Source organism: Pseudomonas sp. NPDC088322, from assembly GCF_044740745.1.
Classification (GTDB): domain Bacteria; phylum Pseudomonadota; class Gammaproteobacteria; order Pseudomonadales; family Pseudomonadaceae; genus Aquipseudomonas; species Aquipseudomonas shirazensis.
Window position 1 is genome coordinate 770,050 of sequence record NZ_JBIURK010000001.1, and the last position, 57,671, is coordinate 827,720.

General features: G+C 62.8%; 44 protein-coding genes (2 of these 44 only partly in view). 25 read left to right on the forward strand and 19 right to left on the reverse strand.

Annotated features, from left to right (window positions below; genetic code table 11):
• From ACIOAU_RS03605 to ccoN (ACIOAU_RS03655), 11 genes are all read right to left on the reverse strand, one after another.
• Positions 1-1,433, reverse strand: the 5' portion of a protein-coding gene (locus ACIOAU_RS03605; protein WP_401179987.1) for a heavy metal translocating P-type ATPase. Its footprint begins 1,030 nt before the window's first position; the window shows 1,433 of its 2,463 coding nt (coding positions 1-1,433); its start codon is at positions 1,431-1,433; its stop codon lies beyond the left edge, outside the window.
• Positions 1,434-1,585: 152 nt separating this feature from the next.
• On the reverse strand, positions 1,586-2,110 hold the full coding sequence (locus ACIOAU_RS03610) for a FixH family protein (RefSeq protein WP_101318061.1): 525 nt from the start codon (positions 2,108-2,110) through the stop codon (positions 1,586-1,588).
• A gap of 12 nt (positions 2,111-2,122) precedes the next feature.
• Entirely contained in the window at positions 2,123-3,538 is a 1,416-nt protein-coding gene (ccoG, locus tag ACIOAU_RS03615) for a cytochrome c oxidase accessory protein CcoG (RefSeq protein WP_207072692.1), read from the reverse strand.
• 223 nt (positions 3,539-3,761) lie between these two features.
• Positions 3,762-4,742, reverse strand: coding sequence for a cytochrome-c oxidase, cbb3-type subunit III (gene ccoP, locus ACIOAU_RS03620; RefSeq protein ID WP_220633329.1), 981 nt, complete (start codon positions 4,740-4,742; stop codon positions 3,762-3,764).
• A complete protein-coding gene (locus tag ACIOAU_RS03625) occupies positions 4,739-4,936 on the reverse strand; it encodes a cbb3-type cytochrome c oxidase subunit 3 (RefSeq protein WP_101318067.1) in 198 nt (65 codons plus the stop codon). Before ACIOAU_RS03625 ends, ccoP (ACIOAU_RS03620) begins: the two co-directional genes overlap by 4 nt.
• 5 nt (positions 4,937-4,941) lie before the next feature.
• Positions 4,942-5,550: a cytochrome-c oxidase, cbb3-type subunit II gene (gene ccoO / locus ACIOAU_RS03630; RefSeq protein ID WP_401179994.1), complete on the reverse strand. Its 609-nt coding sequence runs from the start codon at positions 5,548-5,550 to the stop codon at positions 4,942-4,944.
• Positions 5,550-6,992 carry a cytochrome-c oxidase, cbb3-type subunit I gene (gene ccoN / locus ACIOAU_RS03635; protein ID WP_103436733.1) on the reverse strand — a complete coding sequence of 481 codons (1,443 nt, stop codon included), beginning with the start codon at positions 6,990-6,992 and terminating at the stop codon, positions 5,550-5,552. The genes ccoO (ACIOAU_RS03630) and ccoN (ACIOAU_RS03635) overlap by 1 nt, the downstream gene beginning before the upstream one ends.
• A 422-nt stretch (positions 6,993-7,414) precedes the next feature.
• The gene (gene ccoP, locus ACIOAU_RS03640; RefSeq protein ID WP_101318073.1) at positions 7,415-8,356 is read right to left on the reverse strand and encodes a cytochrome-c oxidase, cbb3-type subunit III; all 942 of its coding nucleotides are present in this window, start codon (positions 8,354-8,356) and stop codon (positions 7,415-7,417) included.
• Complete coding sequence (locus tag ACIOAU_RS03645; RefSeq protein ID WP_101322973.1) at positions 8,353-8,544, reverse strand: cbb3-type cytochrome c oxidase subunit 3; 192 nt, start codon at positions 8,542-8,544, stop codon at positions 8,353-8,355. Before ACIOAU_RS03645 ends, ccoP (ACIOAU_RS03640) begins: the two co-directional genes overlap by 4 nt.
• Before the next feature lie 9 nt (positions 8,545-8,553).
• Positions 8,554-9,162, reverse strand: coding sequence for a cytochrome-c oxidase, cbb3-type subunit II (ccoO, locus tag ACIOAU_RS03650; RefSeq protein WP_101318075.1), 609 nt, complete (start codon positions 9,160-9,162; stop codon positions 8,554-8,556).
• Positions 9,163-9,175: 13 nt separating this feature from the next.
• A complete protein-coding gene (ccoN, locus tag ACIOAU_RS03655) occupies positions 9,176-10,600 on the reverse strand; it encodes a cytochrome-c oxidase, cbb3-type subunit I (protein ID WP_101318077.1) in 1,425 nt (474 codons plus the stop codon).
• 49 nt (positions 10,601-10,649) lie between these two features.
• Between ccoN (ACIOAU_RS03655) and ACIOAU_RS03660 the strand changes: the two genes are divergently transcribed.
• Entirely contained in the window at positions 10,650-11,342 is a 693-nt protein-coding gene (locus tag ACIOAU_RS03660; RefSeq protein ID WP_401180000.1) for an alpha/beta family hydrolase, read from the forward strand.
• 49 nt (positions 11,343-11,391) lie between these two features.
• On the opposite strand, the gene ACIOAU_RS03665 is transcribed toward ACIOAU_RS03660, so the two are convergent.
• Positions 11,392-11,676: a pyrimidine/purine nucleoside phosphorylase gene (locus tag ACIOAU_RS03665; RefSeq protein ID WP_101318081.1), complete on the reverse strand. Its 285-nt coding sequence runs from the start codon at positions 11,674-11,676 to the stop codon at positions 11,392-11,394.
• A 77-nt stretch (positions 11,677-11,753) separates the two neighbouring features.
• On the reverse strand, positions 11,754-12,305 hold the full coding sequence (locus tag ACIOAU_RS03670) for an exonuclease domain-containing protein (RefSeq protein ID WP_401180004.1): 552 nt from the start codon (positions 12,303-12,305) through the stop codon (positions 11,754-11,756).
• A 150-nt stretch (positions 12,306-12,455) separates the two neighbouring features.
• Here ACIOAU_RS03670 and ACIOAU_RS03675 point away from each other — a divergent pair, with 150 nt between their 5' ends.
• Positions 12,456-13,259, forward strand: coding sequence for a substrate-binding periplasmic protein (locus tag ACIOAU_RS03675; RefSeq protein WP_401180171.1), 804 nt, complete (start codon positions 12,456-12,458; stop codon positions 13,257-13,259).
• Positions 13,260-13,262: 3 nt separating this feature from the next.
• On the opposite strand, the gene ACIOAU_RS03680 is transcribed toward ACIOAU_RS03675, so the two are convergent.
• The gene (locus tag ACIOAU_RS03680; RefSeq protein WP_150569709.1) at positions 13,263-13,793 is read right to left on the reverse strand and encodes an RNA polymerase factor sigma-70; all 531 of its coding nucleotides are present in this window, start codon (positions 13,791-13,793) and stop codon (positions 13,263-13,265) included.
• 289 nt (positions 13,794-14,082) lie between these two features.
• Between ACIOAU_RS03680 and ACIOAU_RS03685 the strand changes: the two genes are divergently transcribed.
• Positions 14,083-27,036 (forward strand): non-ribosomal peptide synthetase, encoded by a 12,954-nt coding sequence (locus ACIOAU_RS03685; RefSeq protein WP_401180009.1) that lies wholly within the window; start codon positions 14,083-14,085, stop codon positions 27,034-27,036.
• 126 nt (positions 27,037-27,162) lie between these two features.
• Complete coding sequence (locus ACIOAU_RS03690; protein ID WP_401180012.1) at positions 27,163-28,782, forward strand: PvdJ/PvdD/PvdP-like protein; 1,620 nt, start codon at positions 27,163-27,165, stop codon at positions 28,780-28,782.
• A 33-nt stretch (positions 28,783-28,815) separates the two neighbouring features.
• Here ACIOAU_RS03690 and ACIOAU_RS03695 read toward each other — a convergent pair whose 3' ends face one another.
• Genes ACIOAU_RS03695 through ACIOAU_RS03705 form a run of 3 tightly spaced genes read right to left on the reverse strand, consistent with a single transcriptional unit; the run spans position 28,816 to position 33,363 of the window.
• Complete coding sequence (locus ACIOAU_RS03695) at positions 28,816-30,219, reverse strand: efflux transporter outer membrane subunit (RefSeq protein ID WP_101318091.1); 1,404 nt, start codon at positions 30,217-30,219, stop codon at positions 28,816-28,818.
• Positions 30,220-30,222: 3 nt separating this feature from the next.
• A complete protein-coding gene (locus tag ACIOAU_RS03700) occupies positions 30,223-32,184 on the reverse strand; it encodes a MacB family efflux pump subunit (RefSeq protein WP_188035659.1) in 1,962 nt (653 codons plus the stop codon).
• Positions 32,185-33,363 carry an efflux RND transporter periplasmic adaptor subunit gene (locus ACIOAU_RS03705; protein ID WP_101318096.1) on the reverse strand — a complete coding sequence of 393 codons (1,179 nt, stop codon included), beginning with the start codon at positions 33,361-33,363 and terminating at the stop codon, positions 32,185-32,187. It abuts the gene before it with no gap.
• 217 nt (positions 33,364-33,580) lie between these two features.
• Here ACIOAU_RS03705 and ACIOAU_RS03710 point away from each other — a divergent pair, with 217 nt between their 5' ends.
• The 3 genes from ACIOAU_RS03710 to ACIOAU_RS03720 all read left to right on the forward strand — a co-directional run bounded on the left by ACIOAU_RS03710 (position 33,581) and on the right by ACIOAU_RS03720 (position 36,102).
• A complete protein-coding gene (locus tag ACIOAU_RS03710; RefSeq protein WP_101318098.1) occupies positions 33,581-34,057 on the forward strand; it encodes a sigma-70 family RNA polymerase sigma factor in 477 nt (158 codons plus the stop codon).
• Positions 34,058-34,213: 156 nt separating this feature from the next.
• Positions 34,214-34,693: a response regulator gene (locus ACIOAU_RS03715; protein WP_101318100.1), complete on the forward strand. Its 480-nt coding sequence runs from the start codon at positions 34,214-34,216 to the stop codon at positions 34,691-34,693.
• A gap of 68 nt (positions 34,694-34,761) precedes the next feature.
• Positions 34,762-36,102, forward strand: coding sequence for an MFS transporter (locus ACIOAU_RS03720; protein ID WP_401180018.1), 1,341 nt, complete (start codon positions 34,762-34,764; stop codon positions 36,100-36,102).
• A gap of 208 nt (positions 36,103-36,310) precedes the next feature.
• Here ACIOAU_RS03720 and ACIOAU_RS03725 read toward each other — a convergent pair whose 3' ends face one another.
• A complete protein-coding gene (locus ACIOAU_RS03725; RefSeq protein ID WP_101318104.1) occupies positions 36,311-37,975 on the reverse strand; it encodes an electron transfer flavoprotein-ubiquinone oxidoreductase in 1,665 nt (554 codons plus the stop codon).
• A gap of 539 nt (positions 37,976-38,514) precedes the next feature.
• On the opposite strand from ACIOAU_RS03725, the gene ACIOAU_RS03730 reads away from it, so the two are divergent.
• From ACIOAU_RS03730 to ACIOAU_RS03770, 9 genes are all read left to right on the forward strand, one after another.
• Entirely contained in the window at positions 38,515-39,264 is a 750-nt protein-coding gene (locus tag ACIOAU_RS03730) for an electron transfer flavoprotein subunit beta/FixA family protein (protein ID WP_101318106.1), read from the forward strand.
• Entirely contained in the window at positions 39,265-40,194 is a 930-nt protein-coding gene (locus tag ACIOAU_RS03735) for an electron transfer flavoprotein subunit alpha/FixB family protein (protein WP_101318108.1), read from the forward strand.
• Positions 40,195-40,266: 72 nt separating this feature from the next.
• Complete coding sequence (locus tag ACIOAU_RS03740; protein WP_101318110.1) at positions 40,267-41,088, forward strand: ABC transporter substrate-binding protein; 822 nt, start codon at positions 40,267-40,269, stop codon at positions 41,086-41,088.
• 10 nt (positions 41,089-41,098) lie between these two features.
• Positions 41,099-41,452 (forward strand): DUF4398 domain-containing protein, encoded by a 354-nt coding sequence (locus ACIOAU_RS03745; protein WP_101318113.1) that lies wholly within the window; start codon positions 41,099-41,101, stop codon positions 41,450-41,452.
• Positions 41,449-42,258 (forward strand): OmpA family protein, encoded by an 810-nt coding sequence (locus tag ACIOAU_RS03750; protein WP_101318115.1) that lies wholly within the window; start codon positions 41,449-41,451, stop codon positions 42,256-42,258. The genes ACIOAU_RS03745 and ACIOAU_RS03750 overlap by 4 nt, the downstream gene beginning before the upstream one ends.
• Positions 42,259-42,450: 192 nt before the next feature.
• Complete coding sequence (locus ACIOAU_RS03755; RefSeq protein ID WP_101318118.1) at positions 42,451-43,893, forward strand: PLP-dependent aminotransferase family protein; 1,443 nt, start codon at positions 42,451-42,453, stop codon at positions 43,891-43,893.
• 63 nt (positions 43,894-43,956) lie between these two features.
• Positions 43,957-44,445, forward strand: coding sequence for a hypothetical protein (locus tag ACIOAU_RS03760; protein ID WP_401180026.1), 489 nt, complete (start codon positions 43,957-43,959; stop codon positions 44,443-44,445).
• 115 nt (positions 44,446-44,560) lie between these two features.
• Positions 44,561-44,815 carry a YkgJ family cysteine cluster protein gene (locus tag ACIOAU_RS03765; RefSeq protein WP_101318120.1) on the forward strand — a complete coding sequence of 85 codons (255 nt, stop codon included), beginning with the start codon at positions 44,561-44,563 and terminating at the stop codon, positions 44,813-44,815.
• 31 nt (positions 44,816-44,846) lie between these two features.
• Complete coding sequence (locus tag ACIOAU_RS03770; protein WP_101318122.1) at positions 44,847-45,452, forward strand: START domain-containing protein; 606 nt, start codon at positions 44,847-44,849, stop codon at positions 45,450-45,452.
• 66 nt (positions 45,453-45,518) lie between these two features.
• On the opposite strand, the gene gltA is transcribed toward ACIOAU_RS03770, so the two are convergent.
• Positions 45,519-46,808: a citrate synthase gene (gene gltA, locus ACIOAU_RS03775; protein WP_101318124.1), complete on the reverse strand. Its 1,290-nt coding sequence runs from the start codon at positions 46,806-46,808 to the stop codon at positions 45,519-45,521.
• Between the two features lie 350 nt (positions 46,809-47,158).
• Between gltA and sdhC the strand changes: the two genes are divergently transcribed.
• The 9 genes from sdhC to sucD form a co-directional block, all read left to right on the forward strand.
• Complete coding sequence (gene sdhC / locus ACIOAU_RS03780; RefSeq protein ID WP_178080755.1) at positions 47,159-47,545, forward strand: succinate dehydrogenase, cytochrome b556 subunit; 387 nt, start codon at positions 47,159-47,161, stop codon at positions 47,543-47,545.
• On the forward strand, positions 47,539-47,907 hold the full coding sequence (gene sdhD, locus ACIOAU_RS03785; protein WP_101318128.1) for a succinate dehydrogenase, hydrophobic membrane anchor protein: 369 nt from the start codon (positions 47,539-47,541) through the stop codon (positions 47,905-47,907). The genes sdhC and sdhD overlap by 7 nt, the downstream gene beginning before the upstream one ends.
• A gap of 3 nt (positions 47,908-47,910) precedes the next feature.
• Positions 47,911-49,683, forward strand: a complete 1,773-nt coding sequence (gene sdhA, locus ACIOAU_RS03790; protein WP_101318131.1) for a succinate dehydrogenase flavoprotein subunit — start codon at positions 47,911-47,913, stop codon at positions 49,681-49,683.
• A gap of 12 nt (positions 49,684-49,695) precedes the next feature.
• Complete coding sequence (locus tag ACIOAU_RS03795) at positions 49,696-50,400, forward strand: succinate dehydrogenase iron-sulfur subunit (protein WP_101318133.1); 705 nt, start codon at positions 49,696-49,698, stop codon at positions 50,398-50,400.
• 245 nt (positions 50,401-50,645) lie between these two features.
• Positions 50,646-53,477 carry a 2-oxoglutarate dehydrogenase E1 component gene (locus ACIOAU_RS03800; RefSeq protein ID WP_101318135.1) on the forward strand — a complete coding sequence of 944 codons (2,832 nt, stop codon included), beginning with the start codon at positions 50,646-50,648 and terminating at the stop codon, positions 53,475-53,477.
• 42 nt (positions 53,478-53,519) lie between these two features.
• Entirely contained in the window at positions 53,520-54,749 is a 1,230-nt protein-coding gene (odhB, locus tag ACIOAU_RS03805) for a 2-oxoglutarate dehydrogenase complex dihydrolipoyllysine-residue succinyltransferase (protein ID WP_103436750.1), read from the forward strand.
• Positions 54,750-54,841: 92 nt separating this feature from the next.
• Positions 54,842-56,278 carry a dihydrolipoyl dehydrogenase gene (gene lpdA, locus ACIOAU_RS03810; RefSeq protein WP_101318139.1) on the forward strand — a complete coding sequence of 479 codons (1,437 nt, stop codon included), beginning with the start codon at positions 54,842-54,844 and terminating at the stop codon, positions 56,276-56,278.
• 173 nt (positions 56,279-56,451) lie between these two features.
• Positions 56,452-57,618: an ADP-forming succinate--CoA ligase subunit beta gene (gene sucC / locus ACIOAU_RS03815; RefSeq protein ID WP_008091914.1), complete on the forward strand. Its 1,167-nt coding sequence runs from the start codon at positions 56,452-56,454 to the stop codon at positions 57,616-57,618.
• Positions 57,618-57,671 carry the 5' portion of a succinate--CoA ligase subunit alpha gene (sucD, locus tag ACIOAU_RS03820; protein ID WP_101318141.1) on the forward strand. It continues 831 nt past the right edge of the window, so 54 of the gene's 885 nt are visible here — the first part of the coding sequence; its start codon is at positions 57,618-57,620; its stop codon lies beyond the right edge, outside the window. The genes sucC and sucD overlap by 1 nt, the downstream gene beginning before the upstream one ends.

Consider the following 57,671-nt stretch of genomic DNA (forward strand, 5'->3'; position numbering starts at 1 on the left):
AGCGCGGTCGGCGTGGCCAGCGACAGGGCGCAGGGGCAGGTGGCGACCAGCATCGCCAGCACGATCCAGAATGCCCGGCTCGGGTCCAGTTGCCACCAGAGCAGGCCGATGGCGACTGCGGCCAACAGCGTGAATAACAAGAACCACTGCGAGGCGCGGTCGGCGATCTGCGCCAGGCGCGGCTTTTCGGACTGGGCGCGTTCCAGCAGCCGGACGATGGCGGACAAGCGCGTGGCCTGGCCCAGCGCTTGGACCTCGACGCTCAGCGTGCTTTCGATGTTCAAGGTGCCGCCGGTGACGTGATCGCCCGGGCTGCGCGCCAGCGGCAGGTACTCGCCGGTGAGCAATGACTCGTCGATGCTCGAGCGGCCCTCGACAATCCGCCCGTCCGCCGGGATCACCGCGCCGGGCAGCACCTGCACCCGATCGCCGCAGTTGAGTTCGGCCAGCAGAATACGCTCGCTGCGCCCCTCGCTGTTCAGGCGCAAGCACGAGGCCGGCAGCAGGTTGACCAGTTGCGCAGTGGCCGCCGCCGTGCGCTCGCGGGCGCGGCGTTCAAGGTAACGGCCAGTCAGCAGAAACAGGGCAAACATGCCGACCGTGTCGAAGTACAGCTCGCCACTCCCGGTGATCGCCGTCCAGATACCGGCGCAGTACGCCAGGGCGATGGCCAGCGACACCGACACATCCATGGTCAGGTGGCGGGTGCGCAGGTCGCGCGCGGCGCCTTTGAAAAACGGCGCACAGCTGTAGAACACGATCGGCGTGGTCAGAAACAGCGCAACCCAACGCAGAATGGTGTGCAACTCGGGGCTGAGGTCGATGTTGAATTCCGGCCAGGTGGCCATGGTCGCCATCATCGCCTGGAACCACAACAGCCCGGCCACACCGAGGCGGCGCAAGGCGCTGCGGTTCTCCCGCGCAAGCTGCTCGGCGGCCTGGTCGGGCTGATACGGGTGGGCGGCGTAGCCAATCTGGCGCAGCTCGGCCATCAGCTTCGACAACGGCAGTTGCAGGTCGTCCCAGCTCAGCAGCAGGCGGTGGTTGGACAGGTTCAGGCGGGCGTCGGCCACGCCTGGCACATTGCGCAGGTGTTTCTCGATCAGCCAGCCGCAAGCGGCGCAACTGATGCCTTCAATCATCAGCACCGCTTCGGCATGGCCATGGTCATGGCGGACGAAGCCTTGCTGAACATCGTTGCGGTCGTACAGCGCCAGTTCGTCCTGCAACTGCTGGGGCAGGGCCTCTGGGTTGGCGCTGGTTTCGCTGCGGTGCTGGTAGTAGTGCTCAAGGCCGCCAGCGACGATGGATTCGGCAACGGCCTGACAACCGGGGCAGCAGAATGCGCGCAGCTCGCCCAACACCTTGGCGTTGAAGCGGCTGCCGGCAGGGACCGGTAGGGCGCAGTGGTAGCACGGGTTGGGCTGAGTCATCACATCATGGCCTTACAAAAACCGCAAAGTTGCACGCATCCCCGTAGGAGCGGCCTTGTGTCGCGAAAGGGTCGCGAAGCGGCCCTAGGATTCATGCCGCGGCCACAATTGCCGGGCCAGCTTCGCTGGCCTTTCGCGACACAAGGCCGCTCCTACAGGTGCTCGGCGCCCTGGATGGCTTCATCGCCGAGCTGGAGGGTTACGCCGTGCTCGACCTTCTCTTCCTCGAACAAGCGCCAGATGTGGCCATCCTGGCTGCCCAGCAGCTCGACAAAGCGCCGGCCCTCGACCTTGTCGTCCAGTTGGCCAACATAGCGGCCCGCTTCGCTGCGCGCCAACTGGACTTTGCGGTCCTTGTCCGGCTGGGTCGGCGAGATCAGGTTGAGTTCCAAGGTCTGCGGGTCGCTGTTGCCGCTCAGACGCAGCTCGACCTCGCCGGTCAGCTCATCGAGGAGCACGCTGGCCTTGAGGTTGAGAGTCTGCGCCAGCAGTTCGCGGTCGAGCGAGCGGTTGATGCCTTTGCCGGCCTCGTAGTAGTTGTCGTTGACCAGGTTGTCCGGGTTGCGCACGGCAATGCTGACCATGGTCAGGCTCAGGCACACCGAGGTGGTGAGGATGCCGATGAGGATCCAGGGCCAGAGGTGCTTGTACCAGGGGCTGGCGGCAGTAGCAGGCATGGAGCGGATTCCTTAGCGAATTTGCGGGCCGATGAAACGGCTCTTGGCTTCAACCTGGGTGCCGTTGTCGTCGGCGTCCTTGAGGGTGAAGATGACTTCGTTGGTGGTCGACGGCAACTGCTCGGGGGCCACCGACAGCTGCACCGGCAGGCTGACGATATCACCGGCCTCGACACGGATCTCGCGTCGGCCTTGCAGTTGCAGGTCTGGCAGGCCGCTGGCCTCGAGCACGTAGACGTGATCGCGCTGGTCCTTGTTCATGACTTTGAGGCTGTACACGTTCTCGATCCGCCCCTGGGCGTTTTCGCGGTACAGCACGCGGTCCTTGCTGACATCGAACCCCACCAGCGAACGGGTAGCGAAGGCCGTGGCCAGGGCGCCGATCATCACCAGCAGGACTACTGCATAACCGATCAGGCGCGGCCGCGCCATGTGTGTCTTTTGCCCGGACAGGTTGTGTTCGGTGGTGTAGCTGACCAGGCCGCGTGGGTAGTTCATCTTGTCCATGATGGTGTCGCAGGCGTCGATGCAGGCAGCGCAGCCGATGCACTCGACCTGCAGGCCGTCACGGATGTCGATGCCGGTCGGGCACACCTGCACGCACATGGTGCAGTCGATGCAGTCGCCCAGGCCTTGCGCCTTGTAGTCGGCGTCTTTCTTGCGCGGGCCGCGCAGTTCGCCGCGGCGCGGGTCATACGAGACGATCAGGGTGTCCTTGTCGAACATCACGCTCTGGAAGCGCGCATACGGGCACATGTAGATGCACACCTGTTCACGCAGCCAACCGGCATTGCCGTAGGTGGCCAGGGTGAAGAAGCCGACCCAGAAGTAGGCCCAGCCATCGGCTTCGCCGGTGAAGAATTCCACGAGCAGTTCGCGGATCGGCGAGAAGTAACCGACAAAGGTCACCCCGGTGACGAAACCGATCAGCAGCCACAGGCTGTGCTTGGCGGTCTTGCGAGCGAGCTTGTTGGCGCTCATTGGCGCCTTGTCGAGCTTCATGCGCTGGTTGCGGTCACCCTCGGTGATTTTCTCGCACCACATGAACACCCAGGTCCACACGCTCTGCGGGCAGGTGTAGCCGCACCAGATGCGCCCGGCGAACACGGTGATGAAAAACAGGCCGAAGGCGGCGACGATCAGAATGCCCGACAGCAGAATGAAATCCTGCGGCCAGATGGTGGTGCCGAAGATGTAGAACTTACGTTCGGGCAGGTTCCACCAGACAGCCTGGTGGCCGCCCCAGTTCAGCCACACGGTGCCAAAGTAGAGCAGGAACAGCAGCGCGCCGCCGACCATGCGCAGCCTGCGGAACACGCCGGTGAAGGCGCGGGTGTAGATCTTGGCACGGGAGGCATAGAGGTCGACGGAATCCTTTCCCTTGTTGGCAGGCGGGGTCACGTCATGTACCGGAATGTGCTTGCTCATCATCGAGTCCCACGGCAGTGGAGAAGTGCCGCGGCCAGTGCATGCCGGCCGCGGTCGTGCGCCTGGTGCTGACGCTCTGCGGCCTATGATACGCCTGTGCTGGCGAGGTCGGACCGTGCTGCGACGTTATGTCGCGTTGGGTTTGCCTGTGAAATGGTGTAAGTGCGATTGTCAATTGATCCAGGTCAGCCGAGGTGCAAACGCCTCGGCTGACCTGGCTGGATTACGGCTTGGCAGGCTCGGCGGCTTCCTGCTGCGACAGGCTGTACACATAGGCGGCCAGCAGGTGCACCTTGTCATTGCCTTGCAACTCGGCCTGGGCCGGCATCTGGCCCTGACGGCCGTAGCGGATGGTCTGCTGCAACTGGGCGAAGCTTGAGCCGTAGATGAACGCCTGCGGATGGGTCAGGTCAGGTGCGCCCATGGCCGGCGTACCCTTGGCCTCGGGCCCGTGGCAGGCGACGCAGTTGGTGGCGAACAGTTTCTGGCCGTTGGCAGGGTCTGCCTTGATGCCCTCGGGCAGCTTGCGCCCGTCCAGGTTGGTCAGGACAAAGGCGGCCACATCAGCCACACCTTGCTCGCCGAGCACCTCGGCCCAGGCCGGCATCACGCCGTGGCGGCCGTTCATGATCGAGGCCTTGATCGTCTCCGGCTCGCCGCCCCAGCGCCAGTCGCTGTCGGTCAGGTTGGGGAAGCCATAGGCGCCCTTGGCGTCGGAACCGTGGCACACCGAACAGTTGGAGGCGAACAACCGGCCACCCATTTTCAGCGCCTGCGGGTCCTTGGCGACTTCCTCGATCGGCATCGCGGCAAACTTGGCATAGATCGGCCCGAAGCGGGCATTGGCCTTGGCCATTTCCTTTTCCCACTCGTGCACGCCGGTCCAGCCCGCCTCACCGTTGCTGAACTCGGTCTGCTTGTCGTTATCGAGGTAGCTGTAGCCTGGCAGGATGCCTTTCCAGTTGCCCAGGCCTGGGTACAGCACCAGGTAACCAAGGGCAAAGATGATGGTGCCGACAAACAGCCAGAACCACCATTTGGGCAGTGGGTTGTCGTATTCCTCGATGCCGTCGAAGGCGTGGCCGACGGTCTCGTCGGTGATGTCCTCGCGCTGGCCCTTGCGGGTCGACAGCAGCAGCCAGGTGAGGGCGAAGATCGTGCCCAGCGTCAGCACGCTGACGTACAGGCTCCAGAAGGTAGTCATTGTTGTTTGCTCCTAGACGCTTTTGCTTGCGCTTGCTCGACGTGCTGGCTGGCTTCGGGGTCATCGGCAAAAGGCAGTTGCGTGGCCTCGTCGAAGTCGCGCTTGCGCCGTGGGCTGAACACCCACAGGGCGAGGCCGACGAACGCCACCAGTACCACCACGGTGCCCAGGCCGCGGATCATTCCGATATCCATCAGCGTCACCGTTTGCTTTTGATGATGGTGCCGAGGCCTTGCAGGTACGCCACCAGCGCGTCCATCTCGGTCTTGCCCCTGACCGCGTCGGCAGCGCCGGCGATGTCGGCATCGGTGTACGGCACGCCCAGGGTGCGCAGCACTTCGAGCTTTTTCGCGGTGTCCTTGCCATCGAGCTTGTGCTCGACCAGCCACGGGTAGGACGGCATCTTCGACTCGGGCACGACGTTGCGCGGGTTGTACAGGTGCGCGCGGTGCCAGTCATCCGAGTAACGCCCGCCGACCCTGGCCAGGTCCGGCCCAGTGCGCTTGGAACCCCACAGGAACGGGTGGTCCCAGACACTTTCGCCGGCCACCGAGTAGTGCCCGTAGCGCTCGGTTTCGGCGCGGAATGGCCGGATCATCTGCGAGTGGCAGCCGACGCAGCCTTCGCGGATATAGATATCGCGGCCTTCCAGCTCCAGCGCGCTGCGCGGCTTCATGCCTTCGACCGGCTTGTTGGTGACGTCCTGGAAAAACAGCGGGACGATCTGGGTCAGGCCACCGATGCTGACGGCAATGACCATGAAGAAGGCCAACAGGCCGATGTTCTTCTCGACTGCTTCATGCTTCATCAGTGCGCTCCCACAACGACGATCTTGGCGGCGGCTTCAGCTTCTGTGGCATCCGCTGCACGTACAGTGCGCAGCACGTTGTAGGCCATCAGCAACATCCCCGAGGCGAAGAACGCACCGCCCACTGCGCGGACGATATAGCCCGGGTGGCTGGCCTGCAGCGCCTCGACGAACGAATAGGTGAGGGTGCCGTCATCGTTGATCGCACGCCACATCAGGCCCTGGGTAATGCCGTTGACCCACATCGAGGCGATGTACAGCACGGTGCCGATAGTGGCCAGCCAGAAGTGCGCGTTGATCAGGCCGACGCTGTGCATCTGCGCCCGGCCGTAGAGCTTGGGAATCATGTGGTAGATGGCGCCGATCGAGATCATCGCCACCCAGCCGAGCGCGCCGGCGTGTACGTGGCCGATGGTCCAGTCGGTGTAGTGCGACAGCGAGTTGACCGTCTTGATCGCCATCATCGGCCCTTCGAAGGTCGACATGCCGTAGAACGCCAGCGACACCACGAGGAAGCGCAGGATCGGGTCGGTGCGCAGTTTGTGCCAGGCCCCGGACAGCGTCATCATGCCGTTGATCATGCCGCCCCAGCTCGGCGCCAGGAGGATGATCGACATGACCATGCCCAGCGACTGCGCCCAGTCGGGCAGGGCGGTGTAGTGCAAATGGTGCGGGCCGGCCCAGATGTACAGGGTGATCAGCGCCCAGAAGTGCACGATCGACAAGCGGTACGAGTAGATCGGCCGCTCGGCCTGCTTGGGCACGAAGTAATACATCATGCCGAGAAAGCCCGTGGTCAGGAAGAAGCCCACCGCGTTGTGCCCGTACCACCACTGGATCATCGCGTCGGTCGCACCGGCGTAGGCCGAGTACGACTTGAACAGGCTGACCGGCAGCGAGATGTGGTTGACGATGTGCAGCATCGCGGTGACGACGATGAAGGCGCCGTAGAACCAGTTGCCGACATAGATGTGCTTGGTCTTGCGCTTGACGATGGTGCCGAAGAACACCACGCCGTAGGTGACCCAGACAATCGCCAGCAGAATCGCGATTGGCCATTCAAGCTCGGCATATTCCTTGGTGGTCGTGTAACCCAGCGGCAAGGTGATCAAGGCGCTGACGATGACCGCCTGCCAACCCCAGAAGGTGAACGCCGCCAGGCTATCGGAAATCAACCGCGTCTGGCAGGTGCGCTGGACCACGTAATACGAGGTGCCAAACAGCGCACAGCCACCGAAGGCGAAGATCACCAGGTTGGTGTGCAGCGGGCGCAGGCGGCCGAAGCTGGTCCAGGGCAGGTCGAGGTTCAGTTGCGGCCAGACCAGTTGCGAGGCGATGAACACCCCGAGCCCCATGCCAAGGATCCCCCAGACCACCGTCATGATGGCGAACTGGCGGACGACCTTATAGTTATAAGCAGTCGGACTGATTGCTGTGCTCATTCTAAGGTTCCACGGTTTGAATATTCTTGTTGGTTGAAAATCGGCGCCAGTATCGGTAACCCCTGGGGGTATGGCAACGCAAGGCTCCTCGCGCCGACCCGTGTCCAAACCCTGCATGCTGCCGTCCCGCAGCGCTTGGGTCTGGATGATTGTACACAAATAAATATTTGTTATGTGTACCGTTTCTCGACTTTTTCTGATCGATTGGTCAGGCTTTTTCGGGCCTGTCTGGGTAGGTCGGATACCCTTCCAAAGCCGTAGCTTGAACCGCCCAAAGTCGGCCCGGCGTCAGGCGCTATGGGACGTGCGAGTAGGGCGTTGCCGCCTTGGCATCAAGCTTAGTTGTGTTCGGAGGGGGTGCAAGCGAGGTGGGCGGTGGGGAGAAGCGGGGAAGCCGGGGCCGTGAAACGGCCCCGAGAGTGTCACTTGGCAGTCACGGTCTGCGCCGGTTGCGGTTGCGACAGGCTGTACACGTAGGCTGCCAGCAGGTGGACCTTGTCGTGGCCCTGAATGTCAGCCTGGGCTGGCATCTGGCCCTGGCGGCCGTAGCGAATGGTCTGCTGCAACTGGGCGAAGCTGGAACCATAGATGAACGCCTGTGGATGGGTCAGGTCAGGTGCGCCCATCACTGGCGTGCCTTTGCCTTCCGGTCCGTGGCAGGCGACGCAGTTGCTGGCGAAGATCTGCTGGCCTTTGGCTGGATCAGCCTTGACCCCTTCAGGCAGCTTGCGGCCGTCCATGTTGGTCAGCACGAACGCTGCCACATCCGCCACGCCCTGTTCACCGATCACCTCCGCCCAGCCCGGCATGACGCCGTGGCGGCCGTTCATGATCGAGGCCTTGATGGTTTCCGGGTCGCCGCCCCAGCGCCAGTCGCTGTCGGTCAGGTTGGGGAAGCCGTAGGCACCTTTGGCGTCCGAGCCGTGGCACACCGAGCAGTTGGAGGCGAACAGGCGACCGCCCATTTTCAGCGCTTGCGGGTCCTTGGCCACTTCTTCCACCGGCATGGCGGCAAACTTGGCGAAGATCGGCCCGAAGCGGGCGTCGGCCTTGTCCATCTCGCGCTGCCATTCATCGACCTGGGTCCAGCCATTCTCATAGCCCGGCAGGATGCCCTTCCAGTTGCCCAGGCCTGGGTACAGGATCAGGTAACCGACGCCGAAGGCGAGGGTGCCGACGAACAGCCAGAACCACCACTTGGGCAGCGGGTTGTCGTACTCCTCGATGCCATCGAAGCTGTGGCCCATGGTCTGGTCGGTGGTGTCCTTGCTCTGGCCCTTGCGGGTGCTGAGCAGCAGCCAGGTCAGGCCGATCAGGCTGCCGATGGTCAGTACGCTGATGTACGTACTCCAGAAGGTGGTCATTGCCCGTTACTCCTCATTGCAGGCTCCTGCCCGGCAGGGGGCAGGCGGTCATCGTCGAAGGGCAGCAGGCGCGCTTCGGCGAAATCACGGTCACGGCGACGGTTGAACACCCACAGGCTCAGGCCGATGAAGGCGATCATCACCACCAAGGTGCCGAGGCCGCGGATCATGCCGATGTCAATTGACAGTTCCATTGCTTACCTCTTGTTCTTGATCGCAGTGCCGAGCACCTGCAGGTAGGCGACCAGCGCGTCCATCTCGGTATGGCCCTTGACGGCGTCACGGGCACCGGCGATATCCGCGTCGGTGTAAGGCACGCCGAGGGTGCGCAGGGCGCGCATCTTGGTCTCGGTGTGGCTGTTGTCGACCTGGTCGGCGACCAGCCATGGGTAGGACGGCATTTTCGACTCGGGGACGACGTTGCGCGGGTTGTACAGATGCGCGCGGTGCCAGTCGTCCGAGTAGCGCCCGCCGACTCGGGCAAGGTCCGGCCCGGTGCGCTTGGAGCCCCACAGGAACGGGTGGTCCCAGACGCTCTCGCCGGCGACCGAGTAGTGCCCGTAGCGCTCGGTCTCGGCGCGGAACGGCCGGATCATCTGCGAGTGGCAACCGACGCAGCCTTCGCGGATATAGATATCGCGGCCTTCCAGCTGCAGCGCGGTGTACGGCTTCATGCCTTCGACCGGTTTGTTGGTGACGTCCTGGAAGAACAGCGGGACGATCTGGGTCAGGCCGCCGATACTGACGGCCAACACCATCAACACCGCCAGCAGGCCGACGTTTTTCTCGATGACTTCATGTTTCATCAGGCAACTCTCCTCAGGCCAACTGGGCGTTCGCAGGGGCGGCGGCTGCATCCGGTGCGCGCACCGTGCGCCAGGTGTTCCAGGCCATCAGGAACATGCCGCTGAGGAAGATCGCACCACCGACGAAGCGCACGATGAAGCCTGGGTGGCTGGCCACCAGGGTTTCGACGAACGAGTAGGTGAGGGTGCCGTCGGCGTTGACCGCGCGCCACATCAGGCCCTGGGCGATGCCGTTGACCCACATCGAGGCGATGTACAACACGGTGCCGATGGTCGCCAGCCAGAAGTGCGCATTGATCAAGCCAATGCTGTACATGCGCTCTTTGCCCCAGATTTTCGGGATGGTGTGGTACAGCGCACCGATGGAAATCATCGCTACCCAACCAAGCGCGCCGGCATGGACGTGGCCGATGGTCCAGTCGGTGTAGTGCGACAAGGCGTTGACGGTCTTGATCGCCATCATCGGCCCTTCGAAGGTCGACATGCCGTAGAACGCCAGCGACACCACGAGGAAGCGCAGAATCGGGTCGCTGCGCAGTTTGTGCCAGGCGCCCGACAGGGTCATCATGCCGTTGATCATGCCGCCCCAGCTTGGCGCGAGCAGAATCAGCGACATGACCATGCCCAGCGACTGCGCCCAGTCAGGCAGGGCGGTGTAGTGCAGGTGGTGCGGGCCGGCCCAGATGTACAGGGTGATCAGTGCCCAGAAGTGCACGATCGACAGCCGATAGGAATACACCGGGCGTTCGGCCTGCTTGGGCACGTAGTAGTACATCATGCCGAGGAAGCCTGCGGTCAGGAAGAAGCCCACCGCGTTGTGGCCGTACCACCACTGCACCATGGCGTCGGTTGCGCCGGCATACACCGAGTAGGACTTGGTCAGGCTGACAGGGATTTCCAGGTTGTTGACGATGTGCAGCAGCGCCACGGTGAGGATGAACGCACCGAAGAACCAGTTACCCACATAGATGTGCTTGGTGGTGCGCTTGATCAGCGTACCGAAGAACACGATCGCGTAGGCCACCCAGACAATGGTGATCAGGATGTCGATCGGCCATTCCAGCTCGGCGTATTCCTTGGAGCTGGTGTAGCCCAGCGGCAGGCTGATCGCGGCGAGCACGATCACCAGTTGCCAGCCCCAGAACGAGAATGCCGCCAGGCGCGGCGCGAACAGGGTGGTCTGGCAGGTGCGCTGCACCGAGTAATACGAGGTGGCAAACAGCGCGCAGCCGCCGAAGGCGAAGATCACTGCGTTGGTGTGCAGCGGTCGCAGGCGGCCAAAGCTGGTCCACGGCAGGTCGAAGTTGAGGGCAGGCCAGGCGAGTTGGGCAGCGATGAAAACGCCGAGCCCCATCCCGACGATTCCCCACACCACCGTCATAATGGCGAATTGGCGGACCACCTTGTAGTTGTAGGCGGTTCTGGGTGTTGTGTTCATGTATGGGTTCCCATCCACGGTTATAGGCAGACTAAACAGCGAGGCAAGAATGAGAGATGGGCAAAATGCCGGTATTGACGGGGATCAATGGGCGCAAGTGGCAAATGTTTCAGGCTTGCGCTGCGATCTACCGCAAGCCGGTGGCGAGCAGGGCTATGTGGGGTGTTTGATCCTGGCCCACGGTGCTGGCGCACCGATGGACAGCGGGTTCATGAACGACATGGCGCAAAGGCTGACAGGGCAAGGGCTGGCGCTGCTACGCTTCGAGTTCCCGTACATGGCCCAACGGCGCGCAACAGGCGGCAGGCGGCCACCTAACCCGCAGAAGGTTTTGCTTGAATGCTGGCGCGAGGTGTATCAACAGGTGCGACCATTGGTCACAGGGCCGCTGGCGATTGGCGGCAAGTCAATGGGCGGGCGCATGGCCAGTTTGCTGGCCGATGAACTGCAGGTAGATGCACTGGTGTGCCTGGGATATCCGTTCTACGCAGCGGGCAAGCCGGAAAAGCCGCGGGTCGCGCACTTGGCGGAACTGCAGACACCGACCTTGATTGTGCAGGGCGAGCGCGATGCCCTGGGCAACCGGGAAACGGTCGCGGGCTACCAGCTGTCGTCAGCCATCGAACTGTGCTGGCTGGCGGCGGCGGATCATGACCTCAAGCCGCTGAAAGCGTCGGGCTTCACCCATGAGCAGCACCTGCAAACCACCGCAGAACGGGTTGCCCGCTTCATCCAGCGCTGAGCAGCAACTCAGCAGGCGCCGCGCCTGCAGAGCCAATGCGATTGCTGGATCAGTCGCGGTATTCGCACAGGTAAGCGGTTGCAACTGCGACCTTGAGCTGGAACTTGCTGTCGGCAGGCACGTTGAACTGGCTGCCAGCGATGAATTCCTGCCAGTTGTCGCTGCCCGGCAGCTTGACGGTCAGGGCGCCGGAAACCACGTGCATGATTTCGCGCTTGGCGGTGCCGAACTCGTATTCGCCCGGGGCCATGACGCCGACGGTGGCCGGGCCTTCAGTGCCTTCGAAAGCGATCGACTTGACGGTGCCATCAAAGTACTCGTTGACCTTGAACATGGGGGCGACTCCTGTAAAGGGGGGATGAAAAAGGGGCTGGCCAGTATGCCCAAGCCCCAGCGTGTCGTCATCTGCTTTCAGGGGCTCTCGGCCGGCAGGCTCAGCGGCAGCAAGCGCGCGGTGTTGCGCGCATCTTCGAGGGCGCGGTGCTGCTGGCCGCTGAACTGCAGGCCAGCCAGTTGCAGGGCGCTGTTGAGCCCGGCCGGGCGTTGCAGGTGGCGGGCCTTGGCGAAGCGCTGCTTGAGGTTGATGTGGGCGGTGTCCTGGAGCACGCTGCGCACTTTATAGTCGTGCCATTCCTGCAGCAGCTGGCGGCGGTCATAGTCGCCCCAGCTGACCCAGGCTTGCAGTTCATCGGCATGCGTACTCAGCCAGCCCTCGAACCCAGCCCAGGCCTCACGAAAACACGCGGCGGCGTCGACGTCCGCCTGGCTGATGTGGGTCAGCTTGCGGCAGAACGGAGTCAACTGCGGGCGTTTTTTCGGTTTGACGAAGCACTGGAACTGGTCGACCTCATGGCCTTGCCGCGTCACCAGGCTGGCGCCGATTTCAATGATTTCCATCTCTGTGAGCGGCCAGCCACCGTCGTCGGTGGTGGCCTCCAGGTCGATCACTAACCAATGGGCCATGGCAGGCTCCCTTGCAAGACTCGCTAGAGAGTAGCCAAACTCGGCCAAACAGGCACCCTATGGCACTTTGGCATATGTGCTGGTTGTGCCGCTTGCAGAAAACGCCTAGCTTAGGCGCATCAAGGTTTGGTGTGTCTGCAAGTGTCTGTGTTGATTCCACTGCCCAGGCTCAAGGCCTGCTCGTCGCTGTTGCTGGTTGCTCTGCTGGGGCACGTCGCGCCTGCCTGTGCCGAACCCGAGGCAGGCATCGAGGTGCGCATCGGTGCGGCGCATTTTCCGCCTTATACCGAACGCCCGGAGCGGGGCGCCGACAGTGGCCTGCTGCCGCAACTGACACAGGCGCTCAACACGCTGCAAAAGGACTACTTCTTCGTTCTGGTGCCCACCTCGATTCCGCGGCGCTTTGCCGACCTGGAGCAAGGGCGCACCGACATGGCGATTTTCGAGAACCCTCAGTGGGGCTGGCAACAGGTCCCCCACCAGGCCGTCGACATGGGCCTGGAAGATGCCGAAATTTTTGTCGCGCGGCGCCAGCCGGGAAGGGACCAGAATTACTTCGCTGAGCTGCATGGCAAGCGTCTGGCTGTTTACCACGGCTATCATTACGCCTTCGCCGACTTCAACGCCGACCCACAGCAGCTCAGTGCGAACTACCATGCGACCTTGACCTACTCGCATGACAGCAACCTGTTAATGGTCCAGCGAGGGCGCGCCGACATTGCCCTGGTAACGCGCTCGTATTTCAATGATTTTCTTGCTCGCAACCCTGCCAGCCGCGAGCAGTTGATGGGCTCGGAACGGGTCGATCAGCTTTATCATCATTACGCACTGCTGCGCCCGAATGCACCGATCAGCCCGCAGGCATTTGCCGCGCTATTGCAACAACTGCGCAGCAACGGTGAATTGACGCGGATTTTTCAGCCCTATCAGATCCAGACGATGAGCCCGCAGTAGCCCTCAAGCGTGCGGCTGGGCGCTTTTGCGGCAATGGATCAGGGCGTCGCGAATCATGAAGTTGACCAGTGTCGGCGAGACGCCAAGTTCCTTGGCGATGTCTTTCTGCGGGACGCCGTGCAGCCGGTACATCTCGAAGGCATAACGGGTGCGCTGGGGCAGTTCATTCAATGCATCGGCAATGTGTTCAAGCGCAGCCAGGTTGATGTGGGTGTGCTCGGGCGATGCATTGACGATCACCACGTTCATGCCTTCCTCTTCGGTGCCCGAATACCTCAGCTCCATCGCCTGTTTGCGATAGTGATCGATGGCCAGGTTACGCACGATCTGGAACAGATAGCTGAGTTGAGCTTTGATCGAGGAGGTGATCTGCGGTGCGGCGTTGAGCCGGAAGAAGGCGTCCTGAACAACATCCTCGGCACGCGAGCGGCAGCCAGTGATGCGCGCGGCTATTTTGAGGAGAATGCTGCGATTGTCGACGAACGCCTGGAGTAAGGGTGAATCGCACTTACTTGTGGATAGTTGTTCCGCCATGGAAATCACCTTAGCTCTTTTAGGAATAGGAGCGCTTTTGGATAGGGCGCTTCCTGCGACGAGCGACAAATTAGGCGGAATGATAATGGTTGTCAAATACGAAAGTTAATGAGTATCTATTCGTGTTTGATCTAAGCCTGCCCTCGCACAGTCATCCCCCTCGCTGCCCGCACTGTTAATTATTTGCCCTGCCCATCCGTTCCCCTGTGTACCCAAGGCCGCCTACGCCGCCCGCATTCAGCGAGGCAACGGCCAGGCCCGACTTACCCAGACACTGGCAGGAACACCCATGACGGACGCCTTCGAACTCCCGCACTCGCTGGTCCAGGCCCTGGCGCAACGCGCCAAGCAGACCCCCGAGCGGATCGCCTTGCGCTTTCTGGCCGATGACCCGCGCGAGCAGGCAGTACTGACCTATCAGGCGCTGGATGCGCGGGCGCGGACCATCGCCGCAGCACTGCAGGCGCGGGCCGAGTTCGGTGATCGGGCGGTGCTGTTGTTCCCCAGCGGTGCCGATTACGTCGCGGCGTTCTTCGGCTGCCTGTATGCGGGTGTGATTGCCGTGCCGGCCTATCCGCCGGAGTCTGCAAAGCGCCATCATCAACAGCGCCTGTTGTCGATCATCGACGATGCCCAGCCGCGCTTGCTGCTGACCGTGGAAGCCCTGCGCGACAGCCTGCAGGAACTTGATGCGCTCGCTGCTGACGGCGCGCCGCAGTTGCTGGCGGTCGACCAGCTCGACCCGGCGCTGGCGGCGCAGTGGCGCGAGCCACAGTTGGCGGGCGATGACATCGCCTTCTTGCAGTACACCTCAGGCTCTACCGCATTGCCCAAGGGCGTGCAGGTCAGCCATGCCAACCTGGTCGCCAACGAGCAACTGATTCGCCAGGGCTTTGGCATCGACCTGAACCCCGACGACGTCATCGTCAGCTGGCTGCCGCTGTACCACGACATGGGCTTGATCGGCGGCTTGCTGCAGCCGATCTTCAGTGGCGTGCCGTGTGTGCTGATGTCGCCGGGGTACTTCCTGGCCCGGCCGCTGCGCTGGCTGCAGGCGATCAGCGAGTACGGCGGCACCATCAGCGGCGGGCCGGATTTTGCCTATCGCCTGTGCAGTGAACGGGTTAGCGAAGCGGCCTTGGCCGGGCTCGACCTTAGCCGCTGGCGGGTGGCGTATTCCGGTTCCGAGCCGATCCGCCAGGACAGCCTGGAAACCTTTGCCAGCAAGTTTCAGCCATGCGGCTTCGAGCGCAGCAGCTACTTCGCCAGTTACGGCCTGGCCGAAGCCACCTTGTTCGTCAGCGGCAGCCGTCGCGCTCATGGCATTGCTGCTCTGCAGGTCGATGCCCAGGCGCTGGCCGAGCACCGTATCGAAAGCGGCGAGGGCAGTGTGTTGATGAGCTGCGGCTATCCGCAACCCGAGCACGCCGTGTGCATCGTCGAACCACAGCAGCAACAGCTGCTGGCGGATAACCAGGTCGGGGAAATCTGGGCCGCCGGCCCGAGCATCGCCCGTGGCTATTGGCGCAACCCGCAAGCGACGGCACGCACCTTCGTCGAGATGAACGGCCAGACCTGGCTGCGCACGGGCGACCTGGGCTTTATCCGCGACGGCGAGATATTCGTCACCGGGCGCCTGAAAGACATGCTCATCGTACGTGGGCAAAACCTCTACCCGCAGGACCTGGAGCAGACCCTCGAGCGCGAAGTCGAAGGGCTGCGCAAGGGGCGGGTGGCGGTATTCGCCGTCGACGACAACGGCGAGGAGGGCATCGGTGTCGCTGTCGAAGTGAGCCGCAATGTGCAGAAGTCGACCGCTCCCGAGGCGCTGATCAAGACCCTGCGCCAGGTGATCGCCGATGCCTGTCGGCAGGCACCGGCGGCAGTGCTGCTGCTCAACCCCGGCGCGCTACCGAAGACTTCCAGCGGCAAGCTGCAACGCGCGGCCTGTCGCCAGCGCATGGATGACGGCAGCCTTGATTGCTACGCGCGCTTCCCGGCGATCAGCAGCGTGGCGTCGGCGGCCTCTGTGACAGAGCCCCTGCAAGCGCGCATCGCTGCCATCTGGCGTGACCTGCTCAAGGTCGAAGCGGTGGCGGCCGATGACCACTTCCTGCTGCTGGGTGGCAACTCGATTGCCGCCACGCAGGCGACCGCGCAACTGGCAGACGAGCTTGGCATCGAGCTGAGCCTGCGCACCCTGTTCGACGCCCCGGTGCTGGCTGACTACAGCACAGCGGTAGCTGCACTGCTGGCTGACGGCGGCCAGCAGCGCACTCATATCGACGTGCGCGGCCGCGCTCAGCCACTGCCGCAGTCGCTTGCGCAAAACCGCCTGTGGCTGCTGTGGCAGCTGCAACCGCAGTCGGCAGCCTACAACATCCCGGCCGGCCTGCACCTGCGCGGCGAACTCGACGTTGCCGCGCTGCAGCACAGCCTGCAAGCGCTGGTCAGCCGGCATGAATCGTTGCGTACGGTGTTCAGCGAAGTCGACGGCCAGGCCCTGCAACGGGTGCTGCCTGAGCTGCAACTGGAGCTCGCTCAGCTTGACCTGCATGGGCTGGACCCCGCGCAGGTTGCGGCCCGCCGCGAAGCCGAGGCGCAGCAGCCGTTCGATCTGGGCAATGGGCCGCTGCTGCGCGCTACTCTGGCGCGGCTGGATGATGAGCAGCACCAGCTGTGGCTGACGCTGCACCACATCGTCGCTGACGGCTGGTCGCTGAACATTCTGCTGGATGAGTACGCTCGCCTGTACGCGGCCCGCTGCCAGGGCCAGCACGTCAGCCTGCCAGCGCTGCCGTTGGGCTACGCCGATTACGGCATCTGGCAGCGCCAGTGGCTGGCCGAGGGCGCGGCTGCAGCACAACTCGAATACTGGCAAGCGCAATTGGGTGATGATCTGCCGGTGCTCGATCTGGCCACCGATCAGCCGCGTTCGAGCCAGCGCACACTGCGCGCCGAGCGCCTCAGCGTAAAAGTCCCGGCCCAGCTCACCACCGCGCTCAAGCAGCTTGCCGAGCAGCAACAGGCCAGCCTGTTCATGATCCTGCTGGCTGCCTGGCAGGGCTTGCTGCACCGCTACAGCGGGCAGCACGACATCCGCGTTGGCGTGCCCAATGCCAACCGCCCACGCCTGGAAACTCAGGGCATGGTTGGCTTCTTCATCAATACCCAGGTGCTGCGTGCGCAGCTCGATGGCCGCCAGCCGTTCAGCCAGTTGCTGGCCCAGGTGCGTCAGGCCACGATCGAGGCGCAGGCGCATCAGGACCTGCCGTTCGAGCAGCTGCTTGAAACACTGCCGCAGGCGCGTGAGCAGGGCCTGTTCCAGGTCATGTTCAACCATCAGCAACGCGATCTGTCAGCGCTGCGCCGCCTGCCTGGTTTGCTCGCCGAAGAGTTGCCATGGCACAGCCGTGAAGCCAAGTTCGACCTGCAACTGCACAGCGAAGAAGACCAGCAGGGCCGCCTCAGCCTGGCCTTCGACTATGCCGCCGAGCTGTTCGACGCGGCCACCGTGCGGCGCCTGTCGCAGCACCTGCTGGCCTTGCTCGAACAGGTCAGCGCTCAACCGCAGCTGGCGCTGGGCGATGTGCAGTTGCTTGATGCCGCCTCGCGCACGCAACTGCTGCAATGGGGCCAGTGCGCAGCGCCGGCGCCGCAGCGCTTGCTGGTCGAGCAGCTCAACGAACAGGCGCGCCTGACCCCGCAACAGCCGGCTCTGCTCTGGGACGGCGGCAGCCTCGATTACGCCAGCCTGCACCAGCAGGCCAACCGCCTGGCGCATTACCTGCGCGACAAAGGTGTCGGCCCCGATACCTGTGTGGCGATTGCCCTGCAGCGCTCGCCACAGTTGCTGGTCGGCTTGCTGGCGATCCTCAAGGCCGGTGGCGCCTATGTGCCGCTGGACGTCGATTACCCTGCCGAGCGGCTGGCGTTCATGCTCGCCGACTGTGGCGCGAGCCTGTTGCTCAGCCACAGCGACTGCCTGGCACAGCTGCCGCAGCGTGCCGAGGTCAGCGTGATCGCCCTTGACCAGTTGCACCTGGACAGCTGGCCAAGCCATGCGCCGGGGCTGCATCTGGAAGGCGACAACCTCGCCTACGTAATCTACACCTCAGGCTCCACCGGCCAGCCCAAAGGCGTCGGCAATACCCATGGGGCATTGGCCGAGCGCCTGCAGTGGATGCAGACCAGCTATGCACTGGAGGCCAGCGATGTGCTGCTGCAGAAGGCACCGATCAGTTTTGACGTGTCGGTGTGGGAGTGCTTCTGGCCGCTGCTCACCGGTTGCCCGTTGGTCCTCGCCGGCCCCGGCGAGCACCGTGATCCGCAGCGCATTGCCGAGCTGGTGCAGCAGTTTGGCGTGACCACGCTGCACTTCGTCCCGCCGTTGCTGCAGGTGTTTGTCGAGGAGCCGCTGACTGCGAGCTGCACGAGCCTGCGCCGGCTGTTCTCCGGTGGCGAGGCGTTGTCGGCCAGCCTGCGTGATCGGGTTCTGCAGGTACTGCCGCAGGTGCACCTACACAACCGCTATGGCCCGACCGAAACCGCAATCAACGTAACCCATTGGCATTGCCAGCCCAGCGATGGCGAGCGTTCACCGATTGGCAGGCCGCTGGCCAACGTGCTCTGCCATGTGCTCGATGACGAGCTCGAGCTGAGTCCGCCAGGTGTGCCGGGCGAGCTGTGCCTGGGTGGCGTCGGCCTGGCTCGGGGTTACCTGGACCGACCAGGGCTGACCGCCGAGCGCTTCGTGCCGCAGGCCGATGGCAACGGCGCGCGCCTGTACCGCAGCGGCGACCGCGTCCGTTGGTTGCCCGAGCATGCGGCGCTGGAATATCTGGGCCGGCTCGATCAGCAGGTCAAGGTCCGTGGCTTCCGGGTTGAACCCGAAGAAGTGCAGGCCTGCCTGTTGGCTCAGCTGGGCGTCTCTCAGGCGGTGGTGCTGATTCATCAGGACGCGGTTGGTGCGCAGTTGCTCGGCTATTACACCGGTAACGAGCAGAGCGAGGCGCTGCTGGCCGCACTGAGCGAGCGCCTGCCGGCCTATATGGTCCCGGCGCAATTGATCCACCTTGCTCAGATGCCCATCGGCCCGAGCGGCAAGGTCGAGCGCAAGGCGCTGCCGGCGCCGGTCTGGCAACAACGCCAGCACGTCGAGCCGCACACTGCGCTGCAACAGCAGGTCGCGGCAATCTGGCGCGAAGTGCTCGGCGTGCCGCAGGTGGGCTTGCAGGATGACTTCTTCGCCCTCGGCGGCCACTCGCTGCTGGCCACCCAGATCGTCTCGCGCACACGCCAGGCGTTGGACGTCGAACTGCCGTTGAAGACCTTGTTCGATGCCAGCGAGCTGGGCGCATTCTGTGTCGAGATTGCCGGGCTGCGCGAGCGCGGCGAGCATAACCAGCAAGGCGCTATTGCGCGGGTCGACCGGCGCCAGGCGGTGCCGCTGTCGTATTCGCAGCAGCGCATGTGGTTCCTCTGGCAGATGGAGCCGGACAGCCCGGCCTATAACGTCGGCGGCATGGCGCGCCTGCGCGGCACCTTGCACGTGGATGCCTTCGAGCGCGCCCTGCATGCGTTGATTGCCCGTCACGAAACCCTGCGCACCACCTTCCCGAGCATCGACGGCGTGCCGTACCAGTGCGTCGCCGAGCACAGCCCATTGCAGGTGCAGTGGCATGACTTCAGCGCGGTGGCTGCCGAGCAGCGCCAACAGCGCCTGCAAGCGCTGGCCGATCAACAGGCGCACCAGCCGTTCGATCTGGAGCGCGGTGCGCTGCTGCGCGCCTGCCTGGTCAAGGCCGGCGAGCGCGAGCACTATTTTGTCCTGACCTTGCACCATATCGTCACCGAAGGCTGGGCGATGGACATCTTTGCCCGCGAACTGGGTGAGCTGTACGAAGCCTTTGTCGATGATCGCGAGTCGCCGCTGGCGCCGTTACCAGTGCAGTACCTGGACTACAGCGTGTGGCAGCGGCAATGGCTGGAAGGCGGCGAAGGCCAGCGCCAGCTGGCCTACTGGCAGGCCCGGCTGGGCGATGAACAGCCGCTGCTGGAACTGCCCAGCGACCGCCCACGGCCGCCGGTGCAGAGCCATCAGGGCGGGCTGTACCGCTTCGACCTCGACCCGGCACTGGCGGCGCGGGTGCATGCGTTCAATGGCGAGCGCGGCCTGACCCTGTTCATGACCATGACCGCCACTCTGGCGGCCTTGCTGCACCGCTACAGCGGCCAGCGCGACCTGCGTATCGGTGCGCCGGTGGCCAACCGGATTCGCCCGGAAAGCGAAGGCCTTATTGGCGCCTTCCTCAACACCCAAGTGCTGCGCTGCGAGCTGGACGGGCAGATGCGTGCAGGCGACCTGCTCGAGCAACTGCGTGACACCATCGTGGCCGGCCAGTCGCACCAGGACTTGCCGTTCGAGCAACTGGTCGAAGCCTTGCAACCGGCGCGCAGCAGTGCCTACAACCCGCTGTTCCAGGTGATGTGCAACGTGCAGCGCTGGGCCTTCCAGCAAAGCCGCGAGCTGGCCGGGATGCAGGTCGACTACCTGCTCAACGACGCCAGTGCGACCAAGTTCGACCTGTACCTGGAAGTTACCGACCTGGACGGCCGCCTCGGCTGCTGCCTGACCTACAGCCGCGACCTGTTCGATGAACCGCGCATCGCCCGTATGGCCGAGCACTGGCAACAGCTGCTGGCTGGGCTGATCGCCGACCCGCAGCAGCGTCTGTGCGAGCTGCCGATGCTGGCCGCGGCCGAGCAACAGGCGCTACTTGACCAATTGCAGGGCGAGCCTGCTGGCGAGCTGCAACACACCCTGCACGGTCTGTTCAGCGTGCAAGCCCAGCGCAGCCCGGATTCGCTGGCGCTGACCTTTGCCGGTGAACACCTCAGCTATGCCGCCCTCGACCAGCAGGCCAATCGCCTGGCGCGGGTGCTGCGCGAGCGTGGCGTCGGCCCGCAAGTGCGGGTTGGCCTGGCACTTGAGCGCTCGCTGGAAATGGTCGTTGGCCTGTTGGCAATCCTCAAGGCCGGCGGTGCCTATGTGCCGCTCGACCCGGAATACCCGCTGCAACGCCTGCAATACATGATCGAAGACAGCCGCATCGGCCTGCTGCTCGGCCAGCGCGATTTGTTCGAGCGGCTCGGCGAGTTGCCGGCCACTGTCGGCCGTTGGTGCCTTGAGGATGATGCCGCGGCCTTGGCTGATTACAGCGATGCAGCGCTGACCAACCTCAGCCTGGCGCAGCATCAGGCCTACCTGATCTACACCTCCGGCTCGACCGGCCAGCCCAAGGGCGTGGTGGTCAGCCACGGCGAAATCGCCATGCATTGCCAGGCCGTGATCAGCGCGTTCGGCATGCGCAGCGACGACTGCGAGCTGCACTTCTATTCGATCAACTTCGATGCTGCCAGTGAGCGCCTGCTGGCGCCGCTGTTGTGCGGTGCGCGGGTGGTCTTGCGCGGGCAAGGGCAGTGGGGCGCCGAGGAAATCTGCCAGCTGGTGCGCGAGCAGCAGGTGAACATTCTTGGCTTTACCCCAAGCTACGGCAGCCAGCTGGCTCAGTACCTGGCCAGCAGCGCCGAGCAATTGCCAGTGCGTCTGGTAATCACCGGCGGTGAAGCGCTGACCGGCGAGCACCTGCAGCGGATCCGCCAGGCGTTTGTTCCGCAGCAGCTGTTCAACGCCTATGGGCCGACCGAAACCGTGGTCATGCCGCTCGCGTGTCTGGCGCCGCCGACCCTGCCGGCCGAAGCTGGCAGCGTGCCGATCGGCCAAGTGATCGGCGCTCGCAGCGCGTACGTGCTGGATGACGATCTGGCGCTGTTGCCCCAGGGCGGCATCGGCGAACTGTACATCGGCGGCGCCGGCCTGGCCCAGGGTTATCACGACCGCCCCGGTTTGACTGCCGAGCGTTTTGTCGCCGACCCGTTCAGCCGCGACGGCGGCCGCCTGTACCGCACCGGCGACCGCGTGCGCCTGCGTGCTGATGGCTTGGTCGAATACGTTGGCCGTGCCGACCAGCAAGTGAAGATCCGTGGCTTCCGGATTGAACTGGGTGAAATCGAAAGCCGCCTGCAAGCCTACGCCGATATCGACGAGGCAGTGGTGCTGGCGCTGGACTTGCCCGGCGGCAAGCAGCTGGTCGGCTATCTGGTCTGCGCTCAGGCCAACGCCGACGCGGCTACTCAGGCCGATCTGCGCGAAGCGCTGAAGGCTCATGCCCGCCGGCACCTGCCGGACTATATGGTCCCCGCACACCTGGTGCTGCTCGCCCAGCTGCCGCTGATGGGCAACGGCAAGCTCGACCGCCGCGCCTTGCCAGCGCCGGATCTGGAGCTGGTGCAGCTGCATTATCAAGCCCCGGCGAATGCGCTAGAGGAGCAACTGGCGCAGGTCTGGCGGGAGGTGCTCAACGTCGCCCGGGTCGGTGTGCAGGACAATTTCTTCGAGCTGGGCGGCGATTCGATTCTGTCGATCCAGGTGGTCAGCCGGGCCCGCCAACTGGGCCTACAGTTCACCCCGCGCGACCTGTTCCAGCACCAAACCATCCAGGCACTCGCCGCGGTAGTCAGGCACAGCGATGCGCCTAGCGTGATCGAGCAGGGCGCGCGGGTCGGCAGCAGCGCGTTGACGCCGATCCAGCAATGGTTCTTCGACAGTGAAGTGGTCGAGCCGCAGCATTGGAACCAGGCCGTGCTGTTGCAGGTCCGTGAGCCATTGCTGGCGGCGAGCCTGGCACAGGCGCTGGCCGCGTTGCTGGTCCAGCACGACAGCTTGCGGCTGCGCTTCAATCAGGTGAACGGTCGCTGGCACGGCGAGTATCAACAGCCGACCAGCGAGCAACTGCTGTGGACGGCAACGGTCGCCGATCTGGACGGCTGCCAGGCGCTGTATACCGATGTGCAACGCAGCCTCGACCTGCAGCAAGGGCCGCTGCTGCGCGCCTTGCTGGTCAGTGATGGACAAGGCCAGCAGCGTTTGCTGGTCGTTATCCACCACCTGGTGGTCGATGGCGTGTCCTGGCGGGTGCTGCTCGAGGACTTGCAGGCGCTGTACCGCGGCGCCAGTCTCGCGGCCAAGACCCACGCCATGGGCGACTGGGCAGCGCGCCTGGCTACCTATGCCGGCAGCGACTCGCTGCGCGATGAGCTTGGCTGGTGGCAGACGCAACTGGCTGGCGTGCGCCGTGAGCTGCCCTGTGATCATCCTCAGGGCGGCAACCTCAACCGACATGCACAGACCCTGAGCATCAACCTTGAGGTCGAACAAACCCGCCAGCTGCTGCAGCAGGCGCCGGCGGCCTATCACACCCAGGTCAACGACCTGCTGCTGACCGCCCTGGCGCGCACCCTGTGCCGCTGGAGCGGCGACCGCGAAGTGCTGGTGCAACTGGAAGGCCACGGCCGCGAAGGCTTGTTCGAAGACCTCGACCTGACCCGCAGCGTCGGCTGGTTTACCAATGCCTATCCACTGGCCCTGGCCATCGAGCCAGGCGAACACGATCAGGCCCAGGCAAGCTCGATCAAACGCATCAAGGAACAACTGCGCCAGGTGCCGCACAAGGGCATCGGTTACGGCGTACTGCGTTACCTCGCTGACGCCGCCAGCCGCGAAAGCATGGCAGCGCTGCCGCAGGCGCGGATCACCTTCAACTACCTCGGCCAGTTCGACCAGCAGTTCGATGCGCATGCGCTGTTCCAGCCGCTGGATGCGCCGGCGGGCCTGGCCCACGACCTCGACGCGGCGCTGCCCAACTGGCTCAGCGTCGATGGCCAGGTTTACGGCGGTGCCCTGCAACTGCGCTGGAACTTCAGCAGCGAGCGCTACGAGCACGCCACCATCGCCGCGCTGGCCGAAGACTATCGCCGCGAACTGCTGGCGCTGGTTGCCCATTGCCTGGCCGATGGCAACGGCAGCTTCACCCCGTCGGACTTCCCCCTCGCTCACCTGAGCCAGGAGCAGATCGACAGCCTGCCCGTACCCGCTGCGCAAATCGACGACGTCTACCCGATGACGCCGATGCAGGAGGGCATGCTCCTGCATACCCTGCTCGAGCCGGGCACCGGCATCTACTACATGCAGGACCGCTATCGCATCAACAGCGCGCTCGAGCCGCAGCGCTTTGCCCAGGCCTGGCAGGCGGTAGTCGCCCGTCACGAAGCCCTGCGTGCCTCGTTCAGCTGGAGCGCCGGCGAAGCGATGCTGCAGATCATCCATAAGCCGGGCCACACCGCGGTCGACTATCAGGACTGGCGCGAGCTGGATGAAGAGGCCCAGGAGCAACGCCTGCAAGCGCTGCACAAGCAGGAACGCGAAGCGGGCTTCGAATTGCTCAGCCAGGCGCCGTTTCACCTGCGCCTGGTGCGCGTGGCCGACGAGCGTTACTGGTTCATGATGAGCAATCACCACATCCTGATCGATGCCTGGTGCCGCTCGTTGCTGATGAACGACTTCTTCGAGATCTATCAGGCGCTCGGTGAGGGCCGCCAGGCGCAACTGCCAGTGCCGCCGCGCTATCGCGATTACATCGGCTGGCTGCAACGGCAGGACCTCGATGAAGCGCGCCAGTGGTGGCAAGCCAACCTGGCCGGATTCGAGCGCGCCACGGCGCTGCCCAGCGACCGACCGCTGCGCCACGACCATGCCGGCGACGGCATGATCGTCGGCGACTGCTATACCCGGCTGCAGGTCGAGCAGGGCGCACGCCTGCGTGAGTTGGCCCAGGCCCACCAGTTGACCATCAATACCTTCGCCCAGGCGGCCTGGGCACTGGTGCTGGCGCGCTTCAGCGGCGAGCGCGACGTGGTCTTCGGCGTTACCGTGGCTGGGCGGCCGGTGAGCATGCCGCAGATGCAGCGCACGGTTGGCCTGTTCATCAACAGCGTGGCCCTGCGTGTGCAATTGCCGGCGCCGGGGCAGCGGCAAAGTGTGCGGCAGTGGCTGCAGGGCCTGCTCGAGCGCAACATGGAGCTGCGTGAATACGAGTACCTGCCGCTGGTGGCGATCCAGGAGCGCAGCGAACTGCCCAAGGGCCAGGCGCTGTTCGACAGCCTGTTCGTGTTCGAGAACGCGCCAGTGGAAACGGCCGTGCTCGACCACGCCCAGCACCTCAACGCCAGCTCTGACTCGGGCCGGACCCACACCAACTTTCCGCTGACCGCGGTGTGCTACCCCGGTGATGACCTAGGCCTGCACCTGTCGTTTGACCAGCGCTATTTCGATCACGCCACGGTCGAGCGCTTGCTGGCCGAATTCAAGCGCCTGCTGCTGGCGCTGGTCGAGGGCTTTGACGGCGAGGTCAGCGCGCTGGCGTTGCTCGGCGCTGAAGAACAACGCTTCCTGCTCGAAGACTGCAACCGCAGCGAGCATGCCTACAGCCTTGAACAGAGCTATGTCGAGCTGTTTGAAGCGCGCGTCGCCGCGCATCCGCAGCGGGTCGTGGCGCGCTGCCTGGAGGCCAGTTTTGACTACGCCGGGCTCAACCTGGCCGCCAACCGCATGGGCCACGCGCTGCTCGCAGCGGGCGTCGCCATCGATCAACCCGTAGCCCTGCTGGCCGAGCGTGGCTTGCCGCTGCTGGGCATGATCGTCGGCAGCTTCAAGGCCGGCGCGGGCTATCTGCCGCTCGACCCCGGGCTGCCAGCGGCGCGCCTGCAACGCATCGTCGAGATGAGCCGCACGCCGCTGCTGGTGTGCACCGCCGCCCACGCCGAACAGGCGCGGCAACTGCTGGATGAGCTGGCCGGTGCCGTACGGCCAACCTTGCTGGTGTGGGAAGAAATTCAGCATAGCGCCGTGGCTAGCCATAACCCAGGCGTCTACAGCGGCCCGGACAACCTCGCCTATGTGATCTACACCTCCGGCTCCACCGGTTTGCCCAAGGGGGTGATGGTCGAGCAGCGTGGCATGCTCAACAACCAGTTGAGCAAGGTGCCGTACCTGGGGCTGGACGAGCACGACGTGATCGCCCAGACCGCGTCGCAAAGTTTTGATATTTCGGTCTGGCAGTTCCTCGCCGCGCCGTTGTTCGGGGCCCGCGTGGAGATCGTGCCGAACGCCATCGCGCATGACCCGCAAGGCTTGCTCAGCCATGTGCAGGCGAGCGGGATCAGCGTGCTGGAAAGCGTGCCGTCGCTGATTCAGGGCATGCTCGCCAACCCCGAGCAGCACCTGGACCGGCTGCGCTGGATGCTGCCGACCGGCGAGGCAATGCCGCCCGAGCTGGCCGCGCAATGGCTGCAACGCTACCCGGCAATTGGCCTGGTCAACGCTTATGGCCCGGCCGAGTGCTCGGATGACGTGGCGTTCTTCCGTGTCGATGCAGCGTCGACCGAAGGCAGCTACCTGCCGATCGGTACGCCGACCGACAACAACCGGCTGTACCTGCTGGGTGAAGAACAGACCCTGGTGCCGCTGGGTGCAGTGGGCGAGTTGTGCGTGGCCGGCACCGGGGTGGGCCGCGGCTATGTCGGCGACCCGGTGCGCACGGCCCTCGCGTTCATACCGCATCCATACGGCGCGCCGGGAGAGCGCTTGTACCGCACGGGTGATCTGGCCCGGCGCCGGGTAGACGGCGTGCTCGAATACGTCGGTCGCATCGACCACCAAGTGAAGATCCGCGGTTATCGGATCGAGCTGGGCGAGATCGAAGCGCGCCTGCATGAGCAGGGCGAGATCCGCGACGCCGCCGTCGGCGTGCAGGAGGGCGTCAACGGCAAGCACCTGGTCGGCTATCTGGTGGCGCATCACGGCGTGACGGCCGATGCAGCGTTGCTTGAACAGGTCAAACAGCGCCTGCGCAGCGACCTGCCGGAGTACATGGTGCCGTTGCACTGGGGCTGGTTCGACAGCCTGCCGCACAACGCCAACGGCAAGCTCGATCGCAAAGCGCTGCCAGCCATAGATATCGGTGCTCAGCACAGCCAGGACTACCTGGCGCCGCGCAGCGAGCTGGAAGCGACCCTGGCCGCGATCTGGGCCGATGTGCTTGGCAGCGAGCGGGTAGGCGTGCGCGACAACTTCTTCGAGCTTGGCGGCCACTCGCTGCTGGCCACTCAGATCGCCTCGCGGGTGCAGAAGCAGCTGCAACTGAACGTGCCGCTGCGGGCAATGTTCGAGTGCAGCACGGTCGAGGAACTGGCGCTGTATGTCGAAGGGCTGCAGGGCAGTGTGCTGGATGACGACAAGGTCGACCGCCTGAGCGACCTGATGGCCGAGCTGGAAGGCTTCTGACAGCTGCGGCGGGCGGGCGCTGGTCGCCCGCTCGCCGGCGCCTGGCCGAGCGTTAAATTCAACCTGTGGTTATCCGTTCTAGCTTGGACACCACCTGCAGCACCATCGCATTTGATCAGAGGCGCAATGACCATTTCTCGACGCGGCTTCATCGCTGGCCTGGCGCTGGCGGGGGCTACTGGCACGGCGGCTTACTACGCGCACAGGCAGCTGACCCACGACCCGGCCGACGACATCGTTACCCCCGGCGAAGCGACGGTGGAGCCTGCCGATTTCACCGGCCAGGTGCTCGCCGAGCAGATGCGCGGTGTTTGGGACCTGCGCTTCGAGGGCGTTGATGGCGGCCTCGAGGGCTTGCCACTCACGGGCGTGCAGGCGTTTATCGACGTCGCCACCAAGGGCCGTGGCCTGCGTGGTTTTGTCGATACCGGCGAGCAGTTGCGCGCTGACGGCGTGGCCGCCTACCGCATTCTCGGAGACCTGGTCGGGGCCAATTCGCGGCAGGTGCGCTGGCGTTTGATCAGCCTGCGCGGCGGCCCCGGCTACGAGTGCATCGCCACCCTGGATGAGGTCTGGGGCGAGTTCGCCAATGCCGGCAACGCCAGCCTCAGTGGCCGCTTGCAACGGGTCGACCGCTCGCTGACCCTGCCGGTGCCGGACAGCCGCTTCGTTGCGATCAAACGCAGTTTCCCCGAAGCACGTGAGCGCCTGAAGTACAACGCGGCGATGCAGGCCTGGGTGATCAGCCCCGAACATCGCTTGTTCCATCAGCTCTGGCACGCCACCCGCGACCAGTGGCACAAGCTCCCCGAAGACAAGCGCAACGCCCTGCGTGGGCTCGGTTGGCAGCCCGGCCCACGTGAGCAGGAGCGCGATGCCCGCGGCCCGCGCAAGCACCGCAATGGCTCGGGTATCGACTTTCTGTTCATGCACCGGCACATGCTCGCGGCAGCGCGGCAGTTGCAGGACTTGCCCGCCTGGCAGCAGTTTCCGCTGCCGCAGCCCAACGTCGAGTTCGACCGTCAGGGCTTTGCCCGCTACCACGAAAACCACGACGGCTGCTGTGTGCCGCCCAGCTGGCAGGCGCCGGGCGACGAGCCGTATGGCCAGTGGGTTGCAGCGATCAAGGCCAGCGAAACGTTCTGCAGCAACTTCCAGGTGTGGGAGTCGCAGTATCAGGACCCGCAGTACCTGGCCAGGCTCAGCCTGGGCGAGCTTGGTTCGGAAATGGAAATGACCCTGCACGACTGGCTGCACATGTGCTGGGCCTCGGTCCCGCGCGACCCAAGCAACGGCGCTCCGGTGCCGTTTGCCCGTGATCCGAGCGACTTTGCTCCGCGCTGGTTCGGTGCCGACAACGATTTTCTTGGCGATCCGTTTTCATCCCACGTCAACCCAGTGTTCTGGGGCTTTCACGGCTGGATCGACGAGCGCATCGAGGACTGGTATCAGGCCCATGAGCGGCTGCACCCGGGCCAGGTGCGCCGGCTTGAGGTGAGCGGGGTGAAGTGGTTTGCGCCTGGACGCTTCGTCGAGGTCGGCGATCCGTGGCTGGGGCCGGACACCCACGGTTGCAGCAGCACGCCCGGCCTGCGCGTGGGCAAGTCGGTGGAGATGGACGTAGAGACCATGAAGCTGGCTCTGCGCATCACTTTTGCTGAAGACGACACGCTCGCCGGGTTGGTGCGCAAGGTGCCGCAGCGGCCTTGGTATGCGCGGCACTTGTCGCTGAAGAATATCGTCTGAAGCCGGCCTGGGGCCGCGGCCCCGGGCGTTCGCCTACTGCTCGACCTGCCAGCCACCGCCCAGGGCTTTGTACAGCGCTACGCTGCCTTGCAGGCGGGCCAGACGCAGTTGCGCCTGTTGGTCCTGGGCCAGGTACAGCGTGCGCTGGGTTTCGAGCACGCTGAGCAGGGTTTCGGCGCCGGCGCTGTAGCGGCGTTGGGCGATATCGAAAGCCAGCCTGGCCTGGGTGAGTTCCTCATCCTGCCACTGGCGCTGACGGTCTATCCCGCTGATCGCGTTGAGCGCCTTTTCCACATCGGCAAAGCCGGCAACGATGCTGCTGCGGTAGTTCTCCAGCAGTTCCTCCTGCTCGGCCGTGGCCAGGTCGCGGGCCGCACTGAGGCGGCCGTTATTGAAGATTGGCCCGATCAGCCCGGCTGTCAGGGTGTAGTAGGGGCTGTCGAGGATGTCGGCGAAGGTGCGCGCGCCACTGCCCAGTTCGGCGCCCAGGGTCAGCCGCGGCAACAGTGCAGCGCGGGCGACCTGAACATTGGCACTGGCGGCGGCCAGACGTGCTTCGGCGGCGGCGATGTCCGGGCGGCGGCCGAGCAGGTCGCTGGGCACACCACTGCCGATCTGCGGCCAGCGCACGGCGCTGATGCTGGCGCTGGTCTGCGGCAGATTCTGCACCGGTTCGCCGAGCAGTGTGGCCAGCGTCACGCGGTTGTCTTGCCACTGTTGTTCGAGCAACGGCACTTGCCGTTCCTGAGCGGCGACCAGACTGCGCTGCTGGGCAAGCTCCAGGCGAGTGGCAGACCCCGCACCCTGGCGCGCCTCGACCACGCCGAGCACATCGCGCGCGTTGGCCAGGTTGAGGCGGGCGATGCGCAGTTGCTCTTGCAGGGTCAGGCCACGCAGGTAGCTGTCGGCAACGGCGCTGGTCAGGGTCAGCTCGACGGTGTGCCGATCAAAGCGGCTGGCGTCGACCTCGCGCAGGGCGCTGTCGCGGGCGGCGCGCACACCGCCCCAGAAGTCCACCTCGTAGCTGGCGTTCAAGCGTGCATCGAAGGCGGTGCTGGTGCGCTCGCTGCTGCTGGCGTCGAGCTGGTCGTTACCCTCGCCACGCAGCAGCCGCTGGCGGCTGGCGTCGAGGCCGTATTGCAGGTCCGGCAGCAACGGCGCGCCGGCAATCACCGCTCGCGCCTGCGCCTGGCGTACCCGTGCGGCAGCGCCGGCAAGGTCGTGGCTGTTGAGCCGGGCGCGCTCGACCAGACCGTCCAGCTCGCTGCTGGCAAACGCCTGCCACCAGCGGGCATTTGGCAGCGGGTGGTTGTTAACCTCACTGCCGCCTTGCCAGGCCGACGGTGCCGGAAGGTTGGCCTCGGGGGCGGGCGCGGTACTGCAGGCGGCGAGGGCAAGGCTCAGGGATAACAGGCTGATGCGGCTGGGCAAGGTCATGGATTATTCGCTGGTAAGGGCTTTGACCGGATCGAGGCGGGCGGCTTTGCGCGCCGGCATAAAGCCGAACACCACGCCTGTCACCACGGCGCAGGCGAAGGCGCCAAGAATGGCCGGCAGGGCGAAGGCTACGGCGATGTCGGCCAGCAGCAGGCCGCCGCCAATCGCCAGGGCGAGGACAATGCCGGTCACGCCGCCGACCATCGACAGCATCACCGCCTCGCTGAGGAACTGGCGGAGGATGTCGCGCTGACGGGCACCGGTGGCCATGCGGATGCCGATCTCGCGGGTGCGCTCGCGCACGGTCATGAGCATGATGTTCATCACGCCGATGCCGCCGACCAGCAGCGAGATCGCGGCGATGGCGCCGAGCATCAGCGACAGGCTGTTCTGCGTGCGTGCTTCGGCCTGAATCAGCGCCGCGTCGTTGGTCAGTTCGAAATCCGCCTTGCCCTGGTGGCGCTGGCGCATCAAACGCTCGATGGCTGCTTCGGTGGCGCTGACCCTGGCCGAATCGGCGGCGGCGATGATCACGTACTCAGGGTCGTGGCTGCCGAACAGGCGGATCGCCGCTGCGGTATAGGGCACCACGATGCGCTCGTCGCTGTCCTGATCGCCGGAACTGGCACCCTTGGCCGCGAGCATGCCGATTACCTGAAACGGCACGTTGCCGATCAGCAGGTACTGGCCGATCGGATCGCTGCCCGGGGCGAGCAGCTTGTCGCGGACCTTCTGCCCGATCACCGCCACAGCGGCGCCGGAGCGCTCGTCGGCCTCGGTGAAGAAGCTGCCGGCCACCACCGGCCAGTTGAGAATATGCGGGAACTGGATATTGTTGCCGCCGACATAGAACTGCTGATTGTTGTTGCCATGACGGACCATCAGCTCGCCGCCAATGACTGGCATGATCCGCTCGACCTGCGGCAGTTGCGCGACCGCGGCAACGTCATCGAGGCTGACGATGCCGCCCGGTTCGCGCAGGGTGGCGTGGCGCCCGCTCAGGTAGAGGATGTTCGAGCCAAACGCGGCCATCTGCGCCATGACCTGGCGCTTGCTGCCTTCGCCTACAGCGAGCATGACCACCACCGAGGCGACGCCGATGACGATGCCAAGCAAGGTCAGTGCGGTGCGAAAGCGGTTGATCCACATCACCCGCCAGGCGGCTTGCAAGGCTTCGACCAGCTCGCCTTTCCAGGCGCCGCGCTCGACGGCGCCCTGATCCAGACGCTGGCGTAGGTCATCGGCCTGCAGCCCTTGTATGACCACAGGCGGCTGGCCAGCCGCCGAGTCGCTGACGATCTGCCCGTCACGAATCTCGATCACCCGCGCTGCTCTGGCCGCGACTTCGCGGTCGTGGGTGATCAGGATGATCACATGGCCCTGGCTGGCCAGTTCGTCGAGCAGGTTCATCACCTCGGCGCCGCTGTGGCTGTCCAGCGCACCGGTCGGCTCGTCGGCCAGGATGATATGGCCGCCGTTCATCAGGGCACGGGCAATCGATACTCGCTGCTGCTGGCCGCCCGACAACTGATGCGGACGGTTGCCGGTGCGGCTGGCCAGGCCCAGCCGGTCGAGCAGGGCGGCGGCACGGGCATGGCGCTCGGCGGCCGCGGTCCCGGCGTAGATGGCCGGCATCTCGACGTTTTCCTGGGCTGAGCCAGACGGAATCAGGTGGTAGCCCTGGAAGACGAAACCGAACGCTTCGCGGCGCAGCCAGGCCAGCTCATCGCTGTCCAGTTCTGCAACGTTCTTGCCAGCGAAGTGGTAGCTGCCGGAGGAGGGCCGGTCGAGGCAGCCGAGGATGTTCATCAAGGTCGATTTGCCGGAACCGGAGGTGCCGACGATGGCGACGAATTCACCCGGATGAATGCTCAGGCTGACCCCGCGCAATACCTGCACTTCAGGGCTGTCGATACCGCCGTAGACTTTGCAGATGCCGTTCAGCTCGATCAGAGGCACAGACATTCAACCTCCGCTGGCGCTGGGCGCGCCGATGACCAGTTGCTCGCCTTCGGCGAGGCCGTCGAGGATCTGCACGCGCAGTCGATCACTGAGGCCGGTGCGGACCTCGCGCTGCTCGATCTTGCCGTCGCGCTTGACCACCTGCGCCAGGCGCAGGCCCTCGGCCTTGCCTTCGTCGAAGGCGGCCAATGGCGCGGTCAGGACCTGGCTGGCCTGGCCGGCGACGAAGAACACCTGGGTGGTCATCTCGGCCATCAGCGCGCCGTCGGGATTGTCGACATCCAGCAGTACCGTGTACTGCACCACCTGGCTGCCGGTGGTACCGGCGCTGGCGCTGGCCGGGCTGCCGCCACCCTGGCTGGTCTGATCCAACGGCTTGGGCGGGATCGGCAGGATCTGCCTTACCTGGCTGGTCCAGCGGCGCTTGCCGCCGGCGAGGGTGGTGAAGTAAGCGCTCATGCCCGGCTTGACCTTGCCGATGTCGGCTTCCGAGACCTGCGCCCAGACGGTCATCGGCGACAGCTTGGCGATGCGCAGGATCAGCGGGGTCTGCTGTTGGGCGTTGAGGGTCTGGCCCTCGCGCGCGTCCAGCGCCACCACCGTACCGTCCATTGGGGCAAAGATACGCGTGTAGCCAAGCTCGGCTTCATCACTGCGCAAGCTGGCCTGGGCCTGGCGGATCTGCGCCTGGTACATGTCGATGCGCGCCTGGGTGACCTTGAGCTGGGCGTCAGCGCTTTGCAGGTCTTCGGCACGGGTGGCGCCGGCGGCAGCCAGTGCACGTTGGCGCTGCTGTTGTTGCTGGGCTAGCTGGAATTGCGCGCGTTGCTCAGCCAGTTGCGCCTTGAGGTTGTCGATCGAATAACGCCCGGCATCGAGCCTGGCCTGTTGCGTCGAGGGGTCGATTTCGACCAGCAGCTGACCCTGGCGGATCGGGTCGCCGACTTCGACGTGCAGCTTGCGGATCTGCCCCGACGCCTGCGCCCCCACGTCGACGTAGCGGCGTGGCTGCAGGGTACCCAGCGCGGTGACGCTGCTTTCGATGTCGGCGCGGGTAACCGCGACGGTGCTGACTGGCGCGCCAGCCAAGGGCAAGCTGGCCCAGGCCAGTACGCTGCCCAGTGCCAGCAGGCCGAGGCCACCGAGCAAAACACGGTGGCGGGTGGTGGTTGAGCGACTCATGCGAACTTCCAGCCAGTGAGGTTGGCCACACGCTGCCAATCAGGGCGCGCACGGAGGTGCCAGATAGACGAAAGCGCTGTATCCGGATTTAGCCGGAAAAGGTGATCGCGTGCTTGTTGCTGAGAATAATTATAATTTGTAAGATCGCACTCTGATATCACTCAGTCCCGCGTCAATGCAGTGCATATTGCCCAGCAGGGAGACGCCAGGTGCCGTTGTGGAACATTATTATCGCGAGTTGGTGAGCTTTCTTTGCGCGCGTCTGGGCAATCGCCAGGCCGCCGAAGACGTGGCTCACGACGCTTATCTGCGGGTGCTGGAGCGTACCGATACCCAGCAGATCGAGCATCCCCGCGCGTTCCTTTATCGCACTGCGCTCAACCTGGTGATTGACCGCCACCGCCGCCACCTGATCCGCCAGACCGAATCGCTCGATGTGCTCGACAGCGATGAGCGCTGGCACAGCCCGGCGCCGTCGCAGAGCATGCAGCTTGGCCAGCGCCTGGCACTGATGCAGCGCGCACTGGATGAACTCAGCGCGCCGTGTCGCGAGTGTTTTCTGCTGCGCAAGATCGACGGTCTGTCGCATCCGCAGATTGCCGAGCGTCTGGGTATTTCCCGCAGTCTTGTGGAAAAGCACATCGTCAATGCCATGAAGCACTGCCGCGTGCGCATGCGCCAGTGGGAATCGTGAACGGCGGCCAGTGAAAATCCCCGTGCTGGCACCTTGATTTCTCGCGTTTTAGCGACGAGTATCAGTAAAGACCCCGCCTGGTAGTGACCGGGCATGCCTGAACTGGCGCAGTATGGTCATGGAGCGTGTGTCCTTACCTCTGCCCAGGTTCGATCGATGCCTCATAAATCCTTGCGCATCCTCATCGCCGACGAGCACCCGTCCCAGCGTTTGCAGCTGGAGAAGATGCTCAATGCCATGGGGTATTACCGGATCGCCCCGGTGGAAAACTTCGAAGACTTGCAGCGCCTGGTGCAGAGCGCGCTGCAGCCGTTCAATCTGTTGATTGGCAACATCGAGCTGGCTAGCCACGCCGGTGTTGATCTGGCGCGTTTCTGTCGGGTCAGTTCGCAGATTCAGCATGCCCTGCTGTATCACTCGCAGCGCCTGAAAGTGCCGGCGGTGCCGCAGACCGAGCGCAAGGCGGTGAGCATCAGCCTACCGAAAGTGCCTGACAGCGAGGCGTTGGAGTCATTTATGGCAATCATCGACCTGCCGATGGTGGTCGGCCAGTTGCCGCTGCCGCCCGGGCTTTCCCCAGGCTCGGGCTATCCAAGACTGCGGCGCAACTTCGCCCAGACCGTGTTCAACCGCTAAGCCTGGATGCGCCTGATGGCCGCAGGGTTTGTTATCCTCTCGCCCTTTGCCGATCTGCGGACTCTGCCATGACTGCCATCGATAGCGCGCCTGCGCCGCGGTTTACCCGCGCTGACCACCGGACCCTGGGTCTGGCGGCGCTGGGCGGCGCGTTGGAAATCTACGATTTCATCATCTTCGTGTTCTTTGCCCTGACCCTCAGCCAGCTGTTTTTCCCGCCGGAAATGCCTGAGTGGCTGCGTTTGTTGCAGAGCTTCGGGATTTTTGTGACTGGTTACCTGGCGCGGCCGTTGGGCGGTATCTTGATGGCGCATTTTGCCGACCACCTGGGCCGCAAGCGGGTGTTCAGCCTGAGCATCCTGATGATGGCGCTGCCGTGCCTGCTGATCGGGGTGATGCCGACCTACGCCGACATCGGCTACGCCGCGCCGTTGATCCTATTGGCGCTGCGGATTCTGCAGGGCGCGGCAGTGGGCGGTGAAGTGCCCAGCGCCTGGACCTTCGTTGCCGAGCATGCGCCAGATGGCCGGCGCGGCTACGCATTGGGCTTTTTGCAGGCTGGATTGACCTTTGGTTATTTGCTCGGCGCGCTTACCGCTACTTTGCTGGCGCAGCTGTTTACCCCGCAGGAGATCCTTGATTACGCCTGGCGTTACCCGTTCTTGCTTGGCGGGGTGTTCGGCGTGATTGGGGTTTGGCTGCGCCGTTGGTTGAGTGAGACGCCGGTGTTTCTGGCGCTGCGTGAGCGGCGTGAGCAGCCGGTGGCGTTTCCGTTGCGCCAGGTGTTGCGCGAGCATCGGCGGGCGTTGCTGCCGGCGGCGCTGCTGACCTGTGTGCTGACTTCGGCGGTGGTGGTGTTGGTGGTGATTACGCCTACAGTGATGCAGCAGCGCTTTGCTATCAGTGCTGGGCATACCTTTGCCTTGAGCAGTGTCGGGATCGTGTTTTTGAATATTGGTTGCGTGCTGGCGGGGTTGCTGGTTGACCGCATCGGGGCGTGGCGGGCGTTGCTTGTTTATAGCCTGGCGCTGCCGGTGGGGATTGCCACGTTGTATGCGAGTCTGGTGGGGCAGTGGGGGATGATCTGGCCGGCCTATGCGCTGGCGGGGCTTTGCTGTGGGGTGGTGGGGGTGGTGCCTTCGGTGATGGTCGGGTTGTTTCCGGCGCAGATTCGGGTTTCCGGGATTTCCTTTACCTATAACGTGGCATATGCATTGTGGGCAAGTACTACGCCTTTGGCTTTGATCGCCTTGATGCCTTGGAGTCCTTGGGTTTGTGTGGGGTTCTGTTTGGTGATGGGGGTGGTTGGGGTGGTGACTGCGCTGTATTTTCAGGGGCGGAAGTCGTTGGTGTTTGCAGGTGATAGTTCTGCTTCAGGGGCGGCTTTGTGTCGCGAGGGGGCTGCTTAGTTAGGCTTGGCTGTCTTCGGGTTGATCGCGGGTCTTTTGAGCTTATCCATTTGATTTATAGATAGTTCTGGCCCCTTTCGCCCTTACGGCGAGTCACCTTTTTGGGGCGCGCGGGCGTTTGCCAAAAAAGTGACTCGCCGTAAGGGCGAAAGGGGCTGGACCTACCCATGCATCACATGGACAAGTCCCAGCCCCCAGCCTCAAACAATCACATATTAGGGTAGTTAGGCCCACCCGCACCCTCAGGCGTAACCCAGGTAATATTCTGCGCCGGATCCTTGATATCACACGTTTTGCAATGCACACAGTTCTGCGCATTGATCTGGAACCGCTTGGCGCCATCTTCCTGCGTAACCACCTCATACACCCCAGCCGGGCAATATCGCTGCGCCGGCTCGTCATACAACGGCAGGTTACTGGCAATCGGTACACTCGGATCAGCCAGCTTCAAGTGGCAAGGCTGCTCCTCTTCATGGTTGGTACTGGAGAGAAACACCGAACTCAGCTTGTCAAAGCTCAACTTGCCATCCGGCTTCGGATAATCGATCTTCTTCGAGTCTGCCGCCAGTTTCAGGCACGCATAATCAGGCTTGGTATCACGCAGGGTGAACGGCAGCTTGCCGGCAAACCAGTTCTGGTCGACATAGTTGAAGGCAGCACCAAACAGCGGCCCGAACTTGTGCATCGCCGGGCCAAAGTTACGGCTGGCAAACAACTCGTCATGCAGCCAGCTGGCCTTGAAGCCATCGACGTAGCTATTGAGCACATCACCGCCTTCACTCCCGGCCAGCAACGCAGCAGCCACCGCATCAGCGGCGAGCATGCCTGACTTCATCGCCGTATGGCTGCCCTTGATCTTGGCGAAGTTCAGCGTGCCCAGGTCGCAACCAATCAGTGCGCCGCCATTGAAGACCATCTTCGGCAGCGAGTTGAAGCCGCCCTTGGCGATTGCGCGGGCGCCGTAGCTGATGCGCTTGCCGCCTTCAAGGTACTGGCTGATCACCGGGTGATGCTTGAGACGCTGGAACTCATCGAACGGCGACAGGTACGGGTTGGAGTAGGACAGGTCGACGATAAGGCCAACCACCACCTGATTGTTCTCCAGGTGATAGAGGAACGAGCCACCGGTGTTCTCGTTGCTGACCACATCCAGCGGCCAGCCCGCGGTATGCACTACCAGGCCTTGCTCGTGCTTGCTCGGGTCGATCTCCCAGATCTCTTTGATGCCGATGCCGTAGTGCTGCACATCCGACTCGCTGTCGAGATTGAAGCGTTTGATCAGCTGCTTGCCGATGTGCCCGCGGCAGCCTTCGGCGAACAGGGTGTACTTGGCACGCAGTTCCATGCCTGGGGTGTACAGGCCATCTTTCGGCTTGCCTTCGCGGTCGACGCCGAGGTCGCCGGTGAGGATGCCGCGAACTACGCCGTTGTCATCGATCAGCGCTTCCTGAGCGGCAAAACCTGGATAAACCTCGACGCCGAGGTTTTCCGCCTGCTGGGCCAGCCAGCGGCACAGGTTGCCCAGCGAGATGATGTAGTTGCCCTGGTTGTGCATGGTCTTGGGCACGAACAGGTCAGGCACCTTGGTCGAGCTGCCGGCATCTTTGAGGACATAGATGTCATCGCGTTTGACCGCGGTGTTGAGCGGGGCGCCGAGCGCTTTCCAGTCAGGGAACAGCTCGTCCAGCGCGCGCGGTTCGAACACCGCGCCAGAGAGGATGTGAGCGCCGACTTCGGAGCCTTTCTCGACCACGCAGACGCTGATCTCGCTACCGGCTTCGGCGGCCTTCTGCTTCAGACGGCAGGCGGCGGACAGGCCTGCCGGCCCGGCGCCGACAATGACCACGTCGAATTCCATGTATTCGCGTTCCACTGGTTCTCTCCTACTCAAGGCTCATCGCTGTTTCTTGTCGGGGGACGGGCAGTCACCGGTAGCTATCTAGGCTGTAGCTTTACCGAACACGGACTACACCGCTGGGTCATGCCGCGCATTATATCTACACCACTCCAACGGTCCAATACAAACGTTTGTTTGAATTTGCCGCAGACCAGTAAAATCACAGGGAGGCGGCTGGAGGCTGGCCGATTTGCCGTATTGACCAGGCTGGGTGTTACGGTCAAGATACGAGCGGTTTTACGCTCGCCGTAGGCTGATCGATGAGCGCAGGAGCACCCCTAAAGACCAGGTGTAGAGCAGGGTTTTCGGGCTGAAAGCCGTCATGTAGTGGAGTTTACACGCCACCACAGAAAATGACCCGCAGGTTCTACCTCGGCAGTCGCTACAGGACTTATCAGTCACAGTGAATAATCCTCTGGCCGATACGTTTTTAGAGGTGCCCTTGTACCCACGCGCAATCGCCGGGCCTTTGTCCCCAGGCGAGTTTCTTTTCACCGGAGAGTAACGAGGAATCCATGAAGGTTCTTGTAGCTGTCAAACGAGTGGTCGACTACAACGTCAAGGTTCGCGTCAAAGCGGATAACTCCGGCGTCGACCTTGCAAACGTCAAGATGTCCATGAACCCCTTCTGCGAAATCGCGGTGGAAGAAGCCGTACGCCTGAAAGAAAAGGGCATTGCGACCGAGATCATCGCCGTTGCAGTCGGCCCGACCGCTGCCCAGGAGCAACTGCGCACCGCGCTGGCCCTCGGCGCTGACCGTGCCATCCTGGTCGAGACCAGTGATGAACTGAACTCGCTGGCCGTGGCCAAGGTGCTCAAGGCGCTGGTGGACAAGGAGCAGCCGCAACTGGTGATCCTCGGCAAACAGGCGATCGACAGCGACAACAATCAGACCGGGCAGATGCTCGCGGCGCTGACTGGCTACGCCCAGGGCACCTTCGCCTCCAAGGTTGAGGTGGCCGGTGACAAGCTCAATGTCACCCGTGAAATCGATGGCGGCCTGCAGACTGTATCGCTGAACCTGCCGGCGATCGTCACTACCGACCTGCGCCTGAACGAGCCGCGCTATGCGTCGCTGCCGAATATCATGAAGGCCAAGAAGAAGCCACTGGAGACTGTTACTCCGGACGCGCTGGGCGTTTCTACCGCCTCCACTGTGAAGACCGTAAAAGTCGAAGCGCCGGCTGCACGCAGCGCGGGTATCAAGGTCAAGTCGGTGGCTGAACTGGTCGAGAAATTGAAGAACGAGGCGAAGGTAATCTAAATGACTATCCTGGTTATCGCTGAACACGAGAACGGCGCTGTTGCCCCGGCCACCCTCAATACCGTTGCTGCTGCCGCCAAGATTGGTGGTGAAGTCCACGTACTGGTCGCCGGCGCCAACGTTGGTGCTGTCGCCGAAGCCGCAGCCAAGATCGCTGGCGTGGCCAAGGTGCTGGTAGCCGACAACGCCGCCTATGCCCACCTGCTGCCGGAAAACGTCGCGCCGTTGCTGGCCGAGCTGGGCAAGGGTTACAGCCACGTGCTGGCTCCGGCCACCACCAACGGCAAGAACATCCTGCCACGGGTTGCTGCACTGCTGGACGTCGACCAGATCTCCGAGATCATCGCGGTCGAGTCTGCCGACACCTTCAAGCGCCCGATCTATGCTGGTAACGCCATTGCCACCGTGCAATCGAGCGCGGCCGTCAAGGTCATCACCGTGCGTACCACCGGCTTCGATCCGGTTGCTGCCGAAGGTGGTTCGGCCACTGTCGAAGCCGTCAGCGCTGCCCACGATGCCGGCAAGTCGGCGTTCGTTGGCGAAGAGCTGGCCAAGTCGGACCGTCCCGAGCTGACTGCTGCCAAGATCGTCGTTTCCGGCGGCCGCGGCATGGGTAACGGTGACAACTTCAAGCACCTGTACACCCTGGCCGACAAGCTCGGCGCCGCCGTTGGTGCATCCCGCGCTGCGGTAGACGCAGGCTTTGTGCCGAACGACATGCAGGTCGGTCAGACCGGCAAGATCGTCGCGCCGCAGCTGTACATCGCCGTCGGTATTTCCGGCGCGATCCAGCACCTGGCCGGTATGAAAGACTCCAAAGTGATCGTTGCGATCAACAAGGATGAAGAGGCGCCGATCTTCCAGGTAGCTGATTACGGCCTGGTCGCGGACCTGTTCGAAGCAGTTCCGGAGCTGGAAAAGCTGGTCTGATCCGCCTGCTTCACTTATAAAGAAGCCCGGCCCTCGACATGAGGGCCGGGCTTTTTTCATAAGGAGTGGTGGATGAATTTTCGCAGAACGGGCAGGGCGCTGGTCTGCCTGGCCGCGCTGATGTCGCCTGCGGTCATGGCGGCCGGCAAGTGCGAGCGCCTGGTCGCCACCGGCAGCCCGGATGCGCCGCCTTATTCATGGCAGGACCCGCAAGACCCGCGGCACCTGATCGGGGCCAACGTCGACCTGCTGCGCCAGGTGGCGACCGAGCTTGGCCTGAAGCTTGAAGTGCTGCATGCCGGCCGCCGCGATCAAGCGCTGGAAGAGGTGCGCAGCGGGCGTATGGACCTGTTGCTCGATACGCCCATGCAGGTAACCCAACTGGATGCCCTGGATTACATCCACCCTGCGCTGCAGCTCAATGAATACCTGGTCTGGACCCGGCATGACGGCGCCGTGGTGTTCGACGGGCCGGCTGATCTGGCTCGCTACCAGGGCACTTTGTCCGAGCGGGCGCGGCTGACCCCGGCCTTCGAGGCCTTTGCCAAGGCGCAGCTCAAGCTGGTGCCGGCGCAGAACCTGACTCAGGCGTTCCAGAAGCTGGTGCTCGGTCAGGTTGATTATGTGCTGGCCGGGCGCTACTCGGGCATGGCCATGGTCCAGGGCCTGGGCATGGCCAATGACCTGATCGCCCGTGGCCTGCCGGTGGACCGCCCCGGGCTGTACCTGGCGGTGTCGCACAACTCGGCCTGCAATGACGCCTGGTTGCGCGGACAACTGGCAAAAAAACTGACAGAATTGCCGATCTCCGGTGCATCCGAAACGGTGCTGCAACGTAACGTCGAACGCTGGAAGGCGCAGATGTTGGTGCCCCAGGATGCCCCCAAACAGTAGGAAGACCGTGTTGAGAATCCAACCCTTGATGCTGGCCCTGGCCATCACCAGCCTGGCTGGCTGTGCCAATGATCCGGCGCCCACTGAACAACTGCGGCTGTCCGAGCAGGCGCTGGAGCAGGCCAAGGCCGTCGGTGCCACCGATCAGGTCGAAGCGCTGAAGCTGGCAGACGAAAAACTGACTCGCGCCAAAGCCAATCTGCTCAGCCAGGACAATCGCGATGCACGCATGCGCGCTGAGCAGGCCGAACTGGATGCGCGCCTGGCCGAGGCACAGGTATTGACGCTCAAGAGCGAAGAGCAGTTGACCGTGCTGCAGTCGCGCGTCAAGCGCTTGCGCAAGCAATTGGAGGCGCAGCCATGAATCGCACTACGCCAATCGCGGCGCTGGCATTGCTGGCGCTGGTCGGTCTGCAGGGCTGTGCCAGCCAGCGCAGCGAGTCGGCCCTGGAGGATGCCAGCGCGGCGTTCCAGAAGGTCAAGGATGACTCCAACGTGCTGCGCAGTGCGCCACGCGACGTGATCCGCGCCGGCGAGTCGCTTGCCAAGGCCGAGCGCTTGTCCAGCTACATCGGCACCGGTGCCGATGTGCGCCACTACGCTTATCTGAGCCAGCGCTACAGCGAGATCGCTGCCGAGCACGCCAAGCTTTCGTTGAATCAGGAGCGCATCGCCAAGCTTGATCTGGAGCGTCAGCGCCTGCAGTTGGCGCTACGTGAGGCCAAGCTGGCCAGTGTGCAGCAGCAAGGCAAGTGGGTCGAAGCGCAGATCAGCGCGCTGGCCTCCGAGCAGAGCGAACGCGGCCTGGTGATGACCCTCGGCGATGTGCTGTTCGACACCGGTCGGGCTGATCTGAAGAATTCGGCAAGTCGCACCGTGCTCAAGCTGGTGCAGTTTCTCCAGCTCAATCCGCGCCGTGTGATCCGCATCGAGGGTTACACCGACAGTACTGGTACGCCGGAAGACAACCTCAAACTGTCGCGTGATCGTGCACAGGCCGTGGCCGATATGCTGGTCGATCTGGGTATCGACGAGAAGCGTATTCAGGTCGAGGGTTACGGCGACCAGTACCCGATCGACGTCAATGCTTCGGAGCGGGGCAGGGCGCAGAACCGCCGAGTCGAGATCGTCTTCTCGGACGACAAGGGCAAACTCGCCGCGCCACGCTGACGGATGCTGCTCGCGGGGCCGTTGCATGGCCCCGTGAGCTGGCGTGGATAAACCCTGAAAGGGTGCTGGTCACGTAACTGTAATGTCGACTATTCTGCAATCTGTCCCCGTACACTTTGCAACTGTTCCGGTATTCTGCCTGTCAGTGAGTCGCATAAAAACAACGACCCGTACGCGCTTCGAGAATCCGTCATGACCAACCTGCTGCTGTACCAGCGCATCGCCCAGCAACTGGCTGAGGACATCCGTCGCGGTGTCTACCAGCCCGGTGAGCGAGTACCGTCGGTGCGCAAGATGAGCGCGCAGCTCAATGTCAGCCACGCAACCGTGCTTCAGGCCTACGCCAACCTGGAAGATCAGGGGCTGATCCGCGCACGGCCGCAGTCCGGCTACTATGTGCACCAGACGCCAGCGTTGACTGCGCAGACGCCGGACATCGCCCGCGTCGAGCGGCCTGGCCTGGTCACCCGCGCGACCATCATCCAGCAGGTACTGACCGAGGCGCGTCGGGATGGCGTGTTCCCGTTCGGCGCTGCCGTGCCACATGTCGACTATCTGCCGGTACGAGCGCTACACCAGCAATTGGCCAAGGTCACCCGTTTTCATAGCCCGCGCGCGTTCAGTTACATGTTCAGCCCGGGCTTCGAGCCACTGCGTCGACAGATAGCCATTCGCATGCGTGATGCCGGTGTGTTGGTCGACCCGAGTGAGATCATCGTGACCCATGGCTGTGTCGATGCGCTGCAGATGTCGCTGCGCGTGCTGACCCGGCCGGGCGACCTGATCGCAGCCGAGTCGCCGACCTATTACGGCCTGCTGCAACTGGCTGATCTGCTTGGGCTGAAAGTCATCGAGATCCCCAGCGACCCTGCCAACGGCATCAGCCTTGAGGCATTGCAGCTGGCGGCCAATCAGTGGTCGATCAAGGCGCTGGTGCTGACTGCGCGATTGAGCAACCCGCTTGGCGGCACCATCCCGGAAGAGCGCCAGAAGCAGCTGCTGCGGCTGGCGTCGGACTTCGACATCCAGATCGTCGAGGATGATATCTACGGCGAGCTGATGTTCGAACAGGGCCGCACCAAGGCACTCAAGGCCTACGACCGGCTGGATCGGGTGATCTACTGCTCGAGCTTTTCCAAGACCTTATCGCCCGGCGTACGGGTGGGCTGGATGATTGCCGGCCGTTATCAGGCCGAGATCCAGCGCTTGCAGACTTTCACTACCCACTCGGCTTGCAGCGTGACTCAGATGGGGGTGTCGGCATACCTGGAAAACGGCGGCTATGACCGCCACCTGCGCTTTATCCGCCAGGAATACCGCAAGAACCTCAGTGCGTATCAGTTGGCGGTGCAGCAGCACTTCCCTGAGGGCACGCAAATGACCCGGCCAACCGGCGGTTTCATCCTTTGGGTGAGTCTGCCTGGGCGGGTCAACACCCAGGAGTTGCATGTGCGCGCGCTGGAGCAGGGCATCAGTATCGCGCCAGGGTTGATCTTCAGTAATACCGAGCAGTTCAACCACTGTATTCGGCTCAATTGCGGTATCCCGTGGAACAAGGAAGCCGAGCGCGCCGTGATCACCCTTGGCCTGCTGGCCCATCAATTGTGCAAAGACTCGGCCAGTTCACTGTTCTAGTCTTGCCAGACTCAGGCGGAACCGCCAGCATAGTCCTGTCATTCAGCGGTGTTTATGGAGTTCATGAAAGCGCTTCGCTGTTTTGCCCTGTTGTTTTGCCTGGCTCCGCTGTGTTTCTCCAGCGGTGCGCTGCAGGCTGCGTCCACAGCGCCCGTCGCTGCCCCGGCCAAGGCGGCCAGCAAAGCCACCTCTGGCAAGGCGAGCACGCCCCCGGCAAAGGCTGCGGTACGCAAGAAGGCCAAGGCCAAGCCTGTGGCGAGAAACAAGCGCAAGGCAGTCAGCAAGGCTGTGGCCAAACCGGTACCCAAGACCAAGCTCGACCTCAGCTTGCCTACGCACCTGGTCGACAAGCTGGAACCGGAGGTGAACACCTTGTCGTCGCAACGGCGCAAGCCTCTGCTGCCGTCGATGTTCCCGGAGAACCCGCCGGCGGATGACAGCCCATTTCAGCTCAACGGGCGCTTGATCAACAACGAGATGCAGCTGCAGTTGCGCAATGACAGTCGGCGTGAAGTCGAAGGCGCTGCCATCGATTTTCAATTCCGCCAGTAACTGCAACTGACTGCCGGGTCACGGCAGATTTCATCTGGCCAGCAATTTCAAACGAATGTTTGAGTCGTTACTATCAGGGACGTTCGTCCCGTTTTGTTCCAGGAGTCTAGACTTGATGAAATGCCGAGAGGGTTGCGGTGCATGCTGCATCGCCCCTTCGATCAGCTCGCCCATGCCGCGCATGCCACATGGCAAGCCGGCCGGTGAGCGCTGCCTGCACCTGACGCCGAGCAATCTCTGTGAGCTTTTCGGCAGGCCGGAGCGCCCCGCAGTGTGTGGTGGCTTTAAGGCCGATGTCGAGGTGTGTGGCAGTGATAGTGACGAGGCAATCAGGCTTCTTGGCTGGCTGGAGCAGATGACGGCGGCGTGACACGGTATCTTCGACAACAAGGATAAGCATGATGAGATCGTTCAAGCGTATTGCACTGCTGTGTGGAATGGGTGTGTTGTTGGCTCCGGCCGCCTGGGCAGAAAACTGGCAGGTGGCCAAGGACAAGGACGGCATCACCGTGTCGCTCAGCGAGGTGGCAGGATCGCAGTACAAGGCCTACCGCGGCGTGACGGTGATCAAGGCACCGCTGGCCAAGGTCAAGGCGCTGCAGGAAGACGTCGCCGGGGCCTGTGCCTGGATCCATGAGTGCGAGTCGCAGAAGCTGCTCAAGCATGAGGGTGATCAAACCTGGACTTACAGCCGCTTCAATACGCCGCCGCTGGTTACCCCGCGTGACTCGGTGATGCTGGTTACCACCACTCAGCAAGCGGACGGCAGCCTGCTGCGCACGCTGGAAGAAAAGCCCGATTATCTGCCGGCAGAAAAGGGTTTTGTGCGGGTGGCCAAGGTTGAAGGCTTCTGGAAGCTGGTGCCCAAGGGTGACAGCACTGAGGTGACCTATCAGGTGCACACCGAGCCAGGTGGCAGCGTGCCGTCCTGGCTCGCCAACAAATTCGTCGTGGATGCACCGTTCAATACTCTGCAGGCGCTACGCGAGCGCGCCGAGAAGCCCTGATCGCAAACGCAAAAAGGCTGCCCGAGGGCAGCCTTTTTTACGCATTCAGCATTAAACCAGCGATGCTTACTTGCGATCCGTCAGGTTGACGATATCGCGCTGCGGCTCACCGGTGTACAGCTGGCGTGGACGGCCAATCTTGTACGGGCTGGAGAGCATTTCTTTCCAGTGCGAGATCCAGCCGACAGTACGTGCCAGGGCAAAGATCACGGTGAACATGCTGGTCGGAATGCCGATCGCCTTGAGGATGATCCCCGAGTAGAAGTCGACGTTCGGATACAGCGAGCGCTCGATGAAGTACGGATCGGTCAGAGCGATCTCTTCAAGGCGCATGGCCAGTTGCAGTTGCGGGTCGTCCTTGATGCCCAGCTCGCGCAGGACTTCGTCGCAGGTCTGCTTCATCACGGTGGCGCGCGGATCGCGGTTCTTGTAGACGCGGTGACCGAAGCCCATCAACTTGAACGGATCGTTCTTGTCCTTGGCCTTGGCGATGAAAGTATCGATGTTGGAAACATCGCCGATTTCATCGAGCATGGTCAGTACGGCTTCGTTGGCGCCGCCGTGAGCCGGGCCCCACAGTGCTGCGATGCCGGCTGCGATACAGGCGAACGGGTTGGCACCCGACGAGCCGGCCAGACGTACGGTGGAGGTCGAAGCGTTCTGCTCGTGGTCGGCATGGAGGATGAAGATCCGGTCCATCGCCTTGGCCAGCACCGGGCTGATCGGTTTGATCTCGCACGGGGTGTTGAACATCATGTGCAGGAAGTTTTCCGCGTACGACAGATCGTTGCGCGGGTACATCATCGGCTGGCCCATGGAGTACTTGTAAACCATCGCTGCCAGGGTCGGCATTTTCGCGACCAGGCGCACCGCGGAAATTTCGCGGTGTTGCGGGTTATTGATATCCAGGGAGTCGTGGTAGAACGCCGAGAGGGCGCCGACCACACCGCACATCACCGCCATCGGGTGAGCGTCGCGGCGGAAACCGTTGAAGAACGACTTCAGCTGCTCGTGAACCATGGTGTGGTTCTTGACGGTGCTGACGAACTGCGCCTTCTGCTCGGCATTCGGCAGTTCGCCGTTGAGCAGCAGGTAGCAGGTTTCGAGGTAGTCCGATTGCTCGGCGAGCTGCTCGATCGGGTAGCCGCGGTGCAGCAGGATGCCCTTGTCGCCGTCAATGTAGGTGATCTTCGACTCGCACGAGGCAGTCGCCATGAAACCTGGGTCGAAGGTGAAGTGACCAGAAGCCCCCAACCCGCGGACGTCGATTACATCGGGACCAACGGTGCCGGTTAAAATGGGCAGCTCGACGGGGGCTGCGCCCTCGATGACCAACTGCGCTTTTTTGTCAGCCATGTGGCCTCCTATTAATGCTTGAAATCATCAGACAGACCCCCCACGCAGGGCCCGCACCACTATAGAGGGATAAATTCAGATGTCAATTTGCCTAAAGGTGGGTTGAATCACCCCCTAAGGCCTGATTTTTCAAGAAATTGGCGCCCGTTTACGCCTTTTGTTCGCTAAAGGCAATGCGCTATTTGGGCTAGCCCATCACGTTGTCATAAGCAGCCTAACTGTCTATACTCGGCAGCCGACCGCCAAGGGCTTGCAAGCCCGATTGCTGGGGGTCGCCGTTCTCTGGGTGGTGGGTACCTGACCAGTACACTTACCAACAACTTTGCCCTGTTAGCTTGGGGCTCTTCAGTGTGAAAAAAGCCGTGAAAAGCCAACGACCTGTAAACCTAGACCTAAGGACCATCAAACTCCCCATTACCGGTATTACGTCATTCCTGCACCGTGTCTCCGGCATCATTCTCTTCCTGGGCTTGGCGATCATGCTTTACGCATTGAGCAAATCCCTGGGTTCGGAGGAAGGTTTCGGCGAGGTGAAGGCGTGCTTGACCAGTCCGCTGGCCAAGTTCGTGGCGTGGGGTCTCCTCTCTGCCTTGCTGTATCACCTGGTTGCCGGTGTGCGCCATTTGATCATGGACATGGGCGTCGGTGAGACACTGGAAGGCGGAAGACTGGGCTCGAAAATCATCATCGCTGTTTCCGTAGTGGTGATCGTGCTGGCAGGAGTTTGGATATGGTAACTAACGTCACGAACCTCTCGCGTTCGGGCCTCTATGACTGGATGGCGCAGCGCGTATCTGCGGTCGTTCTCGCGGCTTACTTCATCTTCCTGATCGGCTACCTCGTCGCCCACCCGGGTATCGAGTTTGCCCAGTGGCACGCTCTGTTCTCCAACAATGCGATGCGAATCTTCAGTCTGTTGGCCCTGGTGGCCCTTGGCGCTCACGCCTGGGTCGGCATGTGGACCATCGCCACTGACTACCTGACGCCAATGGCGCTGGGCAAGTCGGCGACTGCGATTCGTTTCCTGTTCCAGGCGGTATGCGGCGTTGCGATGTTCGCTTACTTCGTCTGGGGTGTGCAGATTCTCTGGGGTATCTGATTCATGGCTATGATTCCAACGATTTCATTCGACGCCATCATTGTTGGTGGTGGCGGTGCCGGCATGCGCGCTGCGCTGCAGCTGGCCCAGGGCGGTCACAAGACTGCCGTGATCACCAAGGTCTTCCCGACCCGTTCGCACACTGTTTCCGCCCAGGGCGGCATCACCTGCGCAATCGCCTCGGCTGACCCGAACGACGATTGGCGCTGGCACATGTACGACACCGTCAAGGGGTCGGACTACATTGGTGACCAGGACGCTATCGAATACATGTGTCAGGAAGGCCCGGCTGCGGTGTTCGAGCTGGACCACATGGGTCTGCCGTTCTCGCGTACCGAAACTGGCCGTATCTACCAGCGTCCGTTCGGTGGCCAGTCCAAGGACTTCGGCAAGGGCGGTCAGGCGGCGCGCACCTGCGCAGCTTCCGACCGTACCGGTCACGCGCTGCTGCACACCCTGTACCAGGGCAACCTGAAAGCCGGCACCACCTTCCTCAACGAGTACTACGCAGTCGATCTGGTGAAAAACCAGGACGGCGCATTCGTTGGTGTGATCGCGATCTGCATCGAAACCGGCGAAACCCTGTACATCAAGGCCAAGGCCACTGTACTGGCGACTGGCGGTGCGGGCCGTATCTACGCGTCGACCACCAATGCCCTGATCAACACCGGTGACGGTATCGGCATGGCCCTGCGTGCAGGCGTTCCGGTACAAGACATCGAAATGTGGCAGTTCCACCCGACCGGCATCGCCGGCGCTGGTGTACTGGTCACCGAAGGTTGCCGCGGTGAAGGCGGTTACCTGATCAACAAGCACGGCGAGCGTTTCATGGAGCGCTATGCGCCTAACGCCAAGGACCTTGCCGGTCGTGACGTTGTGGCCCGCTCGATGGTCAAGGAAATCATCGCCGGTAACGGCTGTGGTCCGAATGGCGACCACGTGATGCTCAAGCTCGACCACCTCGGCGAAGAAGTGCTGCACAGCCGCCTGCCAGGCATCTGCGAGCTGTCCAAGACCTTCGCCCACGTCGACCCAGTGGTCGCGCCGGTGCCGGTCGTACCAACCTGCCACTACATGATGGGCGGCGTTGCCACCAACATTCATGGTCAGGCCATGACCCAGGACGCCGACGGCGTCGACCAGATCATCCCGGGCTTGTTCGCCGTGGGTGAAGTGGCTTGCGTATCGGTTCACGGCGCTAACCGCCTGGGCGGCAACTCGCTGCTCGACCTGGTGGTGTTCGGTCGTGCTGCTGGTCTGCACCTGGAAAAAGCGCTGTCCGACGGCATCACCTACACCGACGCCAGCGACACCGACATCGAAGTCGCCCTGAGCCGCTTGAACAAGCTCAATCAGCGCACCGATGGCGAAGACGTGGCTACCCTGCGTCGCGAGCTGCAAAGCTGCATGCAGAACTACTTCGGCGTGTTCCGCACCGGCGAATACATGCAGAAGGGCATCGAGCAGCTGGCTCAGCTGCGCGAGCGTATTGGCAACGTCAAGATCAACGACAAGTCCCAGGCCTTCAACACCGCGCGGATCGAAGCGCTGGAGCTGCAGAACCTGCTGGAAGTTGCCGAAGCTACTGCGATCGCCGCAGAAGTGCGTAAAGAGTCGCGCGGTGCTCACGCCCGTGAAGACTTCGAAGATCGTGACGACGAAAACTGGCTGTGCCACACCCTGTTCTTCCCAGGTGAGAAGCGGGTTGCCAAGCGCGCAGTCAACTTCGCACCGAAGACCGTACCGGCGTTTGAGCCAAAAATCCGGACTTACTAAGGGGTGGCCGCTATGTTGAAAGTCGAAGTATATCGCTACAACCCGGACACCGACTCGGCGCCGAAAACTCAGATTTTCGAAGTCGACACCGGTGGCAAGGACCTGATGGTGCTGGACGTGCTGGCACTGATCAAGGAGCAGGACGAAGGTTTCTCCTATCGTCGCTCCTGCCGTGAAGGTGTCTGTGGTTCCGACGGCATGAACATCAACGGCAAGAACGGTCTGGCGTGCATCACGCCGCTGTCTGCCGTAGTAAAAGGTAACAAATTGGTCGTGCGTCCGCTGCCGGGCCTGCCAGTTATCCGTGACCTGGTCGTCGATATGAGCATCTTCTACAAGCAGTACGAGAAGGTGAAGCCATTCCTGCAGAACGATTCGCCAGCTCCGGCTATCGAACGCCTGCAATCGCCAGAAGAGCGCGAGAAGCTGGACGGTCTGTACGAGTGCATCCTGTGCGCTTGCTGCTCGACTTCCTGCCCGTCGTTCTGGTGGAACCCGGACAAGTTCCTCGGTCCAGCTGCACTGCTGCAGGCCTATCGCTTCCTGGCCGACAGCCGCGACACGAAAACTCAGGAGCGCCTGGCGTCCCTGGATGACCCGTTCAGCGTATTCCGCTGCCGCGGGATCATGAACTGCGTAAACGTTTGCCCTAAAGGTCTGAATCCGACCAAGGCAATCGGTCACGTACGTAACATGCTGCTGCAAAGCGGCACCTGATACACAGCTGTTGCAAGTGCAAGACACTGAAGCGCGGGTGGTGAGCCCGCGCGGAGGTGAAACCCGGGCAGGGGTCGATAAGGCCCACGCCCATTACCTATGAAGATTTGAGACCAGCAGGGGCTTCCGGGCTGGTACCCGGAAAATCTGCAGGATCCTCGGTGGCGTGATTGGTCGCTGTTCTCGGGCTTTCTCATGCGTATTGAGGTACTTGCCGATTCGTCCCCGAACGAGGGTGACCAAGCATGCAAGAAAGCGTGATGCAGCGCATGTGGGAAAGCGCCCACCTTTCAGGTGGTAACGCTGCATATGTGGAAGAGCTCTACGAACTCTACCTGCACGACCCTAACGCTGTGCCAGAAGAGTGGCGCACCTACTTCCAGAAGTTGCCCGCCGACGGCAGCACCGCTACCGATGTATCGCACTCGACAATCCGCGACCATTTCGTACTGCTGGCAAAGAACCAGCGCCGCGCTCAACCGGTTTCCGCCGGGAGCGTGAGCAGTGAACACGAGAAGAAGCAGGTTGAAGTTCTGCGACTGATCCAGGCCTATCGTATGCGCGGCCATCAGGCTGCCAAGCTCGACCCGTTGGGGTTGTGGCAGCGCCCTGCGCCCGTAGACCTGTCGATCAATCACTACGGCTTGACCAATGCCGATCTTGATACGACCTTCCGTGCCGGCGACCTGTTCATCGGCAAAGAGGAAGCGAGCCTACGCGAAATTCACGATGCGCTGGAGAAGACATATTGTCGCACCATCGGCGCCGAGTTCACCCATATCGTCGATTCCGAGCAGCGTAGCTGGTTCCAGCAGCGTCTCGAAAGCGTGCGTGGGCGTCCGGAGTTTTCCGCTGATGTGCAGGCGCATCTGCTTGAGCGTGTCACCGCAGGTGAAGGCCTCGAGAAGTATCTGGGCACCAAGTATCCAGGTACCAAGCGCTTCGGTCTGGAAGGCGGCGAGAGCCTGATCCCGATGCTGGACGAAATGATCCAGCGCTCGGGCTCCTACGGCACCAAGGAAGTCGTGATCGGCATGGCCCACCGTGGCCGTCTGAACGTGCTGGTCAATACCTTCGGCAAGAACCCGCGCGAGCTGTTCGACGAGTTCGAAGGCAAGAAGATGAACGAGCTGGGCTCGGGTGACGTTAAATATCACCAGGGCTTCTCGTCGAACGTGATGACCCCGGGTGGTGAAGTTCACCTGGCCATGGCGTTCAACCCGTCCCACCTGGAAATCGTCTCGCCAGTGGTGGAGGGTTCGGTGCGCGCCCGTCAGGACCGTCGCAACGACAGCGTTGGCGACAAGGTACTGCCGATCTCGATTCACGGTGATGCTGCGTTCGCTGGCCAGGGTGTGGTACTGGAAACCTTCCAGATGTCGCAGACCCGCGGTTTCAAGACCGGCGGCACCGTGCACATCGTGATCAACAACCAGGTTGGTTTCACCATCAGCAACCCGCTCGACTCGCGTTCCACCGAGTACTGCACCGACGTCGCCAAGATGATTCAGGCGCCGATCCTGCACGTCAACGGTGATGATCCGGAAGCAGTGCTGTTCGTGACCCAGCTGGCCATCGATTACCGCATGCAGTTCAAGCGTGACGTGGTGGTTGACCTGGTCTGCTACCGTCGCCGCGGCCACAACGAAGCGGACGAGCCTAACGGCACCCAGCCACTGATGTATCAGCAGATCAGCAAGCAGCGCACCACCCGTGAGCTGTACGCCGAGTCGCTGATCCAGGCCGGTCGTGTCGATGCCGAGCGTGCTCAGGCCAAGATCGACGAGTACCGCAACGCACTGGACAACGGTCTGCATGTGGTCAAGAGCCTGGTCAAGGAGCCGAACCGCGAACTGTTCGTCGACTGGCGTCCATACCTGGGCCATGCCTGGACCGCGCGTCACGACACCCGTTTTGACCTCAAGACCTTGCAGGACCTGTCGGCCAAACTGCTGGAGATGCCGGAAGGCTTCGTCGTGCAGCGTCAGGTGTCGAAGATCTACGAAGACCGCCAGAAGATGCAGGCCGGTGGCTTGCCGATCAACTGGGGCTATGCCGAAACCATGGCGTACGCCACGTTGGCCTTCGAAGGTCACCCGATCCGCATGACCGGTCAGGATATCGGCCGCGGCACCTTCTCGCACCGCCATGCGGTGTTGCACAACCAGAAGGACGCCAGCACCTATATCCCGCTGCAGAACCTGTACCCGGGCCAGCCACGTTTCGATCTGTACGATTCGTTCCTGTCCGAGGAAGCAGTTCTGGCGTTCGAATACGGTTACTCGACCACTCAGCCAAACGCGCTGGTGATCTGGGAAGCCCAGTTCGGCGACTTCGCCAACGGTGCGCAAGTGGTGATCGACCAGTTCATCACCAGTGGCGAGCACAAGTGGGGCCGTCTGTGCGGTCTGACCATGCTGCTGCCGCACGGCTACGAAGGCCAGGGTCCTGAGCACTCCTCGGCGCGCCTGGAGCGTTACCTGCAGCTGTGCGCTGAGCACAACATCCAGGTGTGCGTACCGACCACCCCGGCACAGATCTACCACCTGCTGCGTCGCCAGGTGATCCGCCCGCTGCGCAAGCCGCTGGTAGTCCTGACGCCGAAGTCGCTGCTGCGCCACAAGCTGGCCGTGTCGACCTTGGAAGACCTGGCAGAAGGCTCGTTCCAGACCGTGATCCCGGAAATCGACACCCTCGATCCGGCCAAGGTCGAACGCTTGATCCTGTGCAGTGGCAAGGTCTACTACGACCTGCTGGAAAAACGCCGTGCCGAAGGCCGCGAAGATATCGCCATCGTGCGTATCGAGCAGCTGTATCCGTTCCCGGAAGACGACCTGGTCGAAATCCTGGCGCCGTACAGCAACCTCAAGGCCGCCGTCTGGTGCCAGGAAGAGCCAATGAACCAAGGCGCCTGGTACAGCAGCCAGCACCACATGCGCCGTATCCTGGGCCGCCACAACAAGGCACTGGTCCTGGAATACGCCGGCCGCGACGCTTCTGCCGCGCCAGCCTGTGGTTACGCATCGAAGCACGCTGAACAGCAGGAAAAACTGCTGCAAGACGCCTTCACTGTTTAATGCTTTCGCGCACCTGAAACCGAATTTAAGGAAACACTGCTAATGGCTATCGAGATCAAAGCCCCAACCTTCCCGGAATCGGTTGCCGACGGCACCGTTGCCACCTGGCACAAACAGCCGGGCGACGCCGTCAAGCGTGACGAGCTGATCGTTGACATCGAAACCGACAAAGTCGTCCTGGAAGTGCTCGCCACTGCCGACGGCGTACTCGGCCCGATCGTCAAGGGCGAGGGCGACACCGTCCTCTCCGACGAACTGCTGGGCTCGATCGTTGAAGGCGGCGCTGCTGCCGCTGCACCTGCTGCTGCCGCGCCTGCTGCTGGCGGCGCTGCCCCGGCCGCTGCTGCCGACGCTGGCGAAGACGACCCGATCGCTGCACCGGCCGCGCGCAAGCTGGCTGAAGAAGGCGGTATCGATCTGGCTACCGTCGCCGGCACTGGCAAAGGCGGTCGTATCACCAAGGAAGACGTGGTTGCTGCCGTTGCCAACAAGAAGTCCGCGCCTGCCGCGGCTCCTGCTGCCAAGCCAGCCGCTGCTGCTGCCGCTCCAGTACTGACCGCCACTGGCGACCGTACCGAGAAGCGTGTGCCGATGACCCGTCTGCGCGCCAAGATCGCCGAGCGTCTGGTCGAAGCCCAGTCGAACATGGCGATGCTGACCACCTTCAACGAAGTCGACATGACCGAAGTCATGGCTCTGCGTTCGAAGTACAAGGACCTGTTCGAGAAGTCCCACAACGGCGTACGCCTGGGCTTCATGTCGTTCTTCGTCAAGGCCGCTACCGAGGCGCTCAAGCGCTACCCGGCAGTCAACGCCTCGATCGACGGCACCGACATCGTCTACCACGGCTTTGCTGACGTCGGCGTTGCCGTCTCCAGCGACCGTGGCCTGGTGGTTCCAGTACTGCGCAACGCCGAGCAGATGAGCCTGGCGGAAATCGAGAACGGCATCGCCACCTTCGGCAAGAAGGCTCGTGACGGCAAGCTGGGCATCGAAGACATGACCGGCGGTACCTTCACCATCACCAACGGTGGTACATTCGGCTCGATGATGTCGACCCCGATCGTCAACCCGCCGCAGGCGGCTATTCTGGGCATGCACAACATCATCCAGCGTCCGATGGCGGTCAATGGTCAGGTTGCCATTCGCCCGATGATGTACCTGGCGCTGTCCTACGATCACCGTCTGATCGATGGCAAGGAAGCAGTAACCTTCCTGGTCACCATCAAGAACCTGCTGGAAGACCCGGCTCGTCTGCTGCTGGACATCTAACACGCAGCTGCAAGCGGCAACCGGCCGGCTCCCGTGCGAGCCCGTCGCTTGCCGCTTGAGGCTTGCAGCTTGTAGCTGAAAAGGAATCTTTTATGACCCAGAAATTCGACGTGGTAGTGATTGGTGCAGGCCCTGGTGGCTACGTTGCCGCGATCAAGGCCGCTCAGCTTGGCTTGAGCACCGCCTGCATCGAGAAGTACACCGACGCCGAAGGCAAGCTGGCCTTGGGCGGTACCTGCCTGAACGTCGGTTGCATTCCTTCCAAGGCGCTGCTGGACAGCTCCTGGAAATACAAGGAAGCCAAAGAGAGCTTCAACGTGCACGGTATCTCCACTGGCGAAGTGAAGATGGACGTTGCTGCCATGGTTGGCCGCAAGGCTGGCATCGTGAAGAACCTGACCAGCGGTGTTGCCACCCTGTTCAAGGCCAACGGTGTTACTTCGATCCAGGGCCACGGCAAACTGCTGGCTGGCAAGAAAGTCGAAGTCACCAAGGCTGACGGCACTACCGAAATCATCGAAGCCGAAAACGTGATCCTGGCCTCCGGCTCGCGTCCGATCGACATTCCGCCGGCTCCGGTCGACCAGAACGTCATCGTCGACTCCACCGGTGCCCTGGAATTCCAGACCGTTCCGCAGCGTCTGGGCGTGATCGGCGCTGGCGTGATCGGCCTGGAACTGGGTTCGGTATGGTCGCGTCTGGGTGCTCAGGTAACTGTCCTGGAAGCTCTGGATACCTTCCTCATGGCTGCCGATACTGCAGTTGCCAAGGAAGCCCAGAAGACCCTGACCAAGCAAGGCCTGGACATCAAGCTGGGCGCTCGGGTGACCGGCTCGCAAGTCAACGGCAACGAAGTCGAAGTGACTTACACCGATGCCAACGGCGAGCAGAAGATCACCTTCGACAAGCTGATCGTTGCGGTCGGCCGTCGTCCAGTGACCACCGAACTGCTGTCTGCCGACAGTGGCGTCGACATCGACGAGCGCGGCTACATCTTCGTCGATGACTACTGCGCAACCAGCGTGCCGGGCGTGTACGCCATCGGTGACGTGGTGCGTGGCATGATGCTGGCGCACAAGGCCTCGGAAGAGGGCATCATGGTTGTCGAGCGCATCAAGGGCCACAAGGCTCAGATGAACTACGACCTGATCCCATCGGTTATCTACACCCACCCGGAAATCGCTTGGGTCGGCAAGACCGAACAAGCCTTGAAGGCTGAAGGCGTAGAGGTTAACGTGGGCACCTTCCCGTTCGCGGCCAGCGGCCGTGCGATGGCTGCCAACGACACCGGTGGTTTCGTCAAGGTCATCGCCGACGCCAAGACCGACCGCGTTCTGGGTGTGCACGTGATTGGCCCATCGGCTGCCGAACTGGTTCAGCAGGGCGCAATCGCAATGGAATTCGGCACCAGCGCCGAAGACATCGGCATGATGGTGTTCAGCCATCCGACCCTGTCCGAAGCGCTGCATGAAGCCGCTCTGGCTGTGAATGGCGGTGCCATTCACGTCGCCAACCGCAAGAAGCGTTAATTATAAGAAACCACGGCGGGTCGCCCGTCGTGAGTCCTGCGTGCATGACTCACCGCGGAACGTCCGCCGGACCGGACCTTCGGGACCACCCGAAGGTTTAACGGTCACAGGTGGTGCGGCGCCATTGTTGGCGCAGCGCCGAAGCGCAGTACCTAACGAAGACGGTATAAAGCATGAATCTTCACGAGTATCAGGGTAAGCAGCTGTTCGCTGAATACGGCCTGCCAGTTTCCAAGGGTTTCGCAGTCGACACCCCTGAAGCAGCAGCAGAAGCCTGCGACAAGATCGGCGGTTCCGAGTGGGTTGTAAAAGCCCAGGTTCACGCAGGTGGTCGCGGTAAAGCGGGCGGCGTCAAGCTGGTTCGCAGCAAAGAAGACGCCAAGGCGTTCGCTGCACAGTGGTTGGGCAAGCGTCTGGTGACTTACCAGACTGACGCCAACGGTCAGCCAGTGACCAAGATCCTGGTCGAGTCCTGCACTGACATCGCCAAAGAGCTGTATCTGGGCGCTGTAGTCGATCGTTCGAGCCGTCGTATCGTGTTCATGGCTTCCACCGAAGGTGGCGTGGACATCGAGAAAGTCGCTCACGAAACTCCTGAGAAGATCATCAAGGCTACTATCGATCCACTGGTTGGCGCTCAGCCATTCCAGGGTCGTGAACTGGCGTTCCAGCTGGGTCTGGAAGGCAAGCAAGTTGCACAGTTCGCCAAGATTTTCGTAGGCCTGGCCAAGCTGTTCAAAGAACACGACCTGGCCCTGCTGGAAGTCAACCCGCTGGTCATCAAGGCCGACGGCGACCTGCATTGCCTCGATGCCAAAATCAACATCGATGCCAACGCAATGTACCGTCAGCCTAAGCTGAAGACCTTCCACGACCCGTCCCAGGACGATCCTCGTGAAGCCCACGCTGCCAGCTTCGAGCTGAACTACGTAGCGCTGGAAGGCAACATCGGTTGCATGGTCAACGGTGCTGGCCTGGCCATGGGTACCATGGACATCGTCAACCTGCACGGCGGCAAGCCAGCCAACTTCCTCGACGTAGGTGGTGGTGCTACCAAAGAGCGCGTGACCGAAGCTTTCAAGATCATCCTGTCCGACAGCAATGTCGCGGCCGTACTGGTCAACATCTTCGGCGGCATCGTTCGCTGCGACATGATTGCCGAAGGCATCATCGGCGCTGTGAAAGAAGTCGGCGTCAAGGTACCGGTTGTCGTCCGTCTGGAAGGCAACAATGCCGAACTCGGCGCTAAAGTACTGGCAGAAAGCGGTTTGAACATCATTGCTGCAACCAGCCTGACCGACGCTGCTCAACAAGTTGTCAAAGCTGCGGAGGGCAAGTAATGAGCGTCCTGATCAATAAAGACACCAAAGTCATCTGCCAGGGCTTCACCGGC

What these genes read in the sequence shown, in the direction of transcription:
- ACIOAU_RS03740 (WP_101318110.1), top strand. Translation starts at nt 40,267, where the DNA reads ATGAATTTTCGCAGAACGGGCAGGGCGCTGGTCTGCCTGGCCGCGCTG.
- ACIOAU_RS03695 (WP_101318091.1), bottom strand. Translation starts at nt 30,219, where the DNA reads ATGACCTTGCCCAGCCGCATCAGCCTGTTATCCCTGAGCCTTGCCCTC.
- ACIOAU_RS03795 (WP_101318133.1), top strand. Translation starts at nt 49,696, where the DNA reads ATGTTGAAAGTCGAAGTATATCGCTACAACCCGGACACCGACTCGGCG.
- ACIOAU_RS03660 (WP_401180000.1), top strand. Translation starts at nt 10,650, where the DNA reads ATGAGAGATGGGCAAAATGCCGGTATTGACGGGGATCAATGGGCGCAA.
- ccoN (WP_103436733.1), bottom strand. Translation starts at nt 6,992, where the DNA reads ATGAGCACAGCAATCAGTCCGACTGCTTATAACTATAAGGTCGTCCGC.
- ACIOAU_RS03670 (WP_401180004.1), bottom strand. Translation starts at nt 12,305, where the DNA reads ATGGCCCATTGGTTAGTGATCGACCTGGAGGCCACCACCGACGACGGT.
- ACIOAU_RS03715 (WP_101318100.1), top strand. Translation starts at nt 34,214, where the DNA reads ATGCCTCATAAATCCTTGCGCATCCTCATCGCCGACGAGCACCCGTCC.
- ccoO (WP_401179994.1), bottom strand. Translation starts at nt 5,550, where the DNA reads ATGAAGCATGAAGCAGTCGAGAAGAACATCGGCCTGTTGGCCTTCTTC.
- sdhD (WP_101318128.1), top strand. Translation starts at nt 47,539, where the DNA reads ATGGTAACTAACGTCACGAACCTCTCGCGTTCGGGCCTCTATGACTGG.
- ACIOAU_RS03625 (WP_101318067.1), bottom strand. Translation starts at nt 4,936, where the DNA reads ATGGATATCGGAATGATCCGCGGCCTGGGCACCGTGGTGGTACTGGTG.
- ACIOAU_RS03750 (WP_101318115.1), top strand. Translation starts at nt 41,449, where the DNA reads ATGAATCGCACTACGCCAATCGCGGCGCTGGCATTGCTGGCGCTGGTC.
- ACIOAU_RS03800 (WP_101318135.1), top strand. Translation starts at nt 50,646, where the DNA reads ATGCAAGAAAGCGTGATGCAGCGCATGTGGGAAAGCGCCCACCTTTCA.
- ACIOAU_RS03765 (WP_101318120.1), top strand. Translation starts at nt 44,561, where the DNA reads ATGAAATGCCGAGAGGGTTGCGGTGCATGCTGCATCGCCCCTTCGATC.
- ACIOAU_RS03735 (WP_101318108.1), top strand. Translation starts at nt 39,265, where the DNA reads ATGACTATCCTGGTTATCGCTGAACACGAGAACGGCGCTGTTGCCCCG.
- ACIOAU_RS03755 (WP_101318118.1), top strand. Translation starts at nt 42,451, where the DNA reads ATGACCAACCTGCTGCTGTACCAGCGCATCGCCCAGCAACTGGCTGAG.
- ACIOAU_RS03700 (WP_188035659.1), bottom strand. Translation starts at nt 32,184, where the DNA reads ATGTCTGTGCCTCTGATCGAGCTGAACGGCATCTGCAAAGTCTACGGC.
- ccoG (WP_207072692.1), bottom strand. Translation starts at nt 3,538, where the DNA reads ATGAGCAAGCACATTCCGGTACATGACGTGACCCCGCCTGCCAACAAG.
- ACIOAU_RS03770 (WP_101318122.1), top strand. Translation starts at nt 44,847, where the DNA reads ATGAGATCGTTCAAGCGTATTGCACTGCTGTGTGGAATGGGTGTGTTG.
- lpdA (WP_101318139.1), top strand. Translation starts at nt 54,842, where the DNA reads ATGACCCAGAAATTCGACGTGGTAGTGATTGGTGCAGGCCCTGGTGGC.
- ACIOAU_RS03705 (WP_101318096.1), bottom strand. Translation starts at nt 33,363, where the DNA reads ATGAGTCGCTCAACCACCACCCGCCACCGTGTTTTGCTCGGTGGCCTC.
- ACIOAU_RS03680 (WP_150569709.1), bottom strand. Translation starts at nt 13,793, where the DNA reads ATGGCGGAACAACTATCCACAAGTAAGTGCGATTCACCCTTACTCCAG.
- ccoN (WP_101318077.1), bottom strand. Translation starts at nt 10,600, where the DNA reads ATGAACACAACACCCAGAACCGCCTACAACTACAAGGTGGTCCGCCAA.
- ACIOAU_RS03720 (WP_401180018.1), top strand. Translation starts at nt 34,762, where the DNA reads ATGACTGCCATCGATAGCGCGCCTGCGCCGCGGTTTACCCGCGCTGAC.
- odhB (WP_103436750.1), top strand. Translation starts at nt 53,520, where the DNA reads ATGGCTATCGAGATCAAAGCCCCAACCTTCCCGGAATCGGTTGCCGAC.
- sucC (WP_008091914.1), top strand. Translation starts at nt 56,452, where the DNA reads ATGAATCTTCACGAGTATCAGGGTAAGCAGCTGTTCGCTGAATACGGC.
- ACIOAU_RS03730 (WP_101318106.1), top strand. Translation starts at nt 38,515, where the DNA reads ATGAAGGTTCTTGTAGCTGTCAAACGAGTGGTCGACTACAACGTCAAG.
- sdhA (WP_101318131.1), top strand. Translation starts at nt 47,911, where the DNA reads ATGGCTATGATTCCAACGATTTCATTCGACGCCATCATTGTTGGTGGT.
- ACIOAU_RS03760 (WP_401180026.1), top strand. Translation starts at nt 43,957, where the DNA reads ATGAAAGCGCTTCGCTGTTTTGCCCTGTTGTTTTGCCTGGCTCCGCTG.
- gltA (WP_101318124.1), bottom strand. Translation starts at nt 46,808, where the DNA reads ATGGCTGACAAAAAAGCGCAGTTGGTCATCGAGGGCGCAGCCCCCGTC.
- ccoO (WP_101318075.1), bottom strand. Translation starts at nt 9,162, where the DNA reads ATGAAACATGAAGTCATCGAGAAAAACGTCGGCCTGCTGGCGGTGTTG.
- ccoP (WP_101318073.1), bottom strand. Translation starts at nt 8,356, where the DNA reads ATGACCACCTTCTGGAGTACGTACATCAGCGTACTGACCATCGGCAGC.
- ACIOAU_RS03685 (WP_401180009.1), top strand. Translation starts at nt 14,083, where the DNA reads ATGACGGACGCCTTCGAACTCCCGCACTCGCTGGTCCAGGCCCTGGCG.
- ACIOAU_RS03690 (WP_401180012.1), top strand. Translation starts at nt 27,163, where the DNA reads ATGACCATTTCTCGACGCGGCTTCATCGCTGGCCTGGCGCTGGCGGGG.
- ACIOAU_RS03610 (WP_101318061.1), bottom strand. Translation starts at nt 2,110, where the DNA reads ATGCCTGCTACTGCCGCCAGCCCCTGGTACAAGCACCTCTGGCCCTGG.
- ACIOAU_RS03665 (WP_101318081.1), bottom strand. Translation starts at nt 11,676, where the DNA reads ATGTTCAAGGTCAACGAGTACTTTGATGGCACCGTCAAGTCGATCGCT.
- ccoP (WP_220633329.1), bottom strand. Translation starts at nt 4,742, where the DNA reads ATGACTACCTTCTGGAGCCTGTACGTCAGCGTGCTGACGCTGGGCACG.